Annotated in this window: 62 protein-coding genes (1 of these 62 only partly in view); 22 read left to right on the forward strand and 40 right to left on the reverse strand. The window is 66.3% G+C overall.

Translation table 11 applies throughout. The features are described from left to right. Window positions 1-100: 100 nt before the first annotated feature. The 5 genes from AC6IW9_RS00005 to AC6IW9_RS00025 form a co-directional block, all read right to left on the reverse strand. A complete protein-coding gene (locus AC6IW9_RS00005; protein WP_497767549.1) occupies window positions 101-1,012 on the reverse strand; it encodes a flagellin N-terminal helical domain-containing protein in 912 nt (303 codons plus the stop codon). Between the two features lie 257 nt (window positions 1,013-1,269). Continuing rightward, complete coding sequence (gene fliP / locus AC6IW9_RS00010; protein WP_497767552.1) at window positions 1,270-2,001, reverse strand: flagellar type III secretion system pore protein FliP; 732 nt, start codon at window positions 1,999-2,001, stop codon at window positions 1,270-1,272. Further along, window positions 1,998-2,564 carry a flagellar basal body-associated FliL family protein gene (locus tag AC6IW9_RS00015; protein WP_497767554.1) on the reverse strand — a complete coding sequence of 189 codons (567 nt, stop codon included), beginning with the start codon at window positions 2,562-2,564 and terminating at the stop codon, window positions 1,998-2,000. Before AC6IW9_RS00015 ends, fliP begins: the two co-directional genes overlap by 4 nt. An 18-nt stretch (window positions 2,565-2,582) precedes the next feature. Next, window positions 2,583-3,305, reverse strand: coding sequence for a flagellar basal body L-ring protein FlgH (flgH, locus tag AC6IW9_RS00020; RefSeq protein WP_497767557.1), 723 nt, complete (start codon window positions 3,303-3,305; stop codon window positions 2,583-2,585). Next, on the reverse strand, window positions 3,302-3,952 hold the full coding sequence (locus AC6IW9_RS00025) for a MotE family protein (RefSeq protein ID WP_497767560.1): 651 nt from the start codon (window positions 3,950-3,952) through the stop codon (window positions 3,302-3,304). The genes flgH and AC6IW9_RS00025 overlap by 4 nt, the downstream gene beginning before the upstream one ends. A 258-nt stretch (window positions 3,953-4,210) precedes the next feature. Between AC6IW9_RS00025 and AC6IW9_RS00030 the strand changes: the two genes are divergently transcribed. Continuing rightward, window positions 4,211-4,879 carry a response regulator transcription factor gene (locus AC6IW9_RS00030; protein WP_497767562.1) on the forward strand — a complete coding sequence of 223 codons (669 nt, stop codon included), beginning with the start codon at window positions 4,211-4,213 and terminating at the stop codon, window positions 4,877-4,879. 21 nt (window positions 4,880-4,900) lie between these two features. Here the strand turns inward: AC6IW9_RS00030 and AC6IW9_RS00035 are convergent, their stop codons facing one another. The 13 genes from AC6IW9_RS00035 to AC6IW9_RS00095 are packed head-to-tail and all read right to left on the reverse strand — an operon-like array spanning window position 4,901 to window position 15,007. After that, window positions 4,901-5,383: a flagellar basal body-associated protein FliL gene (locus tag AC6IW9_RS00035; protein ID WP_497767565.1), complete on the reverse strand. Its 483-nt coding sequence runs from the start codon at window positions 5,381-5,383 to the stop codon at window positions 4,901-4,903. Between the two features lie 16 nt (window positions 5,384-5,399). After that, the gene (locus tag AC6IW9_RS00040) at window positions 5,400-5,831 is read right to left on the reverse strand and encodes a hypothetical protein (RefSeq protein ID WP_497767568.1); all 432 of its coding nucleotides are present in this window, start codon (window positions 5,829-5,831) and stop codon (window positions 5,400-5,402) included. A 38-nt stretch (window positions 5,832-5,869) separates the two neighbouring features. Then, on the reverse strand, window positions 5,870-6,364 hold the full coding sequence (locus tag AC6IW9_RS00045; RefSeq protein ID WP_497767570.1) for a rod-binding protein: 495 nt from the start codon (window positions 6,362-6,364) through the stop codon (window positions 5,870-5,872). Between the two features lie 38 nt (window positions 6,365-6,402). Next, window positions 6,403-6,795 carry a hypothetical protein gene (locus tag AC6IW9_RS00050; protein ID WP_497767572.1) on the reverse strand — a complete coding sequence of 131 codons (393 nt, stop codon included), beginning with the start codon at window positions 6,793-6,795 and terminating at the stop codon, window positions 6,403-6,405. Window positions 6,796-6,800: 5 nt separating this feature from the next. Beyond that, window positions 6,801-7,556, reverse strand: a complete 756-nt coding sequence (locus AC6IW9_RS00055; RefSeq protein WP_497767575.1) for a flagellar biosynthetic protein FliR — start codon at window positions 7,554-7,556, stop codon at window positions 6,801-6,803. Beyond that, window positions 7,553-9,637 carry a flagellar biosynthesis protein FlhA gene (gene flhA, locus AC6IW9_RS00060; protein ID WP_497767579.1) on the reverse strand — a complete coding sequence of 695 codons (2,085 nt, stop codon included), beginning with the start codon at window positions 9,635-9,637 and terminating at the stop codon, window positions 7,553-7,555. Before flhA ends, AC6IW9_RS00055 begins: the two co-directional genes overlap by 4 nt. Before the next feature lie 60 nt (window positions 9,638-9,697). Further along, window positions 9,698-9,964, reverse strand: coding sequence for a flagellar biosynthesis protein FliQ (gene fliQ, locus AC6IW9_RS00065; RefSeq protein ID WP_222574375.1), 267 nt, complete (start codon window positions 9,962-9,964; stop codon window positions 9,698-9,700). Continuing rightward, a complete protein-coding gene (gene flgD / locus AC6IW9_RS00070; protein ID WP_497772578.1) occupies window positions 9,964-10,362 on the reverse strand; it encodes a flagellar hook assembly protein FlgD in 399 nt (132 codons plus the stop codon). The genes fliQ and flgD overlap by 1 nt, the downstream gene beginning before the upstream one ends. A 20-nt stretch (window positions 10,363-10,382) precedes the next feature. Beyond that, complete coding sequence (gene flbT / locus AC6IW9_RS00075; protein ID WP_497767584.1) at window positions 10,383-10,793, reverse strand: flagellar biosynthesis repressor FlbT; 411 nt, start codon at window positions 10,791-10,793, stop codon at window positions 10,383-10,385. A 7-nt stretch (window positions 10,794-10,800) separates the two neighbouring features. After that, window positions 10,801-11,148 (reverse strand): flagellar biosynthesis regulator FlaF, encoded by a 348-nt coding sequence (flaF, locus tag AC6IW9_RS00080; RefSeq protein WP_497767587.1) that lies wholly within the window; start codon window positions 11,146-11,148, stop codon window positions 10,801-10,803. Between the two features lie 26 nt (window positions 11,149-11,174). After that, the gene (locus AC6IW9_RS00085; protein WP_497767590.1) at window positions 11,175-12,224 is read right to left on the reverse strand and encodes a flagellar hook-associated family protein; all 1,050 of its coding nucleotides are present in this window, start codon (window positions 12,222-12,224) and stop codon (window positions 11,175-11,177) included. A gap of 15 nt (window positions 12,225-12,239) precedes the next feature. Next, complete coding sequence (gene flgK, locus AC6IW9_RS00090) at window positions 12,240-13,727, reverse strand: flagellar hook-associated protein FlgK (protein WP_497767593.1); 1,488 nt, start codon at window positions 13,725-13,727, stop codon at window positions 12,240-12,242. Between the two features lie 20 nt (window positions 13,728-13,747). Continuing rightward, the gene (locus AC6IW9_RS00095; RefSeq protein ID WP_497767597.1) at window positions 13,748-15,007 is read right to left on the reverse strand and encodes a flagellar hook protein FlgE; all 1,260 of its coding nucleotides are present in this window, start codon (window positions 15,005-15,007) and stop codon (window positions 13,748-13,750) included. 158 nt (window positions 15,008-15,165) lie between these two features. Here AC6IW9_RS00095 and AC6IW9_RS00100 point away from each other — a divergent pair, with 158 nt between their 5' ends. The 12 genes from AC6IW9_RS00100 (at window position 15,166) to AC6IW9_RS00155 (ending at window position 24,397) form a co-directional block, all read left to right on the forward strand. Further along, a complete protein-coding gene (locus tag AC6IW9_RS00100; RefSeq protein ID WP_497767600.1) occupies window positions 15,166-15,615 on the forward strand; it encodes a hypothetical protein in 450 nt (149 codons plus the stop codon). A 78-nt stretch (window positions 15,616-15,693) separates the two neighbouring features. Further along, window positions 15,694-15,957, forward strand: a complete 264-nt coding sequence (locus AC6IW9_RS00105; protein WP_497767603.1) for an acylphosphatase — start codon at window positions 15,694-15,696, stop codon at window positions 15,955-15,957. A gap of 378 nt (window positions 15,958-16,335) precedes the next feature. Continuing rightward, window positions 16,336-17,820: a methyl-accepting chemotaxis protein gene (locus tag AC6IW9_RS00110; protein WP_497767605.1), complete on the forward strand. Its 1,485-nt coding sequence runs from the start codon at window positions 16,336-16,338 to the stop codon at window positions 17,818-17,820. Between the two features lie 2 nt (window positions 17,821-17,822). Then, window positions 17,823-18,293 carry a chemotaxis protein CheW gene (locus AC6IW9_RS00115; RefSeq protein WP_497767608.1) on the forward strand — a complete coding sequence of 157 codons (471 nt, stop codon included), beginning with the start codon at window positions 17,823-17,825 and terminating at the stop codon, window positions 18,291-18,293. Beyond that, window positions 18,283-18,597, forward strand: a complete 315-nt coding sequence (locus AC6IW9_RS00120; protein ID WP_497767611.1) for an STAS domain-containing protein — start codon at window positions 18,283-18,285, stop codon at window positions 18,595-18,597. Before AC6IW9_RS00115 ends, AC6IW9_RS00120 begins: the two co-directional genes overlap by 11 nt. Beyond that, a complete protein-coding gene (locus AC6IW9_RS00125; protein WP_222574363.1) occupies window positions 18,594-18,959 on the forward strand; it encodes a response regulator in 366 nt (121 codons plus the stop codon). The genes AC6IW9_RS00120 and AC6IW9_RS00125 overlap by 4 nt, the downstream gene beginning before the upstream one ends. A 40-nt stretch (window positions 18,960-18,999) precedes the next feature. Continuing rightward, window positions 19,000-21,159, forward strand: coding sequence for a chemotaxis protein CheA (locus tag AC6IW9_RS00130; protein ID WP_497772579.1), 2,160 nt, complete (start codon window positions 19,000-19,002; stop codon window positions 21,157-21,159). A gap of 5 nt (window positions 21,160-21,164) precedes the next feature. After that, on the forward strand, window positions 21,165-22,049 hold the full coding sequence (locus AC6IW9_RS00135; RefSeq protein WP_497767614.1) for a CheR family methyltransferase: 885 nt from the start codon (window positions 21,165-21,167) through the stop codon (window positions 22,047-22,049). Then, the gene (locus AC6IW9_RS00140) at window positions 22,049-23,077 is read left to right on the forward strand and encodes a protein-glutamate methylesterase/protein-glutamine glutaminase (protein ID WP_497767617.1); all 1,029 of its coding nucleotides are present in this window, start codon (window positions 22,049-22,051) and stop codon (window positions 23,075-23,077) included. Before AC6IW9_RS00135 ends, AC6IW9_RS00140 begins: the two co-directional genes overlap by 1 nt. An 11-nt stretch (window positions 23,078-23,088) precedes the next feature. Then, window positions 23,089-23,478 carry a response regulator gene (locus AC6IW9_RS00145; RefSeq protein ID WP_497767620.1) on the forward strand — a complete coding sequence of 130 codons (390 nt, stop codon included), beginning with the start codon at window positions 23,089-23,091 and terminating at the stop codon, window positions 23,476-23,478. Further along, window positions 23,475-24,020, forward strand: coding sequence for a chemotaxis protein CheD (locus AC6IW9_RS00150; RefSeq protein WP_497767623.1), 546 nt, complete (start codon window positions 23,475-23,477; stop codon window positions 24,018-24,020). Before AC6IW9_RS00145 ends, AC6IW9_RS00150 begins: the two co-directional genes overlap by 4 nt. Continuing rightward, on the forward strand, window positions 24,020-24,397 hold the full coding sequence (locus tag AC6IW9_RS00155; RefSeq protein WP_497767627.1) for a DUF8776 family protein: 378 nt from the start codon (window positions 24,020-24,022) through the stop codon (window positions 24,395-24,397). The genes AC6IW9_RS00150 and AC6IW9_RS00155 overlap by 1 nt, the downstream gene beginning before the upstream one ends. Before the next feature lie 63 nt (window positions 24,398-24,460). Here AC6IW9_RS00155 and AC6IW9_RS00160 read toward each other — a convergent pair whose 3' ends face one another. From AC6IW9_RS00160 to AC6IW9_RS00205, 10 genes are all read right to left on the reverse strand, one after another. After that, complete coding sequence (locus AC6IW9_RS00160) at window positions 24,461-24,838, reverse strand: hypothetical protein (protein WP_497767629.1); 378 nt, start codon at window positions 24,836-24,838, stop codon at window positions 24,461-24,463. A 127-nt stretch (window positions 24,839-24,965) separates the two neighbouring features. After that, window positions 24,966-25,328 (reverse strand): hypothetical protein, encoded by a 363-nt coding sequence (locus AC6IW9_RS00165; protein WP_497767632.1) that lies wholly within the window; start codon window positions 25,326-25,328, stop codon window positions 24,966-24,968. Window positions 25,329-25,457: 129 nt separating this feature from the next. Next, window positions 25,458-26,930, reverse strand: coding sequence for a methyl-accepting chemotaxis protein (locus AC6IW9_RS00170; protein WP_497767634.1), 1,473 nt, complete (start codon window positions 26,928-26,930; stop codon window positions 25,458-25,460). Window positions 26,931-27,187: 257 nt separating this feature from the next. Then, the gene (locus AC6IW9_RS00175) at window positions 27,188-28,699 is read right to left on the reverse strand and encodes a sensor domain-containing diguanylate cyclase (protein WP_497767637.1); all 1,512 of its coding nucleotides are present in this window, start codon (window positions 28,697-28,699) and stop codon (window positions 27,188-27,190) included. Between the two features lie 97 nt (window positions 28,700-28,796). Further along, the gene (locus tag AC6IW9_RS00180; RefSeq protein ID WP_497767640.1) at window positions 28,797-29,390 is read right to left on the reverse strand and encodes a DsbE family thiol:disulfide interchange protein; all 594 of its coding nucleotides are present in this window, start codon (window positions 29,388-29,390) and stop codon (window positions 28,797-28,799) included. Continuing rightward, window positions 29,387-29,539: a heme exporter protein CcmD gene (gene ccmD / locus AC6IW9_RS00185; RefSeq protein WP_497767642.1), complete on the reverse strand. Its 153-nt coding sequence runs from the start codon at window positions 29,537-29,539 to the stop codon at window positions 29,387-29,389. The genes AC6IW9_RS00180 and ccmD overlap by 4 nt, the downstream gene beginning before the upstream one ends. Next, window positions 29,536-30,303, reverse strand: coding sequence for a heme ABC transporter permease (locus tag AC6IW9_RS00190; protein WP_497767646.1), 768 nt, complete (start codon window positions 30,301-30,303; stop codon window positions 29,536-29,538). Before AC6IW9_RS00190 ends, ccmD begins: the two co-directional genes overlap by 4 nt. A 61-nt stretch (window positions 30,304-30,364) precedes the next feature. Continuing rightward, entirely contained in the window at window positions 30,365-31,699 is a 1,335-nt protein-coding gene (locus AC6IW9_RS00195) for a S41 family peptidase (RefSeq protein ID WP_497767649.1), read from the reverse strand. Continuing rightward, window positions 31,696-33,075, reverse strand: a complete 1,380-nt coding sequence (locus tag AC6IW9_RS00200) for a murein hydrolase activator EnvC family protein (protein WP_497767652.1) — start codon at window positions 33,073-33,075, stop codon at window positions 31,696-31,698. Before AC6IW9_RS00200 ends, AC6IW9_RS00195 begins: the two co-directional genes overlap by 4 nt. Before the next feature lie 298 nt (window positions 33,076-33,373). Beyond that, the gene (locus AC6IW9_RS00205; RefSeq protein WP_497767654.1) at window positions 33,374-34,387 is read right to left on the reverse strand and encodes an OmpA family protein; all 1,014 of its coding nucleotides are present in this window, start codon (window positions 34,385-34,387) and stop codon (window positions 33,374-33,376) included. A gap of 101 nt (window positions 34,388-34,488) precedes the next feature. Between AC6IW9_RS00205 and AC6IW9_RS00210 the strand changes: the two genes are divergently transcribed. Then, complete coding sequence (locus tag AC6IW9_RS00210) at window positions 34,489-35,163, forward strand: hypothetical protein (RefSeq protein WP_497767657.1); 675 nt, start codon at window positions 34,489-34,491, stop codon at window positions 35,161-35,163. A 168-nt stretch (window positions 35,164-35,331) separates the two neighbouring features. Here AC6IW9_RS00210 and dnaN read toward each other — a convergent pair whose 3' ends face one another. Next, window positions 35,332-36,450, reverse strand: a complete 1,119-nt coding sequence (gene dnaN, locus AC6IW9_RS00215) for a DNA polymerase III subunit beta (protein ID WP_497767660.1) — start codon at window positions 36,448-36,450, stop codon at window positions 35,332-35,334. Window positions 36,451-36,590: 140 nt separating this feature from the next. Here dnaN and AC6IW9_RS00220 point away from each other — a divergent pair, with 140 nt between their 5' ends. Continuing rightward, window positions 36,591-36,881 carry a type II toxin-antitoxin system prevent-host-death family antitoxin gene (locus AC6IW9_RS00220; RefSeq protein ID WP_497767663.1) on the forward strand — a complete coding sequence of 97 codons (291 nt, stop codon included), beginning with the start codon at window positions 36,591-36,593 and terminating at the stop codon, window positions 36,879-36,881. Window positions 36,882-36,964: 83 nt separating this feature from the next. Continuing rightward, window positions 36,965-37,318 carry a hypothetical protein gene (locus tag AC6IW9_RS00225; RefSeq protein WP_497767666.1) on the forward strand — a complete coding sequence of 118 codons (354 nt, stop codon included), beginning with the start codon at window positions 36,965-36,967 and terminating at the stop codon, window positions 37,316-37,318. A gap of 98 nt (window positions 37,319-37,416) precedes the next feature. On the opposite strand, the gene AC6IW9_RS00230 is transcribed toward AC6IW9_RS00225, so the two are convergent. Next, the gene (locus AC6IW9_RS00230; RefSeq protein ID WP_497767669.1) at window positions 37,417-37,839 is read right to left on the reverse strand and encodes a hypothetical protein; all 423 of its coding nucleotides are present in this window, start codon (window positions 37,837-37,839) and stop codon (window positions 37,417-37,419) included. A gap of 480 nt (window positions 37,840-38,319) precedes the next feature. Here AC6IW9_RS00230 and AC6IW9_RS00235 point away from each other — a divergent pair, with 480 nt between their 5' ends. Continuing rightward, entirely contained in the window at window positions 38,320-40,524 is a 2,205-nt protein-coding gene (locus tag AC6IW9_RS00235) for a transglycosylase domain-containing protein (RefSeq protein WP_497767672.1), read from the forward strand. Window positions 40,525-40,656: 132 nt separating this feature from the next. Then, window positions 40,657-41,136: a hypothetical protein gene (locus AC6IW9_RS00240; protein ID WP_497767674.1), complete on the forward strand. Its 480-nt coding sequence runs from the start codon at window positions 40,657-40,659 to the stop codon at window positions 41,134-41,136. 37 nt (window positions 41,137-41,173) lie between these two features. Here the strand turns inward: AC6IW9_RS00240 and AC6IW9_RS00245 are convergent, their stop codons facing one another. Both AC6IW9_RS00245 and AC6IW9_RS00250 read right to left on the reverse strand, forming a co-directional pair. Further along, window positions 41,174-41,878 (reverse strand): glutamine amidotransferase, encoded by a 705-nt coding sequence (locus tag AC6IW9_RS00245; RefSeq protein WP_497767677.1) that lies wholly within the window; start codon window positions 41,876-41,878, stop codon window positions 41,174-41,176. Window positions 41,879-41,952: 74 nt separating this feature from the next. Continuing rightward, the gene (locus AC6IW9_RS00250; RefSeq protein WP_497767680.1) at window positions 41,953-42,390 is read right to left on the reverse strand and encodes a Rieske (2Fe-2S) protein; all 438 of its coding nucleotides are present in this window, start codon (window positions 42,388-42,390) and stop codon (window positions 41,953-41,955) included. 175 nt (window positions 42,391-42,565) lie between these two features. On the opposite strand from AC6IW9_RS00250, the gene AC6IW9_RS00255 reads away from it, so the two are divergent. Beyond that, the gene (locus tag AC6IW9_RS00255) at window positions 42,566-42,841 is read left to right on the forward strand and encodes a hypothetical protein (protein ID WP_497767683.1); all 276 of its coding nucleotides are present in this window, start codon (window positions 42,566-42,568) and stop codon (window positions 42,839-42,841) included. Window positions 42,842-43,029: 188 nt separating this feature from the next. Here AC6IW9_RS00255 and AC6IW9_RS00260 read toward each other — a convergent pair whose 3' ends face one another. Together AC6IW9_RS00260 and AC6IW9_RS00265 are read right to left on the reverse strand one after the other, a co-directional pair. After that, a complete protein-coding gene (locus tag AC6IW9_RS00260) occupies window positions 43,030-43,155 on the reverse strand; it encodes a hypothetical protein (RefSeq protein WP_497767685.1) in 126 nt (41 codons plus the stop codon). Between the two features lie 210 nt (window positions 43,156-43,365). Continuing rightward, window positions 43,366-43,698, reverse strand: coding sequence for a rhodanese-like domain-containing protein (locus AC6IW9_RS00265; RefSeq protein ID WP_497767688.1), 333 nt, complete (start codon window positions 43,696-43,698; stop codon window positions 43,366-43,368). 146 nt (window positions 43,699-43,844) lie between these two features. On the opposite strand from AC6IW9_RS00265, the gene AC6IW9_RS00270 reads away from it, so the two are divergent. Further along, the gene (locus AC6IW9_RS00270) at window positions 43,845-44,282 is read left to right on the forward strand and encodes a CHRD domain-containing protein (protein WP_497767691.1); all 438 of its coding nucleotides are present in this window, start codon (window positions 43,845-43,847) and stop codon (window positions 44,280-44,282) included. 48 nt (window positions 44,283-44,330) lie between these two features. Here the strand turns inward: AC6IW9_RS00270 and AC6IW9_RS00275 are convergent, their stop codons facing one another. The 3 genes from AC6IW9_RS00275 to AC6IW9_RS00285 all read right to left on the reverse strand — a co-directional run bounded on the left by AC6IW9_RS00275 (window position 44,331) and on the right by AC6IW9_RS00285 (window position 48,001). Then, window positions 44,331-45,629, reverse strand: a complete 1,299-nt coding sequence (locus AC6IW9_RS00275) for an ABC transporter ATP-binding protein (RefSeq protein ID WP_497767694.1) — start codon at window positions 45,627-45,629, stop codon at window positions 44,331-44,333. Window positions 45,630-45,640: 11 nt separating this feature from the next. Then, entirely contained in the window at window positions 45,641-47,365 is a 1,725-nt protein-coding gene (locus AC6IW9_RS00280; protein ID WP_497767698.1) for an ABC transporter permease, read from the reverse strand. A 102-nt stretch (window positions 47,366-47,467) separates the two neighbouring features. Further along, window positions 47,468-48,001 carry a hypothetical protein gene (locus AC6IW9_RS00285; protein ID WP_497767701.1) on the reverse strand — a complete coding sequence of 178 codons (534 nt, stop codon included), beginning with the start codon at window positions 47,999-48,001 and terminating at the stop codon, window positions 47,468-47,470. Between the two features lie 220 nt (window positions 48,002-48,221). On the opposite strand from AC6IW9_RS00285, the gene AC6IW9_RS00290 reads away from it, so the two are divergent. After that, on the forward strand, window positions 48,222-49,055 hold the full coding sequence (locus AC6IW9_RS00290) for a DUF5765 domain-containing protein (RefSeq protein ID WP_497767704.1): 834 nt from the start codon (window positions 48,222-48,224) through the stop codon (window positions 49,053-49,055). Window positions 49,056-49,128: 73 nt separating this feature from the next. On the opposite strand, the gene AC6IW9_RS00295 is transcribed toward AC6IW9_RS00290, so the two are convergent. The 3 genes from AC6IW9_RS00295 to AC6IW9_RS00305 are packed head-to-tail and all read right to left on the reverse strand — an operon-like array spanning window position 49,129 to window position 51,701. Then, the gene (locus tag AC6IW9_RS00295; RefSeq protein ID WP_497767708.1) at window positions 49,129-50,148 is read right to left on the reverse strand and encodes a 5-oxoprolinase subunit C family protein; all 1,020 of its coding nucleotides are present in this window, start codon (window positions 50,146-50,148) and stop codon (window positions 49,129-49,131) included. Next, the gene (locus tag AC6IW9_RS00300; protein WP_497767710.1) at window positions 50,145-50,927 is read right to left on the reverse strand and encodes a 5-oxoprolinase subunit B family protein; all 783 of its coding nucleotides are present in this window, start codon (window positions 50,925-50,927) and stop codon (window positions 50,145-50,147) included. Before AC6IW9_RS00300 ends, AC6IW9_RS00295 begins: the two co-directional genes overlap by 4 nt. Window positions 50,928-50,930: 3 nt before the next feature. Then, entirely contained in the window at window positions 50,931-51,701 is a 771-nt protein-coding gene (locus AC6IW9_RS00305) for a LamB/YcsF family protein (protein ID WP_497767712.1), read from the reverse strand. Window positions 51,702-52,092: 391 nt separating this feature from the next. On the opposite strand from AC6IW9_RS00305, the gene AC6IW9_RS00310 reads away from it, so the two are divergent. Then, window positions 52,093-53,622, forward strand: partial view of a discoidin domain-containing protein gene (locus tag AC6IW9_RS00310; protein ID WP_497767714.1) — the 5' portion only. 621 nt of this gene lie beyond the right edge of the window; only the first 1,530 of its 2,151 coding nucleotides appear in the window; its start codon is at window positions 52,093-52,095; the stop codon falls past the right edge of the window.

Below are 53,622 nucleotides of genomic sequence, written 5' to 3' on the forward strand. Positions count from 1 at the left end.
ATGAGTAGATCGCCACTCCGCCGCGCCGCCCCCAATGACGGACGAAAAGGGCCGCGCCCGAAAGCGCGGCCCCTGCCAATGCTCTCGCGAGCGCGTCGTCTTACTGGAACAGGCGCAGGATGATCTGGCTGTTCTGATTGGCGATCGACAGCGATTGCACGCCGAGCTGCTGCTGCGTCTGGAGAGCCTGCAGGCGGGTCGAAGCCTCGTTCATGTCCGCGTCGATCAGCGAGCCGACGCCTTCCTTCAGCGATTCGTTCAGCGTCTTGATGAAGGCGCCCTGGCCGTCGACCGTCGTCTTCGTCGCGCCGATCTGCGCCGCATAAGTGGTGAGGTCGGCGATCACCTTGTCGGCGTTCGACAGCGTATCGGCGATGGCGGTCGCGGAGGCCACATCGGTCGCGCTGAGATTGGTGAAGTCCGTCGCGCCGCCCGCCCCGGTCGCCTGCGCCGTCTCGAGGATGCCGGCGCCCGCGGCGACCGCCGGAGTCGCGCCGCCGCCGCCGATCAGCGCGGTCGCCGTCAGATCGATCGTGTTGAGGCTCGAAGCGGCGGTGCCGCGATATTCCGAGTAGGAGGCGATGAAGCTGTAGGAGGCGGCCGAACCGTCCGTCAGGTTGAGGCCGTTGAAATTGGCCGAGGTCACGATGCTCGCGAGCTGATCGCTGAGGCCGGCGAGGGTCGTGCCGATCTTGGCCGTGTCCGCGCCGGGCTGAGCGGCCTGCGCGACCTGCGCCTTGATGTTGTTGATCACGGAGATCGCATTGGTCACGGCGGTCGCCGCGACATTCAGCACCGAGGAGCTGACGGCGAGCGAGTCGCTGATCGTCGAGAGGACGCCCCGGTCGGACTGCATCGTCTGGGCGATGCCCCAGGTGGAGGCGTTGTCGGCGGCGCTGGAGATCTTGAGGCCGGTGGCGATCTCCTTCTGCGTCGTGGCGAGGTTCTGCTGGGTGTTGCGCAGCGACTGCAGGGCGGTGATGGCGGAAGAATTCGTGAGAATGCTGGACATGACTCGTCGATCCTTGGTGAGGTGAACGCGACATCCCGGAAATTCACCGGCTCGACGGATGCGGCATCATGCCTTTGGACCGCGCGGCCCTATCCGAAGCATTTTGTCTCGCGGCGCGACCGCAGGGGCCGCGTCCCTCGGGACGCTCCGGTTATCTCACGCAAGCGGGGGGAAGCGCCACAATTCGCGGCAAATGCGCTTAATGAACGCCTAAATACGCGCGCATTTTCGACGAGTTGGCGAAAGATCGGCGGCTCTCAGCCGTAGGATCGGATCAGGCTGCCGACGAGCAGGTTCCAGCCGTCGATCAGAATGAAGAACAGAACTTTCACCGGCAGGGAAATGGCGGTGGGCGGCAGCATCATCATGCCCATGGACATGGTGATCACCGCGACGATCATATCGATCACCAGAAACGGCAGCACGATGAGAAATCCGATCTCGAATCCGCGCCGCAATTCCGAGATCATGAAAGCCGGCGCCAGCACCTGCAGGCCGAGCTTTTCGTAGTCGCCCGCCTGTCGCGGCTCGTGCGACAGGCTCTCGAAGAGCTTGATGTCCTTCTCGCGCACATTGGCGATCATGAATTTGCGAAACGGCTGCGAAATCTTCTCGAAGGCTTCGACCTCGGTGATCTTCTGATCCATCAGCGGCTTCAGCCCGTCCTTCCAGGCGGCGTCGAAGGTCGGCGCCATCACGTAGAAGGTCATGAACAGAGCGAGACTGATCAGCACCAGATTGGCGGGCGTGCTCTGCAGGCCGAGCCCGCTGCGCAGAAAGGACAGAGCGATCGCGAAGCGCGTGAAGCTCGTGACCATGATGAGAAGGCCGGGCGCGACGGACAAAACCGTCAGGATCGCCAGGAGCTGGACGATCTTTCCGCTCGCCGCTCCGCCGCCCGCGGGGAGCAGCGCGTCGAGATTGAAACCCTGCGCGAACGCGCCGCCGGGAACGAGAGTGATGACGAGAAGAAGCGCGAGCCGTTTCATTGGACGACGAGAGCCTGGATGATGAGCTCGCGAATGCGCCCTTCGGAGCGGATCGCCGCGCGCTCGGACAAATCCTCGTGCAAGCGCCGCAAGCCATCCGCGCCCTGGATCGACGCCAGCGTCATCGTGCGCAGAAAGGCGACGATGTCCGCCGTCACCTGGGACATCAACACATCGGGCTGCGTAAGCGCCTCTCCATCGTAGACGATCGCCGCTTGCAGGCGAACCCATCCCGATTCCGGCTCGGCGAGATTGGTGACGATCGGCGCGAGCTCTTTCAGCTTCCACTTCGGCGCCGCCGGCGCCTCCTTGGCCGCCGTCGCGCCGCCGTGGGAGTCGCCGTGAGCCTTCTCCGCCGGCTCGGCCCCCGGCTTTGCCGCAGCGGGGTTCTCTTTCCCCTCGTCGCCATGCGCGGGCGAAGACGGCTTCTCGCCGACGAGAGTCATTCCGAGAAAGCCGCCTCCGCCGACGCCGATCAGAGTGGCGACGACGAGCGCCAGCACCGTCTGCATCGAGGACGACGACGGCTGCGCGGCGGAAGACGAAGCGGGCGGGCCGGCCAAGAGCAGCTCCCTGTCTGATCAGAACGGCGCGAAAATGTCGTAGACCTGCTGGCCCCAGGCCGGCTGCTGCACTTCCGACAATCGCCCGCGTCCGCCGTAGGACACACGCGCCTCGGCGATCTTGTCGTAGGAGATCGTATTGTCCTTGGCGATGTCGCGCGGCCGCGCGATGCCGGCGATGGTGAGCACGCGCAGCTCGTAATTCACCCGGATCTCCTGCGAGCCGCGAATGACGAGATTGCCGTTGGGCAGAACGGCTGTGACGACGGCGGCGATCGACAGGCGGATCTGCTCGGAGCGATTGATCGAGCCCTGCCCCTGAGTCTGGGAGCTCGACTGCAGATCATTGGAGATCGTTCCGCTCCATTTGTGGTCTGTCGCGCCCGGACCGCCCGTGAGGAAATCGAACAGGAACGACCATTCGCTCTTGACCTTCGAATCGCGCGATCGATCGGTCGAATTGCCGAGCACCGCCTTGTCGTCCATCGATATGTTGACGGTGACGACGTCGCCGACATTCATCGCCCGCACGTCGCGATAGAGATTGATGCGATTTTCGTCGAGCCGCATGTGCGGACCGAGCGCGCCGTCGCGAATCGAGGCCGTCGGCAGCTGATCGTCGACCGACGTCAATCCGCTCCCCACCGGACTCATATGTGGCTCCCGTCCGATATCGCGCGGATCGGTCGCGCATCCCGCGAGCGCGAGCAGAAGAAGAATCGGCGCGCCCCTGCGGATCATTGCTTGATCCCGTTCTGCGGCAATGTGGAAAGCCCCGCCACCTTCTTCGTCAGAGCGACGGCGCGAGCCGCCTCCATTTCGTTCAATATCGCGCTCGACTTCTTCGGCTCGAGCCGCATCAGCATCGCGGCGGCCATTTCCTCGTCCATATCGGCGAATTGCGCGGCGGCCGCATCCGGGCGCATGCGCGCATAGATCGCGACGAGCCGCTCGTCGGCCTTTTTCACCATCGCCTCGCGACGATCGATCACGGCATCGATCCATCGAGCGAAGGCGGCGGCCCTCGCCGGTCCGCTCGCGCTCGCGTTCTCCGACGGCCAAGCCGCTTCGGCCTCGCGACGATCGATCACGGCCTGCAGCTCCGTTCGCTTGGCCTCGAGTTCGGCGGTACGGCGAATGATCTGCTGCTCGAGCTCCATGAGCTCTTTTTCCATTCGCGCATTGCGCGCGGCTCCCGCCGTCGCGGCGACATCGGCGCAATAGCGCTCCACTTCGGAGGACGATGTCGCGCGTTGCGAGCGCGCCTTGGGCGAATCGCCATGCGCGGACGGCTCCGGCTTCTTCGGCTCGGCGCGCGCCGCTTCGGCCCAGCAGCCGAGAGCGGCTGCGACGAGAGCGACGTGGATCGCACGCAATAGCTGTTTCATATGTGAGTTCGCGTCGGTCATCGGCAGGCGCAAATTGACCGAGCCGCCTTGCGTGTGGCTTGCTCGCGCCGATGCGCGACGTCGCGCATCGCGCGCGAAGACCGTTTCGTCGGCGCCGCCATCTCCGCGCGCCGCCACTCCCGCAGTCGACACGACGAGAGTTACTATTTCATTGACGCCGAGGAATCGATACGGCTAAGTAGTGGCACAGTGATTCGCGCAAATCACTAGGGCGACGAGATTGTCAAGGGGGCGGCTATGTTCATAATCGTGGATGAACGTGAGCTGGTGACGAGTGGATATGCGCGCCACTTCGGCCAGGAAGGAATTTCCTCGGCCGGCTTCTGTTCCGGTCAATTCCTCGACTGGGTCGGCACCGCCATAGAGACCGACATGGCCGCCGTCGAAGCCTTTCTCATCGGCGAATGTCCCGAACGCGAAGAGCTGCCGAAAATCATCCGCAAGCGATCTCAGGCGCCGGTCATCGCGATGAACGAAGCGCCCTCGCTCGAGCAGACGCTGGGCCTGTTCACCGCGGGCGTCGACGATGTCGTGCGCAAGCCGATTCATGTGAAGGAAATTCTGGCGCGCGTCTGCGCCATCCGCCGGCGCGCGGAAGTCCGGCGCGATTACGCGATGGTCGGTCCGATGCAGGTCTTCTTCGACGGCCGCGATCCGCTGATCTGCGGCGAGGCGCTCGCCCTGCCGCGCCGCGAGCGGCGCATTCTCGAATATTTCGTGATGAACCGCGGACGGCGGCTCACCAAGTCGCAAATCTTCAACGCCGTCTACGGATTGTTCGACGACGTCGTCGAAGAGAATGTCGTGGAGAGCCATGTCAGCAAGCTCCGCAAGAAGCTGCGCACGCGCCTCGGCTATGATCCGATCGATTCGCAGCGTTTCCTCGGCTACATGCTCATGGGCTGAACCCGTGCGCCGCCGCACGGATCAATGCGGGATGTCGTCCTTCGGAACGAAGGCGAAGCCTTTGACGAGCGTCTCCCGCACGAGCGCCGAGCCGAGCCGGTCGTTGACACGCTGCGTGATCTCGCGCGTGAATGTATTGAGATCGAATTTCTCTATGTGTCGAAAATCGAGCTTATTGTCCGCATAGATGCGGCGGAACGCCTCGTCCATCAGATAGCTGTCCGGGTCGAGGCCCCCGCCTCCCGCCGCGCCCTCGCCGTGTCCGCCGCCGTGCGATTTTTCCGGCGCGACGACGACATAAGAAAATTCGGCAGAAATATATCCCTTCAGCTGGCCTTCTGAAATGATCGGCACGCTGATGGGCTTTACTTTGCGCACCTCCAGCTTCTCGGCATGCGCTTCCGGCGGCGGCGCGGTGCGATGGGATTTCCAATAGGCGGCGCCATAGGTGGAGGCGAGCGTCACGCTGCAGGTCCAAATCCCGACTACGAGCAAACGCAACATCACGCGAACTCCGAATTTATCGATTGGGCTGGACGCGCATCGAATAGGTGCCGTCGGATTCGGCCATCTCGATCGTGCAGATCATGATCCCGGAGATCTCGCGCATCGCGCGCAGGCGGCTGTCCAGGAGTTCGGCGTTTTCGGCGAGGCGCGCATGCAGCCGCGTGAGCGCCGCTTCCACCACAGGCGCGGAGCGCGGCGCGCCGAACGCGCGCGAGGCTCTCGAAAATTCGAGCAGAGCATGCGCCTTGCGCGAATTGAACTCCTCGAAATCGATCGCTTCCCGCCCGCGCAGCGCCGCGGTTTCCTGCTCGATCAAACGGGCGAGCCGCTCGACGCATCCCAAAAGGGCGGAGCGCTTCCCGTCCAGAGCGGCGTCGCTCGGCACGATTCCCCCCTGGAACGGCGCAACCGGCGCCTTCGCCTCATGTCGCTTGTGAGACACCATCGCCAGACTGCTTTCCTCGCGTTCTGTTCGCCGATTGTTCACCCGGCCGCCTCGGATTGCTTCACGCCGGCGTCGCCGTCCGCGCGACGCTCGAGATCGCGAAGGAGCATCGAACGCATGCCGAGCCCGCCGGCCCTGGCGATCTGCTGTCCGATCTGCTCCGCCAGCATCGACCTCCATGCGGAGCCCGCCGCTCCATGCCCGAACAGACCATCATCCGCCTTCGGCAAAATGGTCTCTAGACAGGATTGGATGACGAAGGCCTCGAATGTCTCCGCCGCGCTCGCCGCCGACGCGATTTTCGGCAGCGCGGCCGCCGCGGGGGCGGTCATCGCGACCGGCATATTCGCCTGCGGCCGCGCCGGAACCTGTGACGACGGATGCGTCCCCTCCACGAGCCGCGCGAAAGCATCGTCCGAGCGCAGACGCGCCGTCGCCAATTCGCTGAGACGCGACACTGCGGCGTTCCGCTTCTGCGGATCGGCCGCCTGCGCAACGTCGGTGACGAGATCCACAGCAGGAAAGATCGACATGGGCGCGCCCCTTCTCGAACAGCTCTACCGCAAAATGGTTACCGAGCGCTTATGTCGCTCATATGCGAGCGATGCTCGAGGATTTCGCGCAGCGCCTCCTGCTCCAGCGCCTGCTCGCGCGCCTGCTCGGCGTTGGCGACGAGGCGCTCCGCCTGCTTCACGCGCTTCGCCTGCTCGAGCGCCAAATCCGTCTGGCGCTCCACTTCCTTCAGCACATCCTGCTGCCGCCTGAGATTGGCCTTGAGACGCTCGAGCACGATGTCGGGGAACATGGCGATCATCTCGCGATTGCCGTCGAGATAGCCGACGATGCGCGCTTCCTCCTCCTTCAGGTCGCGCGCGGCGCGCTCGAGCTTCGACAGGCGCCCGATCTCGATCTTGTGCAGATGCTCGTGAACGGCGAGGATCCTGCGTCGATTTTTCCAATTCATGAGCCTTATCCGGTCAACAGCCATGAGCCGAAGGACGATGCGAAAGCGGCGAAGAAGTCGTCCGCCATCAGATAGAACCAGTAGCAGCCGAGCGCGATGAGCAGCGGCGTCGACACGAAGAACACGGGAACTTGCGGCGTCATGCGATTGAGAAAGCCGAAGGCGACGTTCACGATCAATCCGAACAACAGCAACGGACTGCTGATGCGCAGCGCGAGAAGAAACGCCTCGGTGAGCACCTTCAGATACTCCGACAGCATGTTCCGAGCCTGGAAAACGTCCCGGATCGGGATCGCGGTATAAGACAGGAAGACTCCTCTGATCATTTCCCAATGCAGATCCAGGATGAAGATCAGAGAGGTGGCGCCCAGCATGATGAAGGAGCTCATCGCCGGCAGCGGCTCGGCCTCCTCCATCGGGGCGCCCATCACATTGCCGAGGCCGGCGGTCGTCACGGCCGCCGTCGCGAGCGTCTCGAGCGCAAAGAAGAACAGACGCGCGAGCGATCCGATCAACACGCCGATCAACAATTCGCCGGTCAGCAGGACGGCGAGGCCCGTCACCGAGGCGCCTGCGGCGATCGGAGCGACGACATCGATCAAACGCGGCGCGAGCGCGATGGTAATCGCGATGGCGATATAAAGTCGCGCCCGCATCGGGATTCGCGGACTCGAGAATCCCGGCATCGCCATGATGCACGCCCCGATCCGACAGAACAGGACGAACAAAGTCGCCGCGATTCCGTCGAGACCGAGCGTCATGAAATCGAACCGAGCGATTTCATCTCGATCCCGCGGGCGATCTCGAGATGCGAGAGCACCGGCAGACCCGCGAACAATCGACCGATGATCATCTTCACATAAGGACGCGCCTCCGGCGTCGTGACCACGGCGAAGACATCGCCTCGCTCGAGGCGCTCGCGAATCGCCGCCGCCGCCTCCTGGCCGAATTGCTCGATCAACGCCGGCTCCGCGTTGAACTCCACGATCTCGCCCTTGGCGTCGCGCCGCAGGCTCTCGTGGAAGAACAGATCCCAACGGCTGCCCAATCGCAGCACGCTGAGCACGCCGTTCATGGACGCCTCCCCGCAGATCTGAGGACCGAGGCGCGCGCGCACATGCTCGACGATCGGCTCGGCGCGGCGCGAATACGGCACGACTTCTGCAATCGCCTCCAGGATCAGCTCCAGATTGCGAATCGAGACGCGCTCGGCGAGCAGCAGCTTCAACACGGAGTGCAAGCCGGAATTGGAGATGAGATTGGGAACGATCTCGTCGATGAGCTTTCGATATTCCGGCTCCAGCCGATCGAGCAGCATGCGCGCGTCGCGATAGGACAGGAGCTGAGCGAGATTGTTGCGCAGCACTTCGGAGAGATGCGTGAGCAGCACGGAGATCGGATCGACCGGCTCGAACCCTTCGCGGCGCGCCTCGGCGACGAGCGCATCCGGGACCCAGACCGCCTTCAGGCCGAAAGCGGGGTCGATGGTTTCTTCACAGGGAAGATCGGGAGACCGACCTTGCCCGACGATGATGAGATGCTGTCCGAGCCGCAACTCCTGAGTCACGGCGACCGTGCCGTGAATCTTGATCTGATAGAATTTCGGCTTCAATGCGAGATCGTCGGTGAGCCTTATTTCCGGAATCACGAAACCGTATTGCTTGGCGAAATTGCGCCGCATCTTGCCGACGCGATGCGCGAGCTCGTCCTGGGAGAGCAAGAGCTTCGCGGCCAATTGCTTGCCGAGGCAGAGCTCGATCGTCGGCGCTCTCAGATAGTCCTTTATCTGATCCTTCGTTTCGGCCTGCGCCCGCTTTTCCTCCTCTTCCCGCTTCGCCGCTTCGCTCGCCCGCTGCTTGGCCGCCTGCTTCGGCGTCGTATAAGCGATGAACGCCATCGTTCCGCCGAGCAGAGCAAAGGGAGTCAGAGGAAGGCCCGGCATCAGCGCGAGAACGAAGAGAAGCGACGACGCGACGTAGAGCGCCTTCGGATAATTGCCGAGCTGACGCACGATGTTCTGTTCGGTCGAACCGCGTGTTCCGCCCTTCGAAACGAGAAGGCCCGCCGCCAGCGACACGATCAGCGCCGGAATCTGGGAGACGAGCCCTTCGCCGACCGACAGCTTGGTGAACACGTCGGCAGCGCTCGACAAAGGCATTCCATGGCGGGTCACGCCGATGACGATGCCGCCGAAAATATTGACGGACAGAATCACGAGGCCCGCGATGGCGTCGCCGCGCACGAATTTCGACGCGCCGTCCATCGAGCCGAAGAACGCGCTCTCCTCCTCGAGCTCCCTCCGCCGCAGTTGCGCCTGCTTCTCGTCGATGAGCCCGGCCGAGAGATCGGCGTCGATCGCCATCTGCTTGCCGGGAATGGCGTCGAGCGTAAATCTGGCGCCGACCTCCGCAATGCGCGTCGCGCCCTTGGTGATGACCAGAAAATTGACGGTGACGAGAATCGCGAAGACGGTGAGACCGATCACGAAGTCTCCGCTCATCACCAGCTTGGAGAAGCCGGCGATGATATAGCCCGCGGCATGCGTGCCTTCGGCGCCGTGTCCGAGGATGAGTCTCGTCGTCGCTATGTTGAGCGAAAGGCGCAAGATCGTCGCGACGAGCAGAATGGTCGGAAAGGCGGAAAACTCGAGCGGCTTCTGGATCCACAGCGAAACCATCAATATCAGCACCGACAACCCGATGGAGAACGCGAGGCCGATATCGATGAGGAACGGCGGAATCGGAAGAAAGAAGACGCAGAGGATGAAGACGATGGCGAGCGCGAAGCCGACGTCCTTGACATGCTTCTCGGGAACGGCGCCCGCTACGGCCGCGTCGCTCATCTTTCTGATCCTGCCTGCTATCTATGTGAGACACGAATCGAACGCACGCGAATTATCGGCTCAAAAACCCTTCTCGATCTTGGCGTAGGCGTAATCGGTGAAAGCAGAGATCTGCGATCCGATGAACGGCGCCGCCAGGCCGAGAGCCAGGAAAATCGCGACGATCTTGGGAACGAAGGTCAGCGTCATTTCCTGAACCTGCGTGAGCGCTTGCAGAAGCGCGATCACGACGCCGACGAGCATCGCCGCGCCGACGACGGGACCGGAGACGACGAGCACCGTGAAGATGGCTCGCTGCATGATTTCGAGCGCGTCGGCTTCGTTCATCAGCTCACCGTGATTCCGGTCGTGAGCTCGATCGTGCGACCGTCGGTGAGCGTCGCGCTCTGACCGGAGGCGCCGATGGTGACGGAGGAGACGACTCCTCTCACCGAGCCGTCCGCCGACGCGATGGTTCTGCCGATGAAAGATTGCGCTTGCGTCAGCGACGAAGACGCGAGCAGGGAGGTCAGCGTCGCATTGGTCTTCACCGCCTGCTCGACCGCCGAAAAGGAGGCGAGCTGCGAAACCGTCTGCGTCGGATCCATCGGCTTGGTCGGATCCTGATTTTTCATTTCCGCGACCAGCAGCGTCAGAAACTGGTCGTAGGCGAGAGTCGCGGTCGACGCGGTGGCCGACGTGCTCGATGTCGAAGTCGACGACGCGACTGCTTTCGTGGATGTCACCTGCACGGTCTCGATCTCCTTCAGGCCGCCTTCCCGTCGCTCCGGACGGGAGCGGCGCTCAATATTTCCTGCTCCAACGGAAACAGCGTGCGAATCGCCTTGAGCGCATCGAAATGCTTCTTGCCGTCGATATGCCGGGCGACGAGCGCGAGGCCGGACAGGATGCGCGGCTCGGCGAAAGCCGAATTCAGCGAAGCCAGCATGCCTCGGCACATGTCCATCGCCGCCGCCGCATCGTTCGGAGACATCAGCATCAGCTGGACGACGAAATAGAGCTGCCGCAGCGGCGTCGTTGCGTCCTGCGCCTGCATCACGTGATTTTCCAACAAGAACGTCACGTCGTTCAGGAGCTCGATACAGACCTTGCGGTCCGCTCGGATGACGGCCCCGTTGAGGTAGAGCTTTTCGCCTCGCCGTAGTGAGATGTTCATCGCGCCCTCAAGCCAATCCGTCCGCAATCATCTGGTTGATCTCGATGAGCCCGTCGAAATTGTCGCACTTGCCCGAGTCGATCGCGTCGACCTCTCTCAGCACCCACAGGCCGATCGAGATCAACGACGCACGAAGCGCCTCGGGGAGCGCGTTGCCGTCGCTCGAGAGATCCTCGACGAACACGAGCCAGAGGCGCCGCAGATAGTCGGTGGCTTCGAACGATTCTCTGCTGCGCGCGCCTTTGACCTTGGCGATGGCGAGCAGACGAATCGCGCGCTCCAGAAGGTCTCGCTCACGGCCCCGCGCCGCGGCGGAAGAGTCTTCGACAGCTTGCGCATAGAGATGTCGATACATGCGGTCGTCTCGGATTCGGCCGTTGCTCAGATGTATTTCGCAAGGGTCAATTGCTGGATTTTGCCCGTCAAGATGTAGGAGGTCTCGAGCTGCGTGGTCAGATTGTTGAGGCGAGTGGCCGCTTCGAAGGGATCGACATTCTCGAGCGCGCCGATCTGGGAGGCGAGCGCGTTGCGTTGCGCGATTAAGGCCTCGTTGGCGTCGGACACGTTCTTCTGCATCACTCCGACCGAGGCGCGCAGACGTGTCAGCTCCCCGATCGCTCCGCTGAGGGTTGTCGTCGCCGTCCGCAACACTTCGTTATATGCGTCGGAGCCGAGCTTGGTGACGCCGAGATCGGCCACCATCGCATAGGCGGCGGCGATCTTGCGAAAAGCCGAATCATTGGCGCTGACCGACGTTTCCGCGATCTGAGACAACGAGATGCGATTGCTGGTCGCGCGATCCGACGCGCTCGACCAGGCCGACGTCCAGCCGCTCGCCGAAAAGAGATCGGCGAAGCTCCCCGAGAGGAACGCCTGCATCTGCGACTGCGTGATCGAGCCGACGCCGTCGTTCGATTGCGTCATGCCGAACGCGGAGACGAAGGCCTGCTCCAGCGCCGCCTTCGCCGCGGACTGCGGGTCGGAGAAATAGTCGGCGATAGGGGGCGTCGAGGTCGCGACGCCTCCGAAGAGATAGACGCCGGCGATACTCGTGTCGAGCGCTCCGACGAGCGATTTTAGACCAGCGATCGCGTTGTCCTGGATCGCCTTCGAGTCGCTGCCGGCGCCAGATTGCGTGCTTACGAGCGTCTCGAGGAAATTCTGCGCCGTCTGCGCAATCGTCGCGAGCGTCGTGTCGGTCGTGTCGAGACGCGCGCCGATCACTGCATTGCTGTTGGCGATCGAAGCGAGATCGGCGGAGCGCACGCCGAGCGAGAAATCTCGCGCCGCGTCGCCGCCGAGCGACAGGCCGAGGTCGGCGACCCGCCCCGTCGAAACTTCGACCTGCGCTTTGGACATCTGATTTTGCGTGTCCACGATCGCGCGTCTCAGCGCGTTGGCGAGCGAGGCGGTGGATGTGATGGAGACCATTCGGGCGTCCCTATGTCACAGCGCCTGGAACAGCGCCTTGTACATTGCGTCGACAGCGGCGAGCAGCTTGGCGGACGCCTGATACGCGTTCTCGAGGTCGAGCATTTTCGACATTTGCTCGTCGAGATTGACGCCAGTCGCGTTGGAGAGGGCTTGCGACGTCTGAACGAGCAAGGTTTCCTGATAGCTCGCGGCGTTCGACGCCTGCTGCCGCTGCGCTTCGAGCCATCCGATCGAGGAAGAAGCGTAATCGGCGATCGAGCGATCCGTGCCGACTCCGGCGGTCGTGTCGAAGTCCTGCGGGGCCGAGAGCGCGGCGATCAGCTCGTTGATGCGGTCCGAATAGCCGCTCGCGCCGGTGAGGTTATAGACGAATGCGGAATTTCCCGGATCGGAGATTCCGCCGTCGCGCAACCGATCGAGGCTTCCGCCCTGCGTCGGGTCGGCGTTCGGATTGATCATGATCGCGCCGGCGAGTCCGGGAATGATTCCGACAGACGGAACGCCCGTCGCGGCCGAGTAGGTAAAAAGACCCGGAGCGCTCGCGCCGCCTCCGCTCTGATCGGTCTCGGCGAAGGCGACGATCAACCCGCGCGCCAATTCATCCAACTGGCTCTGAAACTGCGGCGCGACAACGTCGCGCAGCTGCGTGAGGCCCTGCAGCCTGCCCGATTGAATGGGCATCGCCGCCGTGGAGCCGGTCACCGGCACTCCATCGACATAGACGGAAGCGCCGGCCGTCATCGCCGAATAGCCTGCGGTCGCTTTGAATGTCACGGTGCGCGCCGTGGTCTCGAACAGCGTCGCGCCGCTGTCCGTGTAGAGGACCATGTCGTTGTTCGCGCGCATGACCGTCCTGACGCCGATATCGGCCGAGATTTTGTTCAGAAGAGCGTCCCGCTGATCCTCGAGCGCGCTCACGTCGCGGCCCGTATGGGTTCCGGCGACGATTTCAGAATTGACCTTTTGAAACTCCGCGAGCAGCGAATTGATCGCGCCGACGGCCGAAGCTATGCCGTCATCGGCCTGCGCGCGCAGATTTTGCACCGCCGTGGCGCCGTCGTTCAGCGATCGCACAATGGACTGCGCGGCTGTGAGCACCGCTTGCGCCGTCGTCAGATCGTCGGGCGAGACGCTGTAGCTCTGCAGCGCGCTCGACAGGGATGCGATGAGCGCCGCCGGGGAACGGCCGGCCGAAGGATCGGTCGCCGTGCTCGACGACAGACCGAATATCTGATCGATCTGGTCGAGTCCATTCGATATCGCGGCGGAGGCGGCCTGCGCAGAGGTCGCCTGCAAGGCGTTTTGGAAGAGAGCGAGACTCGTCGCGCGGGCGATACGGTCGACGTCGACGCCGCCATAGGCGTTCGCCGAGAGCAGCGCGGTCTTCGCCGCATAGCCCGACGTCGACGCGCCGGCGATATTGCGGGAGACGAGATTGATCTGCGAGGAGATGGCGCCGAGCGATTGATTGGCGATCGCTCCCGCGTTGGACAGAGACATGGCGCGCGTCCGTCATTCGCTCACTTCAGATTGTTCAGCACCTGCATGACTTCCGACGCCACCTGGAAGACTTGGCTGTTGGCCGTGTAGGAGCGTTGGGCGACGATCATGTTCGAGAGCTGAGTAGCGAGATCGACGGTCGAGCTCTCGAGGCGCGACGATTGAATCTGGCCGAAGGAGCCGCTGCCGGGCAGGCCGACATACGTCGTGCCGGAGTTGATATTGGCGGCGAAGGCGTTGCCGGGGAGCGCCCGCAGTCCCGACGGGCTCGGCACATTGGCGAGCGGAATCTTGTAGGCTGCGACGGTCTGACCGCCGGTCAGCACGTAATTGAGCGTGCCGTCCGAGGAGACATTGACGCTCGCCACGGCCTGCGCGGAATTTCCGTTGATCGTCGGATCGGAGACGGAGAAGGGCGACCCGAGCTGCGTCATGCCGGAGAGATCGAGTGTGAGAGTTTCGCCGTTCGGAACGGCGATCGTCGCGGGGCTGCCGCTATCCAGCGCGCCGGTCGAGGTGAAGGTGAGCGACTGCGTCGTGAGCGGTCCCGAATCATATGGGAAACCGCCGCTCGCCGCATCGGCCGTCGAAGCGTCGAACACAGCCATTTCCCAGTTGTTGTCGCTCGTCTTGGAGAAGTAGACGTCGAGCCTGACCGCATTGCCGTAATTGTCATAGGCGGTCACAGACGTCTTGGACGTGTAGGTCGACGATGCGCCGTTCGTGGACGGCAGATCGCCCGGATCGACGGCGGAAGCGTTCTGCGGAAGATTGGCGGTCAGCGATCCTTTTGTCGAGGGCGTCGCGATCAGGCTGCCGAGGCCCACGTGAATCGTCTGGAGACCGGCGACGTCGCTCGGCGAATTGGCGTCGTTCGCGCTATAGCCCATCAGATGATAGCCGGCGCTATTGACGAGACGGCCTTGGGAATCGGGAACGAAGGAGCCTGCTCGCGTCAGATAGGTGTTTCCGCTGTCGTCGCTCACCACGAAAAAGCCGGCGCCTTGGATGGCGAGGTCGGTCGTCGAGGATGTCGTTTGCGTATTGCCCTGCGCCGTTACGGCGATGCGCGTCTGCGCGAGGACGCCGCCTGCGGGATCGCCGCCGCTCTGGACGGTCGACAAGACGGTGGAGAATTGCGTCGTTGCATCCTTGTATCCCACCGTGCCGGAGTTGGCGATGTTCTCCGCGACGGCGCCTAGCGCGCTGGCCTGCGCGGCCATGCCCATAACCGATGTGTTGAATAGCGCGGTCGCGGTCATGTCGAGCCCTTTCATCATTCCAGGATCGAGCGGATTTAACGGAAAATAGCTTGCGTGAAACTGGCGACTCCGATGATGTGCGCAAAGACTCGGACATTAACTTCAATGCAAGAAATCGCGCGCTATCTTGGCGCCGATCAGGCGTCTTCGCTCGATAGACGCGCGCGGAGTGCATCGTGAGCGCAGGCCGAGACAAGCCTATTCTGCAGGGCTCCAGAGCGGACGGCTCGCGCATGGGCGCGCTCGTGCGCGCGATCGCCGGGCGCTTGCTGGCGAGCCCGCGCGACGTGACCTATTCGATCATCGATGAGAAAGTGGAGAGACGCGGCCGGCAGCGTCGGCCGATACGTCTTCAATCGGGCAAGATCTTGGACGGCGACGAGCGATTCTTGACGGAGTTCATCTTCAGAAACAGGAGCGAAGAGGGCATGCGGCTGCGGCTCGCTCGTCGCATCGTGCTGCCGAAGAGGATTCTCCTCTTCGACGATCAATGCGAGGCGCTCCATGTCGCGACGGTCGTCTGGCAGCGCGGGTGCGACACCGGCTGCCGCGTCACAGCGGAACGCGCCCCTTCCACGGAGCCGCTGCTGTCGCGGCTGCGAAATTCCTATTATTCGGTCGGCTGACTCGCGCGGCTCGTGCAAGCCTCGCGCAAGTTATCCTTACTAAAAGGTTAACACTCGTCGATTGCGGGAGAATTCGCAATGCACCCGGTCAATGAATTGAAGCAGCTTCGCGAGCAGATGGTCGAGCAGCTCACGCAGATTCCGGAGTATCAGGCTCTGAAGGCCATGGAGCGATTCATCGCCGAAATGACGAGCATCTACGAGACCGGGCCGGCGTCCGCGCATAACGATCCAATCGTACAGAAGCCGGCGCCCGTGTCGCTCGACATGCGGCACAAAGCCGAATCCGTCTCTCCCGCGCCGCGTGTGACGCCCTACATACCGGCCCATCGCGTCGCCTGACCGGCGCGCTCGCTCCCGTCGAAACGCTCTTTCACGGCTCGCAGTCGTCGGCTGCGGGCCGTCGTCGCGCGCCCGAGCCCCGATAAGGAAGATTTAAGGGCTCGCGCCCTAGAATTTCCGTCGGTCGAGTTGATCGCCTCGCAAACGGCGCCGCGGTCAAAAGCATGACGCTGCTCTCGACGAGCCGGACCCGCCGGCATGCCGCTTCGGAACGCACTCGATCACACGACCCTTGTCGACACGGCGTTGCCGCGCGCTCCACGACGAGCCGCGTCGCGGACGATGGAGACTTGCATCCGCTCGGTCGCGCGCCTCTCGGACGATGCGGACGTCGCGCGATGACGCTCCGAGCGATTTCAACCTGCAGCGAGGGAAGCGATGAAATTCGGCATGAAACTCGTTCCGCCTCTCATCGGCGTCGCCGCCGCTCCCCTTCTGATCGCCGCGCCGACGATCGCCACAGGCGCAGCAGCGTTTCATCCTTTGTGGACGAGCTTCGGGGCCGCAATGTTCGCGGCTTCGAGCGGCGCGCTCGCCTATCTCGTCGTCACCGGCGTCACGCGTCCTTGCGCGGCGCTGCGCGAGTCCATCGAGCGTCTGCGCGCGGGCGAACTCGACCCGGCGACGACGGTCACGGCGAGCACGAAGGAGCTCGCCGACCTCATCGAGGCGCTCGAACTCTTGCGCGCGTCACTGCGTGAGGACGCCCGCCGGCGCACGGCCGAGCAGGCCGCCGAACAGCGCGCCACCGCCGAGCGCCGGGCCGCCCGTGACGCCGAATCCCGCAGCTATGTAGAGGCGCATGATTTCTTCATGAAGAGCTTCGACGCCGCGCTGGACAAGCTGTCGCACGGCGATCTCAGCCACCGCCTCACCGAAACATTCTCCTCGGACTACGAGAAGCTGCGACACGGTTATAACGCGGCGATCGACAAGCTGCGCGCGGCGTTCGGCGACATGATCGGACATATCCACGGGCTGAACTCCAAGACCGGGGAGATCGCCTCCGCCGCCGACGCGCTGGCGCAACGCACCGAGCAGCAAGCCGCGAGCCTCGCGGAGACGACCTCGGCGCTCACGCAGATCTCCACGACGGTCTACAAGACGTCCGAAGGCGCGCAGCACGCCGCCCGCGTCGTCTCGGAGGCGCGCGGCGACGCCGAGAAGAGCAGCGAGATCGTGCGGCGGGCCATCGACGCGATGGGACGCATTCAAGGCTCTTCCCACGAAATCGGCCAGATCATCGGCGTCATCGACGAGATCGCCTTCCAGACCAATCTTCTCGCGCTCAACGCCGGCGTGGAGGCGGCGCGCGCCGGCGAGGCCGGCCGCGGCTTCGCGGTGGTCGCCTCGGAAGTGCGCGCGCTGGCGCAGCGCTCCGCCGAGGCGGCGAAGGAGATCAAGGGGCTGATCTCCACCTCCTCGGCGCAAGTGGAGGAAGGCGTGACGTTGGTCGCGCAGACGGGCACGGCGCTCGGACGCATCGTCGGCCAGGTGAGCGAAGCCAACAAGGTCGTCGCCGAGATCGCCGACGGCGCGCAGGCGCAGGCGACCGGACTGCGCGAAGTGAACGCCGCCGTCGCGCAGATGGATCAGTTCACGCAGCAGAACGCGGCCATGGTGGAGGAGACGACCGCCTCGAGCCACGGCCTCAAATACGACATCGAGCGGCTCGCCGAGTCGATCGCCACATTCGACCTCGGCGACAACGGAAATATCGAATCTCTGGCGGCCCGTCGCAGCGCCGAAACGCCGCGCGCCGCGCCGCGGGCGGCGAGAAGCGCGCGGCCCGCGCCGCGCGGCTCCGCCGTCGCGCTGCAGGCGCAGGAGGCGCCGCCGGAACAGAACTGGGAGGAATTCTGACCATGGCCGACATGCATTCCCCGAGCGCGATCAATCACGCGAAGGAATTCATCGCCTTTCACATCGGCGCGCAGACCTTCTGCATCGACATCATGGCGGTTCGCGAGATCCGCGGCTGGACGCCCGCGACGCCTCTGCCGCATTCGCCGAGCTTCGTGCGCGGCGTGATCAATCTGCGCGGCGCCGTGCTGCCGGTGATCGATCTCGCGACGCGTCTCGGGCTGACGCAGAGCGAGCCGACGGCACGCCATGCCGTGATCGTCGTGCAGGCCGCAAATCAAGTCGTCGGCCTGCTGGTCGACGCCGTGTCGAACATTCTGACGCTCACGCCGGACGCCATTCAGCCGACGCCGGAAGTCGCCTCGGAGATGGCGCGCACCTTCGTCAAGGGAGTCGTCGCATCGGGAGAGTCGATGATCAGCGTGCTGACCATCCACAACCTCCTGCCGGAACCCATCATGGATGCGGCCTGAGCGCGGATTCGAAGAGGACCGATCGATGATCACCCTGCGGCTTCCGGAGATACTCGACATTCGCGCGGCCACTCCCCTTGCCGGCGAATTCATCAACGCGCGCGGCCGGCATGTGGCGATCGACGCGTCGAATGTGCAGAAGCTCGGCGCGCAATGCGTGCAGGTGTTGCTGTCGGCGCGCGCCACATGGAATGCGGACGGCTACTCTCTCGTCGTCGCCGACGCATCCGAGCCGTTCCTCGATGCTCTCTCGACTCTCGGAATACCCATCTCCGACATCTCGGAACAGGACATAGCGAAATGAGCAAGACGATTTTGACAGTGGATGATTCCCGGACGATGCGGGAGATGCTGTTGCTCGCTCTCTCCGACGCGGGCTTCTCCGTCGTGCAGGCGGAAGACGGCGTGCATGGCCTCGAGGTCCTCGAGACCGAGACGCCGGACGTGATCGTGACCGACATCAACATGCCGCGCATGGACGGCTTCGGCTTCATCGAGGGCGTGCGCCGCCACGAGAAGCATCGGGCGGTTCCGATCCTGGTGCTGACGACCGAGAGCGACGGCGACAAGAAGGATCGCGCCCGCCGCGCCGGCGCCACCGGCTGGATCGTCAAGCCGTTCAATCCCGTCAAGCTCGTGGACGCGATTCGCCGCGTCGCCGTGTAAGTCTCGTTCGAGTGGCGAAGGAGTAGCGCCCGTGGACCCGATGGCCGCCATCAAGCAGACGTTCTTTCAAGAATGCGAGGAGCAGCTGGTCGAGCTCGAGAGCGGGCTGCTGAAGATCGAAGACGGCGAATGCGACGCCGAGACGGTGAACGCCGTGTTTCGCGCCGTTCATTCGATCAAAGGCGGAGCGGGCGCGTTCGGCTTCGACCAGCTCGTCGAATTCGTCCATGTCTTCGAGACGACGCTGGATTTGCTGCGCTCCAACAAGCTCACGGCGACGCCCTCCCTGACCAAGACGCTGCTGCGCGCATCGGACGTGTTGTCCGACCTCGTCCGCGCCGCGCGCGAAGACACGCGAGCGGACGCCCAGGCGGCCAGGACCATCGCGGCCGAGCTCAGCGCGCTGCACGGCGACGCGCCGATCGGCGCGCATGAGGAGGAAGACGGACTCGAATCCCTCGAGTTCCAGCCCGTGGCGATCTCGCTCGATTCGATTTTCGATCTCGGCGGCGACGACGAGCAGCCCCCGACGCAGGACTTCATCATCCGCTTTCGGCCGGGTCCCGGCCTCTACGCGAAGGCGAACGAGACGGTGCGCCTGGTGCGCGAGCTCGCGCGTCTCGGCGAGGCCACGGTCGAATGCGACACGCACGACGTTCCTCTGCTCTCCGAGCTCGATCCGGAGGGAGCCTATCTCTCCTGGACGATCCGTCTGCGCACGAGCGAGTCCGAAGCGCGTGTGCGCGAGATATTCGAGTTCGTCGAGTGGGACTGCGAGCTCGACATTTCCGTCGCCGATGTCGGCAAGCTGCTCGAGGCGCTGCAAGAGGCTCTGGAGCCGGGCGATCCCATCCCCGCCCCCGCCGAGACGAGCGCGCCGGCGGCCGAAGTCCCCGCGCCGGCGCCGGCTCCCTCCGCCGCCTCCGACGACGAAGCCGGCCATCCCTTCCCCGCCAAGCCGGAAGCGCAGCGCGGCGACGGCGCCGCGGCGGCGCAGACGACAATTCGCGTCGATCTCGACCGCGTCGACCGGCTCATCAATCTCGTCGGCGAGCTGGTCATCAATCAGGCGATGCTGTCGCAGCGCGTGTCCGAGGCGGGGCTCTCGCGCGCCTCTTCCGTGGCGATCGGCCTCGACGAGCTCGAGCAGCTGACGCGCGACATTCAGGACAGCGTGATGGCGATCCGCGCACAGCCGGTGAAGCCCGTGTTCCAGCGCATGTCGCGCACGGTGCGCGAGGTGGCGGCGATGACCGGCAAATCCGTGCGCCTCGTCATGGACGGCGAAGGCACGGAAGTGGACAAGACCGTGATCGAGCGCCTGACCGATCCGCTCACCCATATGATCCGCAACGCCGTCGATCACGGCATAGAGAAGGCCGAGGACCGCATCGCCGCCGGCAAGCCGGAGGAAGGCTCGCTGCGTCTCTCCGCGACGCATCGTTCCGGCCGCATCGTCATCGAGGTGGCCGACGACGGCGCCGGCATCAATCGCGCGCGCGTGCGCCAGATCGCCATCGACAAAGGCCTCATTCCGGCGGAAGCCAATCTCACCGACGAGGAGACCGACAATCTGATCTTCCTGCCCGGCTTCTCGACGGCCTCCACTGTGTCGAACATCTCCGGCCGCGGCGTCGGCATGGACGTCGTCAAGCGCGCCATTCAGGCGCTCGGCGGACGCATGTCGATCTCCTCCGTGCCCGGCCGCGGCTCCACCTTCTCGATGAGCCTGCCGCTGACGCTCGCCGTGCTCGACGGAATGGTGGTGACGGTCGGCGGCCAGACGCTGGTCGTGCCGCTGACGGCGATCATCGAGACGCTACAGCCGAAGAAAGAGAGCGTGCACGAGCTCGGCAATGGCGCGCGCGTCATCGCCAGCCGCGCCGCCTTCACACCGCTGATCGACGTCGGCATGGTGCTCATGTATCGCGACGAGCCGATCGATCCGACGACACAGGTCGCGCTGCTGGTCGAATCGGAGAGCGGCGCCAAATGCGCGCTGCTGGTCGACGCCATCCAGGGCCAGCGGCAGGTCGTGATCAAGAGCCTCGAGACCAATTACGGCCATGTCCACGGCATCGCCGCGGCGACGATCCTCGGCGACGGCCGCGTCGCGCTGATCCTCGACGTCGACGCGATCGTGGCGCGGCCGCGCGCCGACATGATCGCGGCGGATGCGATGTCGATAGCCGCGGAGTGACCTCGATGCGATCGTCGACCGCCCCCGCGGACAGAGCCATCGTGCCCGGCGAGTTCCTGCTGACAGAGACCGATTTCCGCAAGATCGCCGCTCTGCTGCACGAGGACGCCGGCATTCATCTGCCCGACACCAAAGCGACGCTCGTCTATTCGCGTCTCGCCAAGCGTCTGCGTACGCTGGGGCTCGAGAATTTCCGCGACTATTGCGCGCTCGTCGCGAGCGAGGCGGGCGTCGGCGAACGGCAGCAGATGCTGGCGGCGCTCACCACCAATGTCACGCGCTTCTTCCGCGAGCCGCATCACTTCAAGCATCTCGAAGAGTCCGTGCTGGCGCCGCGCGCGGCGGCGGTGCGCAAGGGCGCGCGCATGCGCATCTGGTCGGCCGCCTGCTCGAACGGCCAGGAGCCCTATTCGATCGCCATGTCGGTCCTCTCCGTCATCCCCGAGGCCACGCGCCTCGACGTGAAGATCCTGGCGACCGACATCGACCCCAATATGGTCGCCGCCGGGACCGACGGCGTCTATGGTCCGGACATAATGGAGGCGGTGCCGCCGCGCATGAAGACGCGCTGGTTCACGCCGCTTGCCGCCGAAGGCCGCGGAGATTGGGGGGTCGGCGAGGAATTGGCGTCGCTCGTTTCGTTTCGCGAGCTCAATCTCATCGGGCGCTGGCCGATGTCCGGGCGCTTCGACGCGATCTTCTGCCGCAACGTCGCGATCTATTTCGAGGACAAGACGCAGGAGACGCTGTGGAGCCGCTTCGTCGATCTGCTCGAGCCCGACGGACGCTTGTACATCGGCCATTCGGAAAGAATTTCCGGGACCGCCGCCACTGCTTTCGAGAGCGACGGCGTCACCACCTATCGTTTACGCAATCGAGGGCGTCGATAATGTCCATTCGTGTTCTCATCGTCGATGATTCCGCCACCATGCGTGGGTTGATCGCCGCCACTCTGCGCCGCGACTCCGCGATCGAGGTCGTCGGAGAGGCCGCCGATCCGCTCGAGGCGAGACGAGCGATCAAGGAGCTCGACCCCGACGTTGTCACGCTCGACGTCGAGATGCCGAACATGAACGGTCTCGATTTCCTCGAGAAGATCATGCGGCTGCGTCCGACGCGCGTGATCATGGTGTCGACGATAACCGAGAGAGGCGCTTCGGCGACCATCAAGGCGCTCGAGATCGGGGCCTTCGATTGCGTCGCCAAGCCCTCCGCGAAGGACCCGCGGACCTTCGAGACGCTGCCCGCCAAGATCAAGGCCGTCGCCTCCGCGCCGCTGCCGCGCGGCGAGATCGTGCGGGCGCCGCCGGCGCCGGCGCGCGCGACGCCGGCGTTCAAGCCGGACGGACGGCTCGTCGCCATCGGCGCGTCGACGGGCGGCGTCGAAGCGCTGCTGACGGTCCTCTCGGAGTTTCCGGAAAATTGTCCGCCGACGGTGATCACCCAGCATATGCCGCCCGTCTTCACGGCGAGCTTCGCGGCGCGGCTCGACCGCATGTGCAAGCCGCATGTGAGCGAAGCCGTCGACGGCGCGCCCATCCGCCCGGGGCACGTCTATGTCGCGCCGGGCGGACACTCGCATCTGACGGTGGAGAAGAACGGCGGCCTGCACTGCCGGCTCACCTCGACCGACTCGGTCAACGGCCACCGGCCGTCGATCGACGTGCTGTTCAACTCCGTCGCCGAGGCCACGGGCCGGCGCTCGCTCGGCGTCATTTTGACGGGCATGGGCCGCGACGGAGCGGAAGGATTGCTGACGATGCGCCGATCGGGGGCGGAAACGATCGGGCAGGACGAGGGCACGTCGCTCGTCTATGGCATGCCGAGAGCGGCTTTCGAGATCGGCAGCGTCGCCAGACAGCTCCCCCTGCACAGGATCGGAGCGCATATCGTGAACTCGACGAATCACCAAGGATGACGAGGTAGGACATGTCCATCGCCGCCCAGCTCAGAGTCTTGATCGTGGACGACACCAGCACGAGCCGCATGCTCATACGAGACAGTCTCGAGGAGCTCGGAGTCCGCAATATCTTCTTCGCCGGCGACGGCGAGCAGGCGCTGCAGTTCATGATGAGCACGCCCGCCCATCTCGTCATCTCCGATTTCAACATGCCCAAGCTCGACGGCCTCGGCCTGCTGAAGGCCATTCGCGGCTACAATCCGACGAAGAAGGTGCCGTTCATCATGCTGACCGGGCGCGGCGACAAGGAAGTCCTCGAGAACGCCATCAAGCTCGGCGTCAACAACTTCCTCACCAAGCCCTTCACCGTTCCCGCGCTGAAGAAGGCGCTGGAAGCGATCATCGGCAAGCTTTCATGACATCGTCGAGCGACGGCCACAAACGCATCCATATCATCCAGGGCGAGTATCGGGTCGTCGACGATCCCGACACGATCCTCGCGACCGTGCTGGGCTCTTGCGTCGCAGCCTGCCTGAGGGATGCGGAAGCGGGCGTCGGGGGCATGAATCATTTCCTTCTGCCCGGCGACATGGGCGGGTCGCGCGGGGACGCCGAGCGCTACGGCGTGCATCTCATGGAGCTGCTGGTGAATGGTCTCTTGAAGAAGGGCGCACGGCGCGAGCGGCTGGAAGGCAAGCTGTTCGGCGGCGCGCGCATGATGGAGGGCCTGTCCGACATCGGCGCCAAGAACGCCGCATTCGCCAAGTGCTTCCTGCAGAACGAGGGCATCCGGATCATCGCCGAAAACCTCGGCGGCGATCGCGGCCGAAGGATCGAATATTCGCCGGTCTCCGGCCGCGCGCGCCAGAGCCTTCTCTCGGGCCCGACGCCGGCGGTCGCGCCCGTGGCGCCTGCCGCGATGAGCCGGACGCCCGCCGCCGGCGCGCTGGAGCTGTTCTGATGACCGTCGCGCCGCAGACGGATCACGACGAGCCGCAGGCGATGACCGACATTCTCGGCCGTGTCGCGCGCGAATTGCGCGATGCGGCCGCGAGCACGGATCGGCTTCATTGCCTCGTCGAAGGCGTCGCCTGGCACAGTGTGAAGGAAAAGCACGAGCTCATCCGCTCGGCCCAGGCGATCGACGCGATCGAGCAGACCTTGTCGGCGCTGTCCGATTTCGTCTCCGCTCTCGCGGAGCTGGCGCCCCGCCAATGGGAGGTCGCAGGAGCGGCCGCGTCGCGCCGCGTGCGCCTCGCCGAGCTCGCCGCCCGCCTCGCCGATCGCCCGCTGCCGGAGAGCGCGGCGTCGTCCACCGGCGATTCCGAATTTTTTTGACGGGGCCCGCCTCGTCGATCTCGCGGTTGCCGAGCGCGGGCCTGAAGGCCCGCAGTCCGCCGTTCACCCTTCGCTGTCGAGCAGATCGCGCAATCTGTGGCTCTTCGCCCATTGCGCGGCGTCCTCGGCGGCGTCCTTGAAAGACTCGACATCGGCGAGTTCGCAGCCGCGCTCGGCGGCCGTCTCCATCAGAGACGCGGCGATCGACAGCAGCACAGTGGTCGCGGCCTTCAGAAACGCGGCTCCGTCCGCGCCGCGGCCGTCGACGACCGCGAGCAGCTGATTGACCGCGCCCCGCACGTCTTCGTCGAGCGCCTCCAGCGCCTCTCGCAGCGCGGGCTCGCAGCCCCGGCAATCGGCGATCGAGAAAGGCGCCGCGCGCGCCGGACGGTCCGGCGCCTCTCCGTCGCGCCGCGACGAGCCCGGATCGAAACTGGTCACGACGACCTCCTCTCGCTCGGCGGCGCTCGCATCCGACGATGAGTATCTGAAAGCGTCAATCGAATCAATCCGTCACACAAGCGGTGGTTGTGCGACGCAGCATTGCATCGTCCGGCGCTTTGCGCGATCATCGATAATCGGGAGCGCAAGTCATCACGATCATCTGCGCATTGACGGCGTGGAGCTCGCCTTTCAGCCGCGCGACCTCCGGCTCGCGATCTCCGTCGAACAAGGTTCCGACCGGCGTCGGCACGCCGAGAGTTCGTATGCGGTCGTCGGCGCTCACTTGATCTTGCGCCAGCCCGGCGAAGATCAGCGCCTGCGAGCGGCGCGCCCGCTCGTGGACGAGCTGCGAGCAGCTCTTGCCCGCGAACATGGCCGGATCCGTCGGCGCGGGTTCGATCTCGCGCGCCGGCCGGGCGCAGGCGGCGAGCGCCGCCGCGAGGCCGAGCGCCGCAGAGAAGCGTCGGGCGCGCGAAACTGTCGCCATGAGGAGATCTCCGAACGAACCGGCGCCGTCGGCGAAGGACGAGCGCACGGCGGCCTCCCCGCCGGATGGCGCCTGGACCGGCGACCATCGATATCATGGCGTCTCTTGCGCCGGACTTGCGCACGGCGCTCAAAAATCGATCCAGTCGATCGGCTCCCCGCCGCGCTCGACTTTCGTCGCGAGCGGGGCGGATATCGGAGCCGGGCCTGCGATGCGCGCGACGCGCGCGCCGGCGACGCTGCGACGCCGCTCCGGCCGCGCCGCCGCGGCGCTCAGGCTCACATCGACGCGGAAACGCGTGATCAATTCGATCAGCTCCGTCGTCTCCTCGCCGAGACGATGGCTCACGGCGGTCGTCTGCTCCGCCATGGCCGCATTCTGCTGAGTGAATTGATCCATCCGGCCGACCGCCGCATTGACCTCCGTGAGATTGGCGGCCTGCTGGCGCGCGCGGTCGGCGATTTCGGCGACGACGTCGTTGACTTTGGCGATCTGCTCGACGATGCGGGAGAGCGCCGCCCCGGTCTCTCCGACGAGCGTGACGCCGCGCTCGATCTGCGCGTTGGAGGCGGAGATGAGGTCCTCGATCTCCTTGGCGGCCTTGGCGCAGCGGCGCGCGAGATCGCGGATTTCCGCGGCGACCACGGAAAAGCCGCGCCCCGCCTCGCCCGCGCGCGCCGCCTCGACGCCGGCGTTGAGCGCGAGGAGATTGGTTTGCGTCGCGATCGAATCGATGACGCCGATGATCTGTCCGATCTTGCGCGAGGAGCGGTCGATGTCGCCCATGGCGCCGATCGCCTGGGAGACGATCGTCCCGCCCTTCTCTGCGTCGCGGCTGGCGCCGGCGACGATCTTGCGCGCGTCCTCGGCATCTTCCGCTGTGCGTCCCACCGTGGCCGTGATATCGGCGAGCGAAGCGGCGGTCTCTTCCAGATTGGCGGCGTGACGTTCGGCGCGCCGCGACAGATCATCCGCCGCGGCGACCGTCTCGCGCATGCCGGCGCCGAGCACTCGCGTGCTCTCGGCGACATCGGCGATCGCCTGGGACAACTGGTCCATGGCCGTGTTGAAATCGGATTGCAGCCCGCGATAGGCGTAGGGAACTTTCTCGGTGAGACGGCAGGTCAAGTCTTTCTGCGCGATCTTCGACAGTCCGTCGCCGAGCAATTGCACGATGCGCGCCTGCGCCGCATTGGATTCCGCGATCATCTGCTCGTCCGCCGCGTGATCGACGATGACCTGACGCAGATTCTCGCAGGCCTCGGCGAGCTGCGCGACGACGTCGGCGCAGACGCCGATCTCGAGCCGGTGCTCGGTGTCGCCGCGTGCGAGATGCTGGATCGCCTCGGTGACGGCGGCGAGCGGGCCGACGACGCGCCGCCGCACGCCGATCGCGGCGATAAGGCTCAGCAGCGCGATCCCGGCGGCGAAGACGAGAAGAAGGATTTGGGCGTTCCCTCGCCAAGGTCCGAAAGCATGCGCATCGGCCGCGAGGCGCCAGCCGACGACGGCCTGCAGCATTGCGAAGATCGCGATCGCGGAAAAGAGAACAGCCGAGCGGCTCCGCAGGCCCGTCGGGAAAATCGAGGCGACGTCGGTCAATGTCGCTGCTCCGGAAAGCTCGAGGATTTTCGCGGCCGGCCCGCGATCATGAGCTCAGGGCGAAGATGTCGCGGCGTTCCGCTGCGATCTCCGCGGTCGGAGCCCGCTGGAAAAGGCGAAAAACGTCCGGGTTGTCCGGCGCGGCGAAAGGGCCTCATGCCGTCGGGACGCGCGTCCTGATATCGCCGTGCGCCATCAATGGCCCGCCTGTCGTTAAGGGCGAGTAAATTCCGCCGGCGGACGGGCGCGAACGCCGCTCACGCCGCCTCGACGTCGGCGGTCATCGCGGCGGCGACCACCCTGTCGCGCCCGGCGGCTTTCGCCTGATAGAGGGCCTCGTCCGCCCGGGCGAGCGCGGCTTCGATGGCCGTCTCTCCCGCGAGCACCGCAGAGACGCCGATGCTGACCGTCAGACGGCGAGCGGACGGCGCCGAGGGAGTGCGGATCTGCGTCGCCGCCTCGCGGAGCCGATGGCCGACCGCGACCGCGCCCTGCTCGTCCGTCTCCGGCAGCAGCGCCACGAACTCCTCGCCGCCATATCGGGCGATGAGGTCATCCGCGCGCAGCATGTGCGCGCAGAGACCGGCGAATTCGGCGAGCACGGCGTCGCCGACGGCATGGCCATGCTCGTCGTTCACGCGCTTGAAATGGTCGAGGTCGACCATCAGCACCGACAGCGGCCGCCGATAGCGGGTCGCACGGCGAATTTCCGCCTCGGCGCGCGCGAAGAAGCAGCTGCGGTTGGCGACGCCGGTCAGCGCGTCGGTCGTCGCGAGCCGCTGAAGCCGCGCCTCGACGGCCTTTCGCTCGGAGATGTCGACGCCGCAGATCACCACTCCCGCGAGACCGCCGTCCTCGATCGGCGCGGCGGAGATCAGCAGATCGCGCCTCACCCCGTCCGGCGCGGTGACGCTCGCCTCGAAGCCGCTCACGCGCCGCTCGGTCTCCAGAAGACGACGAAATTGCGCCCGATCGGCGGAGTCCATCCGAATATCGGCGAGGCTCATGCGCTCGAGATCGGCGCCGGCCCCGAAACAGTCGCGCGCCGCCTGATTGGCGCGCAGCACGCGGCCGTCCGACAGGTCGCCGACGACGAGCGGCGCCGGCAGGGCGGAAAAGACGGCCTCGAGCATTTTCTGGCTGTCGGCGAGGCGCCTGCGCGCGAGCCGCTCCGAACGGATCGCCGACCATTCCATGCGCCGCAGCCGGTTGGAGTTGGTCACGGTCAGCGTCAGCGCCCCGTTCAGCATGATCATCACGAGCGTCATGCCGAGGGCCGTGTCGGAGCCGCCGGGCAGCAGGTAACCGAGCAGCAGCACGACGCTGCAGCCGACGCCGCCGATCGCCGTCCACAGAAACCCCGTCGGAACGACGAGATAATAGATCGACGGCAGCATGATCACCACGAACAGCGCGATGTCGCTGCGCGAAGTGACGAGTGCGCCGACTCCGATCGCGGTCAGCGCCTGCCAGACGACGAGCCAGCGCTCGATCGACTCGAATCGGGCGCAGCGGCGCGAGCCGAAATAGGCGATGATCGCAACGAGGATGACGGCGCAGCGCGCGGGAACGGCGACATAGAAATGCGGCGTGCCGAAAAAACGCCAGTCGCTGGCGAGGAACAGAGTATTGAGCACGATGGAGAGGAGGAAGAGCAGACGCGCCTGACGCGCCGTCTCGGGAAAGCGCTCCTCTCGAAACGCGCGTTCGACGGCCGCGTCCTCGAATTCTCCGGAAAGGGCCGAAAGCCGAGAAGGAATGAACATCATGAACACATGGCCGAGCTTCGCCTGGGACGAAGCGGCTCGAGCCGAGCTGCGCCGGCAATCGACGCCGAAATAATTGACGCCGGGTTCATGGCGGTGGTCAGCGCGCCGCTTTTTCGATCTCGGGCACGAGTGTGGCCTCCAACGCCTGCCGCGTCAATGGCCCGACGAATTTATAGGCGATCGTTCCGTCGCCGCGCACGACGAAGGTCTCCGGCACGCCATAGACGCCGAAATCGATCGCCACGCGCCCGGCGAGATCGACGCCGATGGCGCGATAGGGATTGCCGACCTCCTCGAGGAAACGGCGGGCGTTGGCCGGATCGTCCTTATAGGCGAGGCCCGCGAGCGACACGCCGGCCTCCGCAAGCCTCGCGTCCCCGGCGAGCGCCATCAGCTGCGCATGCTCCTCGCGGCAGGGCGCGCACCAGGATGCGAAGACGTTGACGACGCTCACATGGCCTTTGCGCAGATCGTCGCCCGAGAGGCCGCCGACGCCGGAAAAGCCCGGCAGAGCCGGCAGAACGAAGTCCGGCGCCTGCTTGCCGATGAGCGCGGACGGCAGGCGCGAGGCGTCGCCGGCGAACAGGCGGAAGAAGAACAGGACCGCGAGCAGCAGAAAAACGGCGAGCGGCAGGAACAGCGCGAGGCCGCGCCGCGGCGCCGGCCCGGAGCCGGAAAGATCGACGCTCATTTCTCCTCGCTCGCGCCATTGCGCTCGAGACGGGCGAGCTCGGCCGTCAGGCGCCGGTGATCGAGCCCTATGCGCAGGGCGACGAACAGGATCGTCGCCACGGCCACGCCATAGGCGATGAAAACATAACCCCAATGATTCTCGCTCATTGTGCGGGCTCCAGAGCGTCGTCGGACGCGCCCTCGCCGGCGGCGACCGCCTGCAGAGTGAGCCGCGCCACGCGCCGGCGAAGGATCTCGTTGCGGATCGCCATCAGATGCAGAGCGAGGAACAGCGCCGTCGCGCCGAGCGCCATGACGAGCAGCGGCCACAGCATCGAGGGGGCGATGGTCGGGCCGCCGGCGCGGAACACGGAGGCCGGCTGATGCAGCGTGTTCCACCAGTCGACCGAATATTTGATGATCGGAATGTCGACGAAGCCGACCAGGGTCATGATCGCCGCGATACGCGCGCCGCGTGGGCTGTCCTCCATCGTCTGACGAAGAGCGATCAGGCCGAGATAGAGAAGGAAGAGGACGAGCATCGAGGTGAGACGCGCGTCCCACACCCAATAGGTCCCCCACATCGGCTTGCCCCACAGCGATCCCGTCACGAGGCAAATGAAGGCGAAGGCCGCGCCGAGTCCGGCCGCCGTCTTTTGCGCGGCGTCGGCCAGCGGATGACGCCAGACCAGAACGCCGAGCGAGGCCGAGGTCATCACCGCATAGGCGAACATCGCGAGCCAGGCCGCCGGCACATGAATATACATGATGCGGACGGTCTCGCCCTGCTGATAGTCCGGCGGGGCGACGAAAAAAGCGAGGTAGAGGCCCGCGGCCAGCAGCAAAACGCCCGCTGAGGAAAGCCACGGCAGCACGCGGCGGGCGAGACGGAGGAAGACCGCCGGATTTGCGAGAGAGGACAGCCAGTTCATAGCGGGACCGCCGGCGGAGGACGACCGCGCCGCGGCGGCCGAAGCCGCGGCGCTCGCTAAATCAGTTCGCGGCTTTCGGCTTCGCCGGCTCCGCCGCGCTCTGCGGCTTGAACCGGCCGTGCAGAATGTCGACGGCGGCGATCAGCTGCTTGTCCTTCAGCGGATCCGGCGGCACATAGGCCTGCGAGCCGGTCTTCTCGTCGTCGCCATTCTTGAGATGGCCCTTGAGCGACGCCTCGCCCTTGGTGTCGTCCTTGCCCTTCAGCTCGTCCGGCACGTCCTGCAGGATGGTGACGTCCGGCTCGATGCCCTTGGCCTGGATCGACCGGCCGGACGGCGTGTAATAGCGCGCGGTCGTCAGCCGCAGCGCGCCGTTGTTGCCGCCGAGCGGAATGATCGTCTGCACCGAGCCCTTGCCGAAAGAGCGCGTGCCGAGGACCGTCGCGCGCTTGTGATCCTGCAGCGCGCCGGCGACGATCTCCGAAGCCGAGGCGGACCCGCCGTTGATCAGCACGATGACCGGCTTGCCCTTCGAGATATCGCTCGAAGCGCGGGCGTTGTAGCGCTGCGTCTCGTCGGCGGTGCGGCCGCGCGTCGAGACGATCTCGCCGTGGTCGATGAAGCTGTTGACCACCTGGATGGACTGGTCGAGGAGGCCGCCCGGATTGTTGCGCAGATCGACGATGAAGCCCTTGAGCTTGTCGCCGGGCATCTCCTGCTGGAACTTCTGCATCGCCGAGCGCAGCCCGTCCGAGGTCTCCTCGTTGAACTGCGAGATGCGGATGTAGCCGACGTCCTCGCCTTCCTTGTGCGAGCGCACCGATTTGATGTGGATCTCGGCGCGCACCAGCTTCACTTCGACCTTCTCCCGGTCTTTTCCGCGCAGCAGGGTGAGCTTCACCGGCGTGTTGATCTGGCCGCGCATCTTGTCGACGGCCTGGTTCAGGGTGAGGCCCTGCACATTCTCGTCGTCGATGGCGAAGATGAGGTCGCCGGAGAGGATGCCGGCGCGCGAGGCCGGCGTGTCGTCGATCGGCGACACGACCTTCACGAGACCGTCCTCCTGCGTGACCTCTATGCCGAGGCCGCCGAACTTGCCCTCGGTCTGGGTCCGCATGTCCTTGAAGCCTTTGGCGTCGAGGTAGCTCGAATGCGGATCGAGCGAGGTCAGCATTCCGTTGATCGCCGATTCGACCAGCTTCTGCTCGTCCGGCTTCTCGACATAATCGGCGCGGACCTTGTCGAACACGTCGCCGAACAGGCTGAGGTTCTTATAGGTGTCGGCCGCCGCGGCCAGAGCCGTCGACCCCAGAGCCATGCGCGCCTGCTGCCCCAGAGTGGCGAAGCCCGCTCCGATGACGATACCCGTTATGATCAATGAGGCCCTGCGCATCATCCGCCAACCTTCTGAATCTCCGGCTTCGCCCACCATGGGCCCGGATCGATGGACGCTCCGTCCTTGCGAAACTCGACATAGAGAATGGGCTGTTTCGCGCCGATAGCAATGGCCGCCGCCGTCCTCACGGCGCCTCCGCCCATATTCGCCACCGGCTCGCCGGCCAGCACGAACTGGCCTACGGCGACGGAGATATGGTCCATCCCGGCCAGAGTGACATAATAGCCGCCGCCGGCGTTGATGATCAAGAGTTGCCCATAGCTCCGATAGGGACCGGCGAAAATCACCCAGCCGTCGCAGGGCGAAGCGACCACCGCATTGTCGCGCAGAGCGAGGGACACGCCCTTTTCGGCTCCGCCCACGCCGTCCGGCGCGCCGAAGCGCTTGATCACCGCCCCCGCCGCCGGCAGCGGCAGGCGCCCTTTCAGATCGGCAAAAGCGACGGCCGGCGCGAGCCGCGCCACATTCTTGAACGGCGCCGCCAGCGCCCTGGCGCGGCTCTCCCTGGAGGCGGAGGCGTCGGCGGCCTCGCGCGCGGCGTCGGCCTGGCGCGCCGCCTCGGCCGCGCGCCAGGCCGCCTCGACCTCGGCCTCCATGCGCGCGATCAGCTCCTTGAGGCTCGTCGCCTTGGCCGCGAGCGATTTCGCCCTTTCGGCCTCGAAATCGAGCGCGCTCTGCGCCAGCATAAGCGCCTTCTGCCGGGTCTCGACCAGCGCCGCGAGCCGCACACGCTGTTCCTTCAGATCGGCGGCCTCTTTCGCGAGGCTCGCCTTCTCCGTCTCTATGCTCCCGCGCAGGGCGACCAGCTCGCCGAGATCGGCCTTCAGAGTCTCCACCTCGGAGCGCATCTGCGGCAGAACGGAGCCGAGCAGCATGGCCGCGCGAATGCCTTCGAGAATATCCTCCGGCCGGGCGAGCAGCGCCGGCGGCGGGCGGCGGTCCATGCGCTGCAGGACGAGCAGCACCTCGCCGATCAGTTCGCGCCGTCCGGCGAGCGATTTGACCAACGCCTCCTCTTTCCGCTGCGACGATTCGAGCCGGGCGGCGACCGCATCGGCGCGCTTTTCCAGATCCTCGATGGTGGCGGCGGCGTCGATCAAAGCCTGGGCCAGCCGCGCGCGATCGGCGCGCAGAGATTGGATTTCGGTTTCGATCTTGCGCCTCTGCTCGGCGGAGACGGTCAGATTGTCCTCGACTCCGCGCAGTTCGGAGCGCTTGCCTGTGAGGTCGGCCGGTTCTTGCCCGGTTTCGGACGCCGCCGCCGGATGCGGCGCGAGCGGCGCCGTCGCGACGGAGCCGCGCAAATGCTCGGCGCCGGCGGGACCGGCGAGCAATAGAGCGGCCGCGACCGCGCCCGCTCGCTGCGGCTTCCCCATTGCGAGGAGCGCAGCGACGACGCCATCGAGAGCCGTGGGGCGGCTCCCGGATCGCTTCGCCCCGCTCGCGATGTCGGAGCGGGACGCGATTCCCGCGCCCCGGAAAATCGGCCTTCGCCGAGCGCCATCGTCTCGCACTTTGCCGTCCTTCACGCGACCGCCCTGAAATTCCATTGCCGCAAGGGCGACGATGACGCGCAATTGCGAACAAAGCCTATCCGCCGGGAATCGGCCAAGTCCGTGTCTGTCGGGAAAAATCTGGCCGATTTTGCGGCGGCCCGCCAGAGCGACTTCCGCTCTAGCGGCGCGGGCCGACGATCAGCTCCACGCCGGGCTCGGCGCCGGACGTCGGCCGTCCCTCGGCGACGAGCCGGCCGCGGTCGACGCCCATGCGCCAGAGATAGCCTGCGACGCGCTCTGCGCGTTCGCGCGCTCGCCGGCGTTCGCTCGGATCCCGGGCGTTCCCATGGCCGCGCACCTCGACCACGGCGGTCGGGCAACGCTTCAGCAGTCCCGTGACCTTGTCGAGAGCGCCGCTCGACGCGCGCCGGATGCCGACGCCGCTACGCGTGAAGCGGATCGGCTCCTCGGCGAGCGTCGCCGCCACGGCCTTGTGGCAGGCGGCGGCGTCCAGCTCTCCGTCCCGGGCCGCGGGCTCCGCCCCGCGAGCGTCGGGCTCGGATTTCGGCGTCGCGCTCTGCCCCTCGGCGCGAACGGGCGGCGGTTTCGGCTCGGCCGGGGCCGGAGGGGGTTGGACCGCGGCCACATGCGGGGCCTCCGCCGCCGCCGCGCGCGCGGACGCGATCACGACAACACGGCGGACGCCGGCGATCTGAACGATTCTGCGCTCCGCTTCGCCGCCGCTCGCCGCGTCGCGCAGCAGAACGTCGCGCCCCTCGACTTCGATGTCGAGCTTATCCACGGCGGCGACCGCCTGGCGCTTCAGCTCGGCCTCGAGCGACCGTCCGCCGACGACATTCGCGCCGAGCCAGATCAGCGCCAGCGGAAGCAGCCCGAGGGCCCAACTCTCGTGCTCGCGCAGCGATCGGCCGCCGGCCAGCGCGCCGAGCGCGGCTCCGGCGAGAAAGCCGGCGAAGAGCGCGAGACCGGTCTCGAGCCAGAGTCCGGCGCGTCCGGAGAGAAGATGGAGATAGGCGACCGGCAGGCCGACGAGGAAGGCGAGGCCGAACCAGGCCAGCCAGCCGGCGAGCGCGCCGCGCGCCGGCCGACGCGCGAGGACGAGGGCCGTCGCCGCGCCGGCGGCGAGCGCCGCCATCCACCAGGCCCAAAAATGCGTGACGAGAAAGATCATGTCGCTTTCACTCGGGCGGGCCGTGCTCGAGAGATTGCGTCACGGCCCGATCTTTGGCAAGGCTCGGGAGCTTCGGGCTCGGACGCCTCCGGGGAGATGACATGCGGACGCCTGCCCTCTGCCTCGTCTCGCTCGTCCTCGCCGCGGCTCCCGCACGGGCCGAGGCGACGCCGATCGAGCGGGCGCCCTTCCACATTCCCGCCTTCCGCAACGACGTCGTCTCGATCGTCGACGTGCTGCTTCCGGCCGGGCGGGAGACGCGCTGGCACAGCCACTCGCGCGACTTCGTCTTCGTCGTGGTGCGCGACAGCGATCTCGTGCTGCAGAATTGGGGCGAAGCCGAGACGACGCGCGCGCATTGGCCGCGCGGCATGGCCGGCTTCGGCGCCTTTTCGAAGAAGGGCCTCGTCCATCGCGGCGAGAATGTCGGCTCGGGGCCGCTGCGCCTCGTCGGCTTCGAATTTCTGGAGAGCGCGCCCAAGGGCCGGCCCCTTTCCGCGCGCCCGCCCGCCTATCGGCAGATCATCGACAACGAACGCCTGCGCGGCTGGCGGCTGACCCTGAAGCCCGGCGAAACGGCCCCCGCCTTCGCGCAGACGGCGCCCATGGCCCGCATCGTCGTCGAGGGCGGTCTGCTGGTCGAGGCATGGGAGGACGGCGCCCAGGACATGGCGCTCGCGCCCGGCGGCTTTCAATGGCGCGAGGCCGGCGTCGGGCCCGCCCTGCGCAACGAGGGCGACACGACGATCGATCTCGTCGAAATCGAGCCGAAGTGAGCGGGCGACCGGACGCTTCGAGACGCCCGCTTCGCGGACTCCTCAGCGTGAGGGGCTGTTTTTTAGCGCCGAGCGAACGAATGTCCGGGCGCTCACGCCACCCCCTCATCCTTCGAGGCTTTTCGCCTTCGGCGAAAAGCCTCGAAGGATGCTCCAGGTCCGAACGTCTCACACGCGCATCGGCATCAGCACATAGAGCGCGCTCGCGCCGTCGCGGTCCTGGATCAGCGTCGGCGAGCCGGGATCAGCGAGGCGGAACAGCGCCGTATCGCTGTCGAGCTGGTCGGCGATGTCGAGCAGATAGCGGGAGTTGAAGCCGATATCGAGCGGCGGCCCGTCATAATCCGCCTCGATCTCCTCCACCGCCGAGCCCTGGTCGGGATTGGTCACCGACAGCACCAGCTTTCCGTCGGCGAGCGCGAGCTTCACCGCCCTGCCCCGCTCGGAGGAAATGGTCGAGACGCGGTCGACCGCCTCGCGAAACACCGCGCGCTCGACAGTCAAGCGCTTGTCGTTGTTGGCGGGGATGACGCGGCCGTAATCGGGGAAAGTGCCGTCGATCAGCTTGGTCGTCAGCACCGTCTCACCGAAGGAAAAGCGCATCTTGTTGACCGAGAGCTCGATCTCCACCGCGCCCTCGGCGTCCTCGACGAGGCGCAGCACTTCGGCGACCGCCTTGCGCGGCAGGATGACGCCCGGCATTCCCACCGCCCCGGCCGGCGCCGGCAGCTCCACGCGGGCGAGACGGTGGCCGTCGGTCGCGACCGCCCGCAGCAGCTGATGGCCGTCGACCTCCGTCGAATGCAGGAAAATGCCGTTGAGATAATAGCGCGTCTCCTCGCTGGAGATGGCGAATTGCGTCTTGAGGATCAGCTTCTTGAGATCGGTCGGCGCGAGCTGGAGGCGATGCGAGAACTCGCCCGAGGTCACATCCGGAAAATCGCTCTCGGGCAGGCTCTGGAGCTGGAAGCGCGAGCGGCCCGAGCGCAAGAGGAAGAGCCCCTGCTCGCCGGTCCCCTCGAGCGAGACCTGCGCCCCCTCCGGCAGCTTGCGCACAATGTCGTAGAGAGTATGGGCCGGCAGCGTCGTCGCGCCCTTCTGCAAAATCTCGGCCGGCGCCTTCTCGGTGATCTCGAGGTCGAGGTCGGTCGCCTTCAGCAGGAGGGCGCCCTCGGCGGCGTCGAGCAGCACATTGGCGAGGATCGGAATGGTCGTGCGCCTCTCCACCACCCGGTGAACATGCCCGAGCGCGCGCAGCAGCGCCGCCCTTTCGATGGTGATCTTCATAGCGCTCTGCCTGTGCCGCCCTTCGAATTACAAGAGTCGGACTTTGACAAGCCCGGGCGCGTCGCGCAAGAGGCGGTTATCGGTCCCTATCGGTCCCCTCGCACTCGACAACCTCATGCAGATTGCATAGATTATGTGATATGCATGAAGGGAGGGTGAAGCGCGTGCTCAAAGTCTCCGCCGCCGATTTTCAGCGCAATATCGGACGCTATCAGGACATCGCGTTGCGCGAGCCGGTCGCGGTGACGCGGAACGGGCGCGAAAGCTGCGTGCTGCTCTCGGTCGACGAATACCGGCGCTTGAAGCGCCGCGACCGCCGCGTGCTGCTGATCGAAGACCTTAGCGACGAAGATATTGCGCTGATCGCCAAGGCGGAAGTCCCCGCCGGCTATGAGCGTCTCGACGAAGAGTTGAAAGACTGGAAGCCGTGAGCTGGCCGGTTCCCTGTCCCGGTCTGGTTATCCGCTACTCATATCTCTGGAAACGAGAGGCGCGCGAAGGAAGAGAAGAAGGCGTGAAGGATCGCCCCTGCGCCATCGTCCTCGTTCTTGCGGGCGAACCCGGCGAAGCGCCGCTCGTCCGCGTCCTGCCGATCCCCCACTCGCCGCCCGTCGACGCCACGGAAGCCGTCGAAATTCCAGCCGTCACCAAGCAGCGCCTCGGACTGGACTCCGAACGCTCGTGGATCGTGCTGACGGAGACGAACGATTTCGTCTGGCCGGGGCCGGATTTGCGCCCTGCCGTCAACGGCGACCTTTCCAGCATCGTCTACGGAATGCTGCCGCCGCGCTTCTTCGCCCATGTCCGCGACAGGGTGGTGAGAATGCATCGGCTACGCCGTCTCGGCCGCGTCACGCGCACGGAATAGACTCGCATTTCGCGCCTGTCTTTTGCACACCGGAAGCCATTGAAAAGCAAGGGCGCGGCAGGTGTTGCGAATGTCTTGAGTTTTGCTCGTCGCGACAATTAATCGTCGGCGCGTATAAGGCTGCGCGCCCATGCTCTAGCGCCATTGCCTCCGCGAAAATAGACCGTCCCGTCTTCAGTGATTGAGGAAATAACGAACTTTCTGCCTAATTGGTCATGTTTGTTTGTCACTACGACGTCCGGCGCAAGATGCTGACTTACAATAGCCTCAAGGTTCAATTGCGTCATGATGTCATCAATGATCGCATCCCCTACACGGCGGGAAACTGTCGATATGTCGTGGTCAAATTTCCGAGCAAGCTCAATCTGCTTCGGCGTCGGCATACCTAGATCGTTGTAACCAAAAAACTGGCGATCAATCGCGTCCTCTATCATGGCTCGTGCGACGCCGATGGACTTGCCTGCCAGATCAAGCCCAATGCGCTGACCGAATTGAATCTGTGCCTCGGTAACAAAAACCATACTTGGCGCTTTCCTCGATGTTGGCGGCACTTGGCGAGCGGCCACTCAAAAGCCCTCGATTTGCTGATGAGCTAAAAAGACTAGCGAAGCCGCCCATCCTTGTGAATCCCCGATTTGCGGGGCACGGGGCGACTCCGTCCTCGCGCATAAGCTTGTTATATGGAACTCGCAAAGGCCGCGTGGCCACCTCGCCGGCGGGCTTTTGCATGTGCCAGCGCCTTTCTCACGAGGGTGCGACCTTTCGAGCAAAATCTGCATAGGACGAGCGGAGGCTTCCGCCTCGTCGAATACGCGGGCGAGCCTTTGCCGTGAATGTCCGCTCCTGGGCATCGGCCCGCAAGTCTCGCGGCGTCGCCGACGCCGCCCACGTGAGCCGATCCCCTCCCCGCGCTTTACCGGCCCTTAAATCGGCCGGTTTAAGTCTATCGTCGCGCAAGACCCATCGGAAGCAGCGGAGCGCCGGCGGCGGCGAAGCGACCTATGACGCGCGAGAAGCGGCGACGCGAGCCACGATTCGCGGAGGACGGGCCCGGCGAACTTCGCGCCGACCCTAGCGAGAGCATCGGCATGGCGAAACGCAAGGCCAAGGCCCCGGCCGCGGAGGAGGCTCCCCCGCCTCCGCCGCCCAAGCGGCGCAGGGGCTCGCTCCTCGGCGGCCTCGTCTATTGGGGGCTCGTCGCCTCGATCTGGGGCGGGATCGGCGCCGCCGGGCTCGCCGCCTATCACGCCGCGCAGCTGCCGCCGATCGACACGCTCGCCGTGCCCAAGCGGCCGCCCAATATCGCCATTCTCGCCTCGGACGGCGAATTGCTCGCCAATCGCGGCGACACCGGCGGCGCCGCGGTGCGCCTCAGGAACCTGCCCGCCTATCTGCCCAAGGCCTTCGTCGCGATCGAGGACCGGCGTTTCTATTCGCATTGGGGCATAGACCCGGTCGGGATCGCGCGCGCGCTCACCCGCAATATCGTCGGCCATGGCGCGATGCAGGGCGGCTCGACCATCACCCAGCAGCTCGCCAAAAATCTGTTCCTCACCCAGGAGCGCACGGTCTCGCGCAAGATCCAGGAGGCGATCCTCGCGCTCTGGCTCGAGCACAAATATTCCAAGGACCAGATCCTCGAGCTCTATCTCAACCGAGTCTATTTCGGCTCCGGCGCCTATGGCGTGGAGGCGGCGGCGCAGCGCTATTTCGGCCATCCGGCGAGCGCCGTCACCCTCTCCGAAGCCGCCGTGCTCGCCGGGCTGATGAAGGCGCCGAGCAAGCTCGCGCCCGACCGCAATCCGGAAGGCGCGAGCGAGCGAGCGGGTCAGGTCCTCACCGCCATGGCGCAGGAAGGCCATATCAGCGAGTCGATGGCCAAGGTCGCCCTCTCCCATCCGGCGCGCGCGCGCCGCGACCAGGCCGCCGGCTCGGCGAATTACGCCGCCGATTATGTGATGGACATGCTCGACGACACGATCGGCGCGATCGATCAGGACATCGTCGTCACCACGACGCTGAACCGCCGCCTGCAGGACGCCGCCGAAAAGGCGCTCGCCGACGAGCTCGACAAGAAAGGCGACAAATTCGGCGTGTCGCAGGGCGCGCTGGTGGCGCTCGATCCCAATGGCGCGATCCGGGCGCTGGTCGGCGGCCGCAATTACGCCGACAGCCAGTTCGACCGCGCCGTCTCCGCCAAGCGCCAGCCGGGCTCCGCCTTCAAGCCCTTCGTCTATCTCGCCGGGCTCGAGCATGGGCTGACGCCCGACACGATCCGCGAGGACGGGCCGATCAATGTGAAGGGCTGGCAGCCGGAGAACTACAGCCGCGAATATTTCGGCCCGGTCTCGCTGACCCGGGCGCTCGCTCTCTCGCTCAACACCGTGGCGGTGCGGATCGGCCTCGAGGTCGGCCCCAAGACGGTGGTGAAGACGGCGCATCGGCTCGGCGTCGTCTCCGAGCTGCAGCCCAACGCCTCCATCTCGCTCGGCACGTCCGAGGTGACGCCGCTCGAGCTCGTCTCCGCCTATGCCCCTTTCGCCAATGGCGGGATCGGCGTGCAGACGCACATCATCTCGAGGGTGCGGACCGCCTCCGGCAAGCAGCTCTACGCCCGCAAGGGCTCGAGCAACGGCCGCGTCATCGAGCCGCAATATGTAGCGATGATGAACATGATGATGGAGGAGACGCTCTCCGCCGGCACGGCGCGCAAGGCGGAGCTGCCCGGCTGGCGCGCGGCCGGCAAGACCGGCACCAGCCAGGATTTCCGCGACGCCTGGTTCATCGGCTATACGCCGCATCTCGTCGCCGGCGTCTGGCTCGGCAATGACGATAATTCGCCGACGAGGAAGGTCTCGGGCGGCAATCTGCCGGTCGAGGTGTGGAGCCGCTTCATGAAGGCGGCGCATCAGGGCGTGCCGGTCGCCGCGCTTCCCTCGGGCCAGTGGCGGCAGGCCGCCGCGGAGAACGCCTCGCCCTTCGCGCCGCTGCTCGGCCTGTTCTCCTCCGACGAGCCGGCCGAGCAGCCGCGTCGCGCGCGCGACGCCCGGGCGGCGCGGACCGCGGAGGCCGAGGAGCCGGGCGGCGCCGTGCATGGGCTCGAGGCGCTGCTGCCGCCGGCCAATATTCCCGACGCGCGTCAGCGGCCGCGCCGCGCCGCTCCTGCCGAGGAGAAGAATATTTTCGAGAAGCTGTTCGGCGGCTGACGCGCCGGCCGGCCGTCTCGCGCATCGTGCCGGGATCGGCGGCACGACAATTGCGATCGCCTGCCCAAAGTCCTTTCCGCATGTCGCTTTTGTCGCAAAGACGGCATGCCCAGCAAAGGAGGAGTAGGCGATATGAGACTGGCGGAGGCTTTCGCGTCGGCGACGCCCGACGACATCAAGGCGGCGCTCGACGGCGGAAAACTGGTCCTGTACTCGACCGGGCGGCCCATCGGACCGGACCATGCGATCACCCGCAGCGAAGTGCTCGCGACCTTCACATTCGCCGCTCCGGCCTTCGGCCCCGATCCGGGCGGGGAAGGCGTGGTCGCGCCGTTGTTCGTCGAGGGGACGGTGACGGCGACGGGCATCGGCACGCCGGGTTGGGCGCGCCTCTTCAAGGCGGACGGCGCGCCGGTCGCCGATTTGTCGGTCGGTCCCGGCGCGACGGAGGTCAAGCTCGGGAGCATCTCCGCCACCAAGGATTTCCCGATCACCGTCACCTCGCTCAAATTCGGCGCGCCGGAGACGGTCGAATGGGCGAAGACGGAATTCGGCCACGCCTTCCAGACCAATCGCGACGATCCGTACCGCAAGGTCTCCGTGCGCGGCTGAGCGCCCCCGTCCGGCGGCGTCGACGGCGCCGCCGGGCTCAGGCGGCGATCTCGCGCAGCCAGCGCGACAGGAAACGCCGGCTGCGCGCGCTCAACCCGGGCGCCTTTGTCGCCGCTTCGGCCCTGAGGGCGGGAATGGAGACGCCGGCCGCGGCGAGTTCGGCCGTATGTCCGATGAACCAGCTCTCGAGTCCGGCCGCTTCCGCCTCGGGATGAAATTGCAGGGCGAGGCCGCGGCGGCCGATCGCGAACGCCTGATTCTCATAGAGCTGCGAAGAGGCGAGTCGGCGCGCATTCGCGGGCAGGTCGAATGTGTCGCCATGCCAGTGCAGCACGTCGGCCTCCGGCTCGACCAGTTCGACGAGCGCGCTGGCGAGCCCGTCCGGGGTCGGCGCGATCGGCGCGAAGCCGATCTCTTTGCCCGCCGCGCCCGGATAGACCCGCGCGCCGAGCGCCGCCGCCATCAGCTGGCTTCCGAGGCAGATTCCGAGTGTCGGCGCGTCCCGCGACAGGCGGCGGCGCGCTAAGTCGATCTCGTCGGCGAGAAAAGGATAATCGCCGCTCTGATAGACGCCGATCGGACCGCCGAGAAGGACGAGCAGATCGGCCTTGTCCGCGTCGGCGGGAAGCGCGTCGCGTCCCGCCTCCACATAGCGGAGACCATATCCGGCCTCCGCGAGCGGCTCGGCGAAGGAGCCGAGATCCTCGAACGCCACATGCCGCACGACGAGCGCCGTCTTCATCGATCCTCTCCGCCATGCACCGATGCCGGACGGGCTCTTTTAGCCGTGCACGACTGCGGACGAAAGAGGCCGGCTCAGTCGGAAGTGATGACGACCTCTGGATAGATGTCGTTCTCCTCGCGGTCGAGTCCGTCCTCCTCGGCGATCTGCACGCCGGCGATGCACACCTCCTCCTCGTCGATCACCAGCTCGACCTTCTCGAGCTGTGCGCCGACGCAGGGGCCGTCGTTGCAGACGCCGGTCGGTATGTCGAATTGCGCCCCATGCTTGCCGCAGAGCAGGAAGCGCTGCGTGGGATCGAAGAAGGATTTCGGCTCGAAGTCGAGCCGGCTGTTCTGATGCGGACAGCGATTCACATAGGCATAGTATTTGCCGACGTGGCGCACGATGACGATCGGAAAGGGGACGGTCTTCCCTTTCTCGTCGACACGGGCCAGCACATAGCCGACGGCCCGCCGTTTGGCGACGTCGTTCACGTGGCAAACGGCGAAGATTTCGCGAACCGGCTCCATACCGCCTCCTCCTGCTTACAGCCGTTCCAAAGACTGCCGGGGACCAAGCAATCTCGGCGCCGCGCGTCTTGTGCGCCAGCGCACAGCCGCCGCCCCGCCCGAGCCGTAGAAGCCGTGGTCATAGACGAAACGACGACGGGCGCAGAAAGCCCGCGCCGAGACCGGGGGAAAACACATGACTTTCGCCATGACCGAATTCGCTTCTCGTCCCGTCCAGACCGGGTCCGCCGTGCGGATGTCGCTCGGCCTTCTCGCCGTGATCGCGGGCCTTGCGGCGGGCAAGGCGCTGCTCGCGCGCGGCGTCGCGATTCCGGCCGCGGCGGAGCCCGCGCCCGAAACCCTGCGCGAAGCTCCGGCCAAGGATGTCTGCCGCGCGGTCGAAGTCGAGATCGACGAAGGCTATGGCGTGCGCGGCCATGTCACCCGCTGGGTGTGCCGCAAGGCGCTGTGAGCGCGCCGACGATCCCCTCGCCCGAGGCGCTTTTCGCCGAAGGCGAAAAGCCTCGAGGGATGCTCAGAGGGCGCGGCGGCAACGCCCTTCGAGACGCCCGCTCCGCGGGCTCCTCAGGGCGAAGGGCTGTTTTTCCGCGCCGGTCACGCCTCGACGAAACGTGAGCTTCACAGGCGCGCCGTTCCTGGTCACGAGCGATCGGCGAGGTCGATCCGCAGACCGAAGCTCTCCGCCTCGGCCGCCGGGCTCGTGTCACGCGCGCCGTGGCAGCGCCGCAGCCGCGCGAGCCATTCGCCGATCGAGAAGGTCTCCACATAGTCGTCGTCGAGCGCGTCGATCTTCTCCTGCTCGCGGTCGCGCGGAGAGGATCAAGACGGGAACGCGCGAGCTTGCGCCAGAACCTCCTTGCCGTCCCTGTCGGGAAAGCCGAGGTCGAGCAACACCGCGTCGGGCGCCGAGGCGGCGATCGCCCGCGAGGGCCGCCATGACGGCGTCCCGAGACGGCGGCGTCCTCCGCGAGGAGGTCACATGCCCTGCACGACCGGCTCGCCCGCCTTCTGCCAGCCGAGAATGCCGCCGCCGAAATGCGTGTTCACATCGCGGCGGCCGAACAGGCGCGCCTGCTCCATCGCGCTCACCGAACGCTTGCCGGAACGGCAATAGACGACGACCTTCTGATTGTCTCCGGGCCGCGGGATCAGCGTCGGATCGAAACGCGAGAGCGGATTGAACAGCGCGCCCGCGATGTGTCCGGAGGCGTATTCCTCCGCCTCGCGCACATCGATGAGGATGATCGAGCCGTCGGCGAGGCCGCTCTTCAGATCGTCGAGGCTGATGTCGTTGAACGGGTCGGCCATGATGCGCGTCCTGGGATTGTCGTCTGATCGATCGGGCGCTTCCGTCCGCCCCTCCGGGCGAGCGCCGGCTTGATGCCGGACGCCGGCGCGTTAGGTGGAGGCGCCTCGGGGGCGTTCTTCCGCCATTTGACACAGGAGGTCCAGAAATGTCCAGGAACGCATCGAGAAACCTGTCGCTCGCGGCGACCCTCGCGCTCGTCCTCTCGGCCGCTCCGGCCATGGCCGAAGTCATCATGTTCAAAGGCGACCTCACCGGCGGCGCCGAGAATCCGCCGAGCGGAAGCAAGGGCATGGGAGAAATCGAGGTCAAGCTCGATCCCGATGCGAAGAAGATCACCTGGAAGGGTCATTACAGAGGCTTGCAGAGCGAAGAGACCCAGGCGCATTTCCACGGCCCCGCGGGGCCGGGCGAGAACGCCGCTCCGGTGCTCCCGGTCGACGCCGCCGGCGGCAAAATCGAGGGTCAGGCGACGCTCAGCGCGCAGCAGGTCAAGCAGCTCGAGAACGGCATGTGGTATTTCAACATCCACACGTCGAAGCATCCCGAAGGCGCGCTGCGCGGACAATTGACGCGCGTGCGGTGATCGGAACGCCCGAAGCGGGTCGCGAGCCGCGCCGTCCGCGACCCGGGATCATTGGGGATTTTCCAGGCTGAAGGCCTGCGCGCCTTCGTCATAGGCGAAAATCTCGCCGTAACGGCCCCAGGTGGTGACGCTCCGCAGCGTCATCTCCGCATAGTCCTCGCTCATATAATCCTCGAGCTCCTCGCGGAATCGCGTCGCCGGCGCATAATGCGACGGGCGCTCGTCGAGCACGCGGCGGATGCGCTGGGCGAGCGGCACATAGGCGAGCAGATGGTCGCCGAACAGCTTCTTGCGCTGGTCGACGTCCATCTCGGCGAAGCGCCGGCCGGCCTGCGTCAGCTTGATGTCGCCCTCGGCGAGCTCGGCGAAGCGCAGCAATTGCAGCGTCTCGGCGACGGGAAAGAGATCGTCGATCTCGAGCTGCAGGCTGTCGGCGAGCGCCGGCAGATCGGCCTTGCCGTCATAGGGCGGCGCGGCGATCTCCTCGATCATGCCGGCGAGCGTGTTGGTCGAGACGGTCGGCAGCGCCATGCCTAGTCCAAGTCCGGGGAAGCTCGTCTCGCGCGTCTTCGCGGGCTCCGCGCGGCGCGTCATCAGAGCATAGATCTGGTCGACGAATTGGCGGAATTCGGGATCGAGACGATTGCGCGGATGAGCGAGCGTCACCGCGATCTCCGCCGCTATGCGGCCGGGATTGGAGGAGAGCACGACGATGCGGTCGCACATCAGCACCGCCTCCTCGATATTATGCGTCACCATCAGGATCGATTTGATCGGCATGCGTCCTTCGACCCAGAGATCGAGCAGATCGGTGCGCAGGGTCTCCGCGGTCAGCACGTCGAGCGCCGAGAAAGGCTCATCCATCAACAGAAGGCTCGGCGCCACGACGAGCGCGCGCGCGAAGCCGACGCGCTGGCGCATGCCGCCGGAAATTTCCTTCGGAAAGGCGTTCTCGAATCCGTCGAGGCCGATGATGTCGATCGCCTGCAGCGCGCGCCGCCGCGCATCCGCTTCGCGCACGCCCTTGGCGCGCAGGCCGAGCTCCACATTGGCGAGAACGGAGAGCCAGGGGAACAGCGCGAAGCTCTGGAACACCATGGCGACGCCGTCGACCGGTCCGTCGACCGGCGCTCCGCGATAGAGGACGTCGCCCGAAACGGGGCGCGCGAGCCCCGAGACGATGCGCAGCAGCGAAGACTTGCCGCAGCCCGAGCGCCCGAGCAGCGCGACGATCTCGCCCGGATCGAGCGTCAGCGACACATCGTCGAGCACGAGCGCGCCGCGCTCGCCGCCGGCGCGTCCATAGGATTGCGAGACATGTCTCAGCTCGAGCAGCGGAGTGGTCACGGCGTCGGCCCTCACGAGAGACGCAGGCGACGTTCGACGAAGCCGAACAGGCGGCGCCAGAACAGCCGGTTGAACAGAATGACGCAGACGCTCATCATCGAGACGCCGAGCACGATCTTCGGATAATCGCCTTCGGCGGTCGCCTCGGCGATATAGGCGCCGATCCCGTGCGCCGCGATCGTGTCGTCGCCCCATTTCACATATTCGGCGACGATGGAGGCGTTCCACGAACCGCCCGAGGCGGTGAGCGCGCCGGTCACATAATAGGGAAAGATCGCCGGCAGAATCACATTCTTCCACCAGGCGAAGCCGCGAATGCGGAAATTGGCGCAGGCCTCGCGCAGATCGTTGGGAAAGGCGGCGGCGCCGGCGACGACGTTGAAGAGAATATACCATTGCGTGCCGAAGATGATCAGCAGCGACAGCCATATGTCCGGGTCGAGCCGAAATGTGACGATGCCGACGACGGCGATCGGAAACAGCACATTGGCCGGAAAGGCGGCGAGGAATTGCGCGAGCGGCTGAACCTTCTCGGCGATGCGCGGACGCAGGCCGATCCATACGCCGACAGGAACCCACACCGCCGTCGCGAGCGCGATCAAGACAACGACGCGCGTCATGGTGATCAGCGTCAGCAGCGCGACATGACGAAGCTCGTCGATCGTCACGGCGCCGCGCACGAAGGCGACGACGAGATGCAGCGAATAGAAGAACAACGCGCCGATCGCGGCAAACCACAGGACGTCGAACGCGGCCGACGCCACGCGGCTCCGCGGCGGGCGCCGCACGGCGAAGGGCGGCCTCATCCGCCACAAGGAGACCCTGCGCAGCGCGCCCGCGGGCCAGGCCGCGACGGCGCGTAGCCAGCGCGTGCGCATGAAGAGATCGCGCACCCAAGAATCCGCCTCGACCTGCGCGGCGGAGAGCTCGACGCGGAACTTTCCCGCGAAGGCGACGATGGGGCGGAACAGCAGTTGATCATAAGCGAGAATGATCAGCGCCACCGCGACCACCGCCGCGACGACGCAGTCGATGCGCCGCGCCTCGATCGCGAGCGCGAGATAGGAGCCGACGCCCGGAAGCCGCACATTCACGTCGCCGACCGTGATCGCCTCCGAGGCGACGACGAAGAACCAGCCGCCCGACATCGACATCATCGTGTTCCACACGAGCCCCGGCATGGCGAAGGGCGCCTCGAGCTGCCAGAATTTCTGCCAGGGCGTGAGGCCGAAGCCGGTCGCGACCTCTTCGAGATCGCGCGGAACCGTGCGCAGCGACTGGTGGAAGGAGAAGGCCATGTTCCAGGCCTGGCTCGTGAATATGGCGAAGATCGCCGCGCCCTCGGCGCCGAGCGTCGAACCCGGGAAGAGGCCGAGAAAGAAAGTGACGGTGAAAGACAGGAAGCCGAGCACCGGCACCGACTGCAGCACGTCGAGCAGCGGGATCAGCAGCATTTCGGCGCGGCGGCTCTTGGCCGCCAATGTCGCATAAGTCAAGGTGAAGAGGAGCGACGCGAAGATCGCCACGAACATGCGCAACGTCGTGCGCAGGCCGTAATAGGGCAGCGCCGAATAGTCGAGGGTGAGTTGCGCCGTCTCCGGCGCCTCGAGCGGCAGCGCCATGCCGCGCGAGCCGAAAGCGGCCAGCGCGAACACGCCGAGAACGAGGCCGAGCGCGATAATGTCCCACAGATTGGGCAGCGTCCGGCGGCCGGGCGAGGCGAAGCTTGTCGGCATGGGCGCGCGTTTCCGGAAGCGGGACGAAGGGACGCGCCGGGGGCGCCGCCGACAGGCAGTGACGAAGCAATGTGACGTTCGGATGACGCAGGCCGAGCCGGTTCAACCGCCGTCCTTGCCCGCCTTGACGAGCGATCTGGGCCGCTCCGCGGCAGGCCGGGGAGGCGGCGACGGCTCCTTTCGCTCGGCCGCTTTCGGCACGGAGCCCGTCGGCGTCGGATCGAGCTGCGTGCGCTCGAACCGCGAGAGGCGCGCCTCCAGCCGGTCGAGACGCGCCGCGCCCGCCTCGCGCGCGGATTCGAGGGCGCGCAGACGCTCGCCGGCGCGCAGCGCCTCACGCTCGTGGCGCAGCGATTCGATCTGTGCGCGGGCCGAGCGCGCATCATCGAGCAATTGAGCGATCTCGCGCCGCCGGCGCAGATCGATCGAGGCGACCTCCGGCTTCCAGGCGAGCGCCTTGGACAGCGTTTCCGCGTCTATGCTCTGGCCGGCCTCGAGCGCGTCTTTCACCCCCGTGCGCGAGCCGAGGACGAAGCCCGCCGCCGTTCCGACGGCGACCGAGGCGACGACGAAGGCCGCGCGCCGCGATCCGGGCGAGACGAAAGCCGCGAAAGGCTTTGCGGCGATGATCGGCATGGGCGCTCCGCAGAACCGACGGGCTGTTGTCGCGCCACTCTCGGCCGAGCCGGTTAACGGGCGGTTAAGCCGCGAGCTCGGCCGCTGGCGCGCCGGCCGCCGGGACGGGCGAGCCCGGCTGCGTCGAAGACCAGCGCCGGCCGGAACGGGGACGGCGCTCGACAGCCGCGCCGAAACCGTCTATCTGAGCCACAACTAGAAGAAAGACAGGGTACATTCCATGTGCTGGAGTGGGGAAGCGTCTACGGCGCTGGCGACGGTCGGCGTCGCCGGAGCGGTCTATAGCGCGGTCAAGAAAGAGCCTTTGGCGCTCTGGGGATGCCTCCTCTATTTCTCGAGCATGGAGGCGCTTCAGGCGGTCAGCTATTCGGTGATCGGCCAGTGCGATTCGCCGCTCAATCAGATGATGACATTGTTCGGCTATTTGCACATCACGTTCCAGCCGTTCTTCATCAACGCCGTGGCGCTGTATTTCATGCCGAAGGAGGCTGCGAAGCGCGTCGCGCCGATCGTTTTCGCCGCCTGCTTCGTCGGCGCGATCACCATGCTGGTGCAGCTCTATCCGTTCCAATGGGCCGGGCACTGCCAGCCGGGCCGGCCGCTCTGCGGCGAGTTCCTGTGCACCGTGCGCGGCGAATGGCATCTCGCCTGGCTGGTGCCGACCAACGGCATCGGCAACAGCATGGCCGACAACGCCTATCTCGGGCGCGGCTATCTCGCCTATCCGCTGCTCGCCTTCTTCACGCCGGCGCTGATCGGCAGCTGGCGCTTCACTCTGTTCTCCTATGTGGCGGGCCCCTTCGCCGCGAGCCTCACCACCTCCAACATCAATGAATGGCCGGCGGTGTGGTGCCTGTTCAGCATCGGCCTGGTGCTGGCCATCATGAAGACGCCGCTGCGCCGCCATCTCCATGTCGGCGAGCCCTGGTGGCGGCGTGTCGCCGCTTGGCGCGCGTCGCGCGCCGCCGCGCCGGCGCCCGTCCCTGCCGCCGAGGCGGCTCATGCGCGCGGGGAGAGCCCGACGCCCGCCCGCCTCGAGCCGGCGATCGACTGAGGACGCCTGGCCCTGCTCGGCATGCCCATTGGACAGGACGTCGCAACCGCCATGCCTTCTCCCGCGAGCGGGCTCAGCCCTGCCTCGCGTCGGCGACGCCGCCGATGAGATTGGCGGCGAGCAGGAATTCGGGCGTCAGCTCGGGAGCCGGAGGCCGCAAGACGACCCCGGAGGCGATCGCCTCGCGGCGGGCGCGGCGCAGCGCCACCGCCTCCTCGACCGAGACAGCCTCGAAAGCGATGGTCTCTCCCGGCCGCTTCTGCGCGAGCCGGCCGATATCGGCGCCGATCACATTGGCGATCTTGGGATAGCCGCCGGTCGGCTGGCGATCCGCCATCAGGACGAGCGGCGCGCCGTCGCCTGGAACCTGGATCGCGCCGAGCGCGACGCCGTCCGAGACGATGTCATGGCCGTCCGAATGAGCGAGCGCCGCGCCTTCCAGCCGATAGGCCATGCGATCACTGCGCGGAGAGAGACGCCAAGGCGTTTCGGTGAAGGCGCGCAGCGCCGCTTCGGTGAAGCGGCCATGCTGCGGCCCGAGAATCACACGGATAGGCGCGGCTCCCGGCGCGAGCCAGGGCGCCTCGATCGCCAGAAGCTCCGAGGGCGGCTCCCGAACCTCGGCGAGGGCGAGACGGTCGCCGGCGGCGAGGCCCCGTCCCGCCAGCCCGCCGAGCCCCGAGCGCGCGTGTGTGGCGAGCGAGCCGAGGGCGAGCGGCAGATCGAGCCGCGCGGCCACGGCGACATAGCACCAGGCGCCCGCGGCGCCGTGGCGGATCGAGAGGCGCGCCCCAGGCTCCAGCGCCAGCCGGCAGGCGGGCGGCAGAGCTTGGCCGTCGAGCCGCAGATCGAAGGCGCCGCCGGCGACGGCGAGGCCGATCGTCCCGCCTTCCGCCTCGAGCTCGAGGCCGCCGAGCGAGACCTCGATCGCCGCAGCGCCCACGCCGGCGCCGACGGCGAGATTGGCGGCGGCGAGCGCGCCCGCGTCCATGGGCCCGGCGGGAGTCACGCCATAGCGCAGAAATCCGAACCGGCCGGCGTCCTGCACGGTGACGCCCGGCCCGGCGGAACGGATGCGCAGCGCCGCCGTCACGGCGCCGCCCCCGCCTCGAGCCGCGAGACGATCTCGCCCCCCTCCGCCCTTTCCTCGAGCCGCTCGAAGGCCGGCCGGTCGACCGGCTCGAAGCGGATCGCATCGCCGGCGTCGAAGAGGAAGGGCGGGTCGCGGTCGAGGGCGAACAGGCGCTCGGGCGTGCGGCCGATCACATACCAGCCGGTCGGCATGGGCGCGGCCCCGATCAGCGATAGCCCGCCGCCGATGAGCACGGCGCCCCGCGGCGTCGGCCCGCGCGGCGCGGCTCGACGAGGCAGAGCAAGGGCGCTCGCCAGGCCGCCGAGATAGCACCAGCCCGGCGCGAAGCCGTACATATAAGCGCGATAGAGGGCGCCGGCGTGCAACTCCGCGAGCCGCTCGCGGGAAAGCGACAAGACTTCGCCCGCGGCGTCGATATCCTCCGCCAGCGGCGGCTCATAGCAGCAGGGGACGACCCAGAGACCCGGGGCGTCGCCCCCTCCCGATCGCCTTCGGCGATCGACCTCCCCCCTCGAGGGGGAGGCGGGCGCCGGGCCCCTCATCGACAGCGCCTGCGCGTGAGCGACGAGCGTCGCGCGGGGGAGCTCCAGGGGTTCGTAATGGATCATCAGCGAGCGATAGGTCGGGACCGTCTCGACGATCCCCTCGAGCGGCGCGGCGCGCAGAGCGGCGTCGAGCTCCAGCACGCGGGCGTTGATCGCCGGATCGACGCTGTCGCCGAATTCGACGACCAGCGCCGCCTCCCCCGCATCGAGCCAGCGCGGCGCGGAATAGAGCATGGCTCACCCCGCCGCCGTTGCGAAAGACGCGAGCCGGAAACCCGCCTGCCCGAGCGCGCCGCGCAGGCGCCGCGTCACCGCCACCGCATGGGGCGTGTCGCCATGCACGCAGATGGAGTCGATCGGCGTCGGCAGGCGCGCGCCGCTCTCGGCGATGAGCGCCTGCGCCTCCAGCATGGCGAGGACGCGCTCGGCGGCGCGCTCCGCATCCTCGATCACCGCGCCGGGCAGTCCGCGCGGCATCAGCCTTCCGTCTTCGGCATAGGCGCGGTCGGCGAAGGCTTCGCGCGCGACGTCGAGCCCCGCCTCCTCCGCCGCCTCGACCTGCGCGCTCCGAGCGATGGCGAGCAGAAAGAGGCCACGGTCGACCGCCCGCGTCGCCCGCGCCACCGCGCGCGCGACCTCCGGCTCGCTCTCGGCGATATTGGCCAGCGCGCCATGGCATTTCACATGGGTGAGCCTGTGCCCGCAATAATCGGCGAGGGCCCGCGCGGCGCCGATCTGATAGGCGACGAGCCGCTCGATCTCGGCGGGCGAATAGGGAATGCGCCGGCGCCCGAAGCCGGCGAGATCCGGAAAGGAGACATGCGCGCCCACGGCGACGCCGCGCTCACGCGCGAGCGCGAAGCAGCGCGCCATGATGTCGGGATCGCCTGCATGGAAGCCGCAGGCGACATTGGCGGAGGTGACGAGACCGAGCATGGCGTCGTCGTCGCCCATGCGCCAAGCGCCGAATCCTTCGCCGAGATCGGCGTTGAGGTCGATGGTGGGCAAGACCTGTTCCCCGATGCTCCCTGCCGACGGCGTCGCGAGCTGCGGACGCCCCGGAGGCGTTCGCCTTTTATCGGAGCGCGCGGCGCAAATTCAAGGCTTCGGTCTTTCCACGCGACCTCGCCTCCACAGGCGTCGATGATCTGAAATGCCTTTGCTTCAAGACGGTTCTGCCGATATACAGCTAGGGATCAGCTGCAAGAGGTTTTGCCCGCGAGAGACGGGAGGACGATCGGCGCGAGCCGTCCTCGGAACGACGTCGAGCGGGAAAAGCCGGCGCCGGTTCTCGAGTTCGACAGCGTCGATGTCATAAAGAGCGATATAGCTTGGTCTCGCTCCCCGGCGCCGACAGCGAAATTCTACATCCGACCAAGCCATTATTTTGGGAATACGAATGGTCGATCTCAATGAATTGATCGATGTGGCTCCTCTGGGCGTCGCCAGTCAAAGCTCTCTTTCCCCTTGGTCCCTGCCCAACGGCGCGCAGGCGCTGGTCGAGGATCATTTGCACAAATTCGGCTGCTGCACCGCTCTGGAAGAGCGGCCGTGGTGGGAGATCGATCTCGGCGAGCTTTTGCCGCTGCGCCGCATCATCATCGCCAATCACTGCGATCGCGCCTACCGCGCAAGGGCGAGCCGACTCGTGGTCGAGGCGTCGCAGGATCGCAAGTCCTGGACGACCCTCCATGCCGGTGTGAGCTACTTCGGCGACGGAGTGGTCGATCCGGCGATGCAGCTGGAGCTCGACGATCGGATCGTGGCCCGCCACGTGCGCCTGTCGCTGCCGGAACATCAAATTCTACACCTGCGCCGCGTGATGATTTTCGTTTCCAAGGGCTCGAAGATACGCGCGACACATTGGAAGACGCGCGGATTGCATCCGCCGCTCGACTCGCCGTCGGTGGACGAGGACAGAACGCGCCAGATCGTTCAGATCGGCAATGGCGAAAGCGATCGGCTCACCGAATTGAAGGTCAGAAAAGTCGGCCGAACGGGGAGCATTATCGGGCAGATCACGAACGCGCTTCGTTTGGCGAAGCGTATGTGGATGGCCCATGTGTGGGGTCCGCCGGCAAATGTGGGCGCGGCGGACAAGACGACGGTCGATCTCGACGAATTGATCGATGTGGCTCCTCTGGGCGTCGCCGGTCAAAGCTCTCTTTCCCCTTGGTCCCTGCCCAACGGCGCGCAGGCGCTGGTCGAGGATCATCAGTACGAATTCGGCAGCAGCACCGTTCTGGAAGCTCGGCCGTGGTGGGAGATCGATCTCGGCGAGCTATTGCCGCTGCGCCGCATCATCGTCGCCAATCACTGCGATCGCGCCTACCGCGCGAGGGCGAGCCGACTCGTGGTCGAGGCGTCGCAGGATCGCAAGTCCTGGACGACCCTCCATGCCGGTGTGAGCTACTTCGGCGACGGAGTGGTCGATCCGGCGATGCAGCTGGAGCTCGACGATCGGATCGTGGCCCGCCACGTGCGCCTGTCGCTGCCGGAACATCAAATTCTACACCTGCGCCGCGTGATGATTTTCGTTTCCAAGGGCTCGAAGATACTCGCGACACATTGGAAGACGCGCGGCGCGCGTCCGCGGCTCGATTCGCCGTCGGTGGGCCAGAACAAATCGCACAAGATCGTTCGGATCGGCGATTGCGAAAGCGACCGACTCACCGGATTGAAGGTCAGAAGAGGCGGCCGAATGGGGAATAGTATCGTGCAGATCACGAACGCGCTTTATTTGGCGAAGCGCATGGGGATGGCCCATGTGTGGGGTCCGCCGATAAATTTGGGCGTGGCGGACAAGACGATCTCCGACGGCGCGACGATCCTGTTCGCAGCTACACGGGAGCCGCCCGCAGGCCTCTATCTGGATGGCCATTTCTTCCGTATTTCGCCGATCGGCGCCCCTATTTCGCCCGTGGAAAGA

Source organism: Methylosinus sp. shoA, assembly GCF_059718125.1.

Bases quoted from the DNA above. Each gene is read 5' to 3' on its own strand.
- AC6IW9_RS00005 (WP_497767549.1), bottom strand. From the start codon at position 1,012: ATGTCCAGCATTCTCACGAATTCTTCCGCCATCACCGCCCTGCAGTCG.
- fliP (WP_497767552.1), bottom strand. From the start codon at position 2,001: ATGAAACGGCTCGCGCTTCTTCTCGTCATCACTCTCGTTCCCGGCGGC.
- flgH (WP_497767557.1), bottom strand. From the start codon at position 3,305: ATGATCCGCAGGGGCGCGCCGATTCTTCTTCTGCTCGCGCTCGCGGGA.
- AC6IW9_RS00025 (WP_497767560.1), bottom strand. From the start codon at position 3,952: ATGAAACAGCTATTGCGTGCGATCCACGTCGCTCTCGTCGCAGCCGCT.
- AC6IW9_RS00030 (WP_497767562.1), top strand. From the start codon at position 4,211: ATGTTCATAATCGTGGATGAACGTGAGCTGGTGACGAGTGGATATGCG.
- AC6IW9_RS00035 (WP_497767565.1), bottom strand. From the start codon at position 5,383: ATGTTGCGTTTGCTCGTAGTCGGGATTTGGACCTGCAGCGTGACGCTC.
- AC6IW9_RS00040 (WP_497767568.1), bottom strand. From the start codon at position 5,831: ATGGTGTCTCACAAGCGACATGAGGCGAAGGCGCCGGTTGCGCCGTTC.
- AC6IW9_RS00045 (WP_497767570.1), bottom strand. From the start codon at position 6,364: ATGTCGATCTTTCCTGCTGTGGATCTCGTCACCGACGTTGCGCAGGCG.
- AC6IW9_RS00050 (WP_497767572.1), bottom strand. From the start codon at position 6,795: ATGAATTGGAAAAATCGACGCAGGATCCTCGCCGTTCACGAGCATCTG.
- AC6IW9_RS00055 (WP_497767575.1), bottom strand. From the start codon at position 7,556: ATGACGCTCGGTCTCGACGGAATCGCGGCGACTTTGTTCGTCCTGTTC.
- flhA (WP_497767579.1), bottom strand. From the start codon at position 9,637: ATGAGCGACGCGGCCGTAGCGGGCGCCGTTCCCGAGAAGCATGTCAAG.
- fliQ (WP_222574375.1), bottom strand. From the start codon at position 9,964: ATGAACGAAGCCGACGCGCTCGAAATCATGCAGCGAGCCATCTTCACG.
- flbT (WP_497767584.1), bottom strand. From the start codon at position 10,793: ATGAACATCTCACTACGGCGAGGCGAAAAGCTCTACCTCAACGGGGCC.
- flaF (WP_497767587.1), bottom strand. From the start codon at position 11,148: ATGTATCGACATCTCTATGCGCAAGCTGTCGAAGACTCTTCCGCCGCG.
- AC6IW9_RS00085 (WP_497767590.1), bottom strand. From the start codon at position 12,224: ATGGTCTCCATCACATCCACCGCCTCGCTCGCCAACGCGCTGAGACGC.
- flgK (WP_497767593.1), bottom strand. From the start codon at position 13,727: ATGTCTCTGTCCAACGCGGGAGCGATCGCCAATCAATCGCTCGGCGCC.
- AC6IW9_RS00095 (WP_497767597.1), bottom strand. From the start codon at position 15,007: ATGATGAAAGGGCTCGACATGACCGCGACCGCGCTATTCAACACATCG.
- AC6IW9_RS00105 (WP_497767603.1), top strand. From the start codon at position 15,694: ATGCACCCGGTCAATGAATTGAAGCAGCTTCGCGAGCAGATGGTCGAG.
- AC6IW9_RS00110 (WP_497767605.1), top strand. From the start codon at position 16,336: ATGAAATTCGGCATGAAACTCGTTCCGCCTCTCATCGGCGTCGCCGCC.
- AC6IW9_RS00115 (WP_497767608.1), top strand. From the start codon at position 17,823: ATGGCCGACATGCATTCCCCGAGCGCGATCAATCACGCGAAGGAATTC.
- AC6IW9_RS00120 (WP_497767611.1), top strand. From the start codon at position 18,283: ATGCGGCCTGAGCGCGGATTCGAAGAGGACCGATCGATGATCACCCTG.
- AC6IW9_RS00125 (WP_222574363.1), top strand. From the start codon at position 18,594: ATGAGCAAGACGATTTTGACAGTGGATGATTCCCGGACGATGCGGGAG.
- AC6IW9_RS00130 (WP_497772579.1), top strand. From the start codon at position 19,000: ATGGCCGCCATCAAGCAGACGTTCTTTCAAGAATGCGAGGAGCAGCTG.
- AC6IW9_RS00135 (WP_497767614.1), top strand. From the start codon at position 21,165: ATGCGATCGTCGACCGCCCCCGCGGACAGAGCCATCGTGCCCGGCGAG.
- AC6IW9_RS00140 (WP_497767617.1), top strand. From the start codon at position 22,049: ATGTCCATTCGTGTTCTCATCGTCGATGATTCCGCCACCATGCGTGGG.
- AC6IW9_RS00145 (WP_497767620.1), top strand. From the start codon at position 23,089: ATGTCCATCGCCGCCCAGCTCAGAGTCTTGATCGTGGACGACACCAGC.
- AC6IW9_RS00150 (WP_497767623.1), top strand. From the start codon at position 23,475: ATGACATCGTCGAGCGACGGCCACAAACGCATCCATATCATCCAGGGC.
- AC6IW9_RS00155 (WP_497767627.1), top strand. From the start codon at position 24,020: ATGACCGTCGCGCCGCAGACGGATCACGACGAGCCGCAGGCGATGACC.
- AC6IW9_RS00165 (WP_497767632.1), bottom strand. From the start codon at position 25,328: ATGGCGACAGTTTCGCGCGCCCGACGCTTCTCTGCGGCGCTCGGCCTC.
- AC6IW9_RS00175 (WP_497767637.1), bottom strand. From the start codon at position 28,699: ATGATGTTCATTCCTTCTCGGCTTTCGGCCCTTTCCGGAGAATTCGAG.
- AC6IW9_RS00180 (WP_497767640.1), bottom strand. From the start codon at position 29,390: ATGAGCGTCGATCTTTCCGGCTCCGGGCCGGCGCCGCGGCGCGGCCTC.
- ccmD (WP_497767642.1), bottom strand. From the start codon at position 29,539: ATGAGCGAGAATCATTGGGGTTATGTTTTCATCGCCTATGGCGTGGCC.
- AC6IW9_RS00190 (WP_497767646.1), bottom strand. From the start codon at position 30,303: ATGAACTGGCTGTCCTCTCTCGCAAATCCGGCGGTCTTCCTCCGTCTC.
- AC6IW9_RS00195 (WP_497767649.1), bottom strand. From the start codon at position 31,699: ATGATGCGCAGGGCCTCATTGATCATAACGGGTATCGTCATCGGAGCG.
- AC6IW9_RS00200 (WP_497767652.1), bottom strand. From the start codon at position 33,075: ATGGGGAAGCCGCAGCGAGCGGGCGCGGTCGCGGCCGCTCTATTGCTC.
- AC6IW9_RS00205 (WP_497767654.1), bottom strand. From the start codon at position 34,387: ATGATCTTTCTCGTCACGCATTTTTGGGCCTGGTGGATGGCGGCGCTC.
- AC6IW9_RS00210 (WP_497767657.1), top strand. From the start codon at position 34,489: ATGCGGACGCCTGCCCTCTGCCTCGTCTCGCTCGTCCTCGCCGCGGCT.
- dnaN (WP_497767660.1), bottom strand. From the start codon at position 36,450: ATGAAGATCACCATCGAAAGGGCGGCGCTGCTGCGCGCGCTCGGGCAT.
- AC6IW9_RS00220 (WP_497767663.1), top strand. From the start codon at position 36,591: ATGCATGAAGGGAGGGTGAAGCGCGTGCTCAAAGTCTCCGCCGCCGAT.
- AC6IW9_RS00230 (WP_497767669.1), bottom strand. From the start codon at position 37,839: ATGGTTTTTGTTACCGAGGCACAGATTCAATTCGGTCAGCGCATTGGG.
- AC6IW9_RS00235 (WP_497767672.1), top strand. From the start codon at position 38,320: ATGACGCGCGAGAAGCGGCGACGCGAGCCACGATTCGCGGAGGACGGG.
- AC6IW9_RS00240 (WP_497767674.1), top strand. From the start codon at position 40,657: ATGAGACTGGCGGAGGCTTTCGCGTCGGCGACGCCCGACGACATCAAG.
- AC6IW9_RS00245 (WP_497767677.1), bottom strand. From the start codon at position 41,878: ATGAAGACGGCGCTCGTCGTGCGGCATGTGGCGTTCGAGGATCTCGGC.
- AC6IW9_RS00250 (WP_497767680.1), bottom strand. From the start codon at position 42,390: ATGGAGCCGGTTCGCGAAATCTTCGCCGTTTGCCACGTGAACGACGTC.
- AC6IW9_RS00255 (WP_497767683.1), top strand. From the start codon at position 42,566: ATGACTTTCGCCATGACCGAATTCGCTTCTCGTCCCGTCCAGACCGGG.
- AC6IW9_RS00265 (WP_497767688.1), bottom strand. From the start codon at position 43,698: ATGGCCGACCCGTTCAACGACATCAGCCTCGACGATCTGAAGAGCGGC.
- AC6IW9_RS00270 (WP_497767691.1), top strand. From the start codon at position 43,845: ATGTCCAGGAACGCATCGAGAAACCTGTCGCTCGCGGCGACCCTCGCG.
- AC6IW9_RS00280 (WP_497767698.1), bottom strand. From the start codon at position 47,365: ATGCCGACAAGCTTCGCCTCGCCCGGCCGCCGGACGCTGCCCAATCTG.
- AC6IW9_RS00285 (WP_497767701.1), bottom strand. From the start codon at position 48,001: ATGCCGATCATCGCCGCAAAGCCTTTCGCGGCTTTCGTCTCGCCCGGA.
- AC6IW9_RS00290 (WP_497767704.1), top strand. From the start codon at position 48,222: ATGTGCTGGAGTGGGGAAGCGTCTACGGCGCTGGCGACGGTCGGCGTC.
- AC6IW9_RS00300 (WP_497767710.1), bottom strand. From the start codon at position 50,927: ATGCTCTATTCCGCGCCGCGCTGGCTCGATGCGGGGGAGGCGGCGCTG.